This is a genomic window from Pseudomonas sp. 50_B (genome assembly GCF_017491625.1).
Lineage (GTDB): Bacteria > Pseudomonadota > Gammaproteobacteria > Pseudomonadales > Pseudomonadaceae > Aquipseudomonas > Aquipseudomonas danubii.
In genome coordinates this window covers 167,833-224,991 of sequence record NZ_JAFGYX010000012.1, presented here as the reverse complement: position 1 = coordinate 224,991, position 57,159 = coordinate 167,833, and the positions used below count along the sequence as shown (strand labels likewise).

At 61.7% G+C, this 57,159-nt stretch carries 54 protein-coding genes and 1 pseudogene (2 of these 55 cut by a window edge); 26 read left to right on the top strand and 29 right to left on the bottom strand.

Annotated elements, in window-relative coordinates:
* Positions 1 to 790 carry the 3' portion of an aspartate aminotransferase family protein gene (locus tag J5M73_RS18855; RefSeq protein ID WP_102860367.1) on the top strand. 458 nt of this gene lie to the left of the window's left edge, so 790 of the gene's 1,248 nt are visible here — the last part of the coding sequence; its start codon lies off the left edge, out of view; the stop codon is at positions 788 to 790.
* 24 nt (positions 791 to 814) lie between these two features.
* Here J5M73_RS18855 and J5M73_RS18850 read toward each other — a convergent pair whose 3' ends face one another.
* From J5M73_RS18850 to J5M73_RS18840, 3 genes are all read right to left on the bottom strand, one after another.
* Complete coding sequence (locus J5M73_RS18850) at positions 815 to 1,399, bottom strand: hypothetical protein (protein ID WP_102860366.1); 585 nt, start codon at positions 1,397 to 1,399, stop codon at positions 815 to 817.
* Between the two features lie 4 nt (positions 1,400 to 1,403).
* Positions 1,404 to 1,844 carry a DUF3592 domain-containing protein gene (locus J5M73_RS18845; RefSeq protein WP_180988506.1) on the bottom strand — a complete coding sequence of 147 codons (441 nt, stop codon included), beginning with the start codon at positions 1,842 to 1,844 and terminating at the stop codon, positions 1,404 to 1,406.
* A 123-nt stretch (positions 1,845 to 1,967) separates the two neighbouring features.
* Complete coding sequence (locus J5M73_RS18840; protein ID WP_102860364.1) at positions 1,968 to 2,798, bottom strand: amidohydrolase family protein; 831 nt, start codon at positions 2,796 to 2,798, stop codon at positions 1,968 to 1,970.
* Positions 2,799 to 2,950: 152 nt separating this feature from the next.
* Between J5M73_RS18840 and J5M73_RS18835 the strand changes: the two genes are divergently transcribed.
* Both J5M73_RS18835 and J5M73_RS18830 read left to right on the top strand, forming a co-directional pair.
* Positions 2,951 to 3,577: an SMI1/KNR4 family protein gene (locus tag J5M73_RS18835; RefSeq protein ID WP_102860363.1), complete on the top strand. Its 627-nt coding sequence runs from the start codon at positions 2,951 to 2,953 to the stop codon at positions 3,575 to 3,577.
* A 78-nt stretch (positions 3,578 to 3,655) separates the two neighbouring features.
* A complete protein-coding gene (locus J5M73_RS18830) occupies positions 3,656 to 4,525 on the top strand; it encodes a DUF4087 domain-containing protein (protein WP_102860362.1) in 870 nt (289 codons plus the stop codon).
* Here J5M73_RS18830 and J5M73_RS18825 read toward each other — a convergent pair.
* The 4 genes from J5M73_RS18825 to J5M73_RS18810 all read right to left on the bottom strand — a co-directional run bounded on the left by J5M73_RS18825 (position 4,522) and on the right by J5M73_RS18810 (position 8,576).
* A complete protein-coding gene (locus J5M73_RS18825; protein WP_102860361.1) occupies positions 4,522 to 5,319 on the bottom strand; it encodes a GNAT family N-acetyltransferase in 798 nt (265 codons plus the stop codon). The two genes, J5M73_RS18830 and J5M73_RS18825, sit on opposite strands and share 4 nt — an antisense overlap.
* A 1-nt stretch (position 5,320) precedes the next feature.
* Complete coding sequence (locus J5M73_RS18820) at positions 5,321 to 5,797, bottom strand: HIT family protein (protein ID WP_102860360.1); 477 nt, start codon at positions 5,795 to 5,797, stop codon at positions 5,321 to 5,323.
* A gap of 126 nt (positions 5,798 to 5,923) precedes the next feature.
* Positions 5,924 to 7,531 (bottom strand): 5-guanidino-2-oxopentanoate decarboxylase, encoded by a 1,608-nt coding sequence (locus J5M73_RS18815; protein WP_102860359.1) that lies wholly within the window; start codon positions 7,529 to 7,531, stop codon positions 5,924 to 5,926.
* Positions 7,532 to 7,655: 124 nt separating this feature from the next.
* A complete protein-coding gene (locus tag J5M73_RS18810; protein ID WP_053159989.1) occupies positions 7,656 to 8,576 on the bottom strand; it encodes a LysR substrate-binding domain-containing protein in 921 nt (306 codons plus the stop codon).
* Positions 8,577 to 8,800: 224 nt separating this feature from the next.
* Here J5M73_RS18810 and J5M73_RS18805 point away from each other — a divergent pair, with 224 nt between their 5' ends.
* The 9 genes from J5M73_RS18805 (at position 8,801) to J5M73_RS18765 (ending at position 17,415) form a co-directional block, all read left to right on the top strand.
* A complete protein-coding gene (locus J5M73_RS18805; protein WP_102860358.1) occupies positions 8,801 to 9,595 on the top strand; it encodes an ATP-binding cassette domain-containing protein in 795 nt (264 codons plus the stop codon).
* A 49-nt stretch (positions 9,596 to 9,644) separates the two neighbouring features.
* On the top strand, positions 9,645 to 10,418 hold the full coding sequence (locus tag J5M73_RS18800) for a transporter substrate-binding domain-containing protein (protein WP_102860357.1): 774 nt from the start codon (positions 9,645 to 9,647) through the stop codon (positions 10,416 to 10,418).
* A gap of 51 nt (positions 10,419 to 10,469) precedes the next feature.
* A complete protein-coding gene (locus tag J5M73_RS18795; RefSeq protein WP_047305985.1) occupies positions 10,470 to 11,183 on the top strand; it encodes an ABC transporter permease subunit in 714 nt (237 codons plus the stop codon).
* Positions 11,184 to 11,192: 9 nt separating this feature from the next.
* On the top strand, positions 11,193 to 11,897 hold the full coding sequence (locus J5M73_RS18790) for an ABC transporter permease subunit (protein ID WP_102860356.1): 705 nt from the start codon (positions 11,193 to 11,195) through the stop codon (positions 11,895 to 11,897).
* A gap of 43 nt (positions 11,898 to 11,940) precedes the next feature.
* On the top strand, positions 11,941 to 13,122 hold the full coding sequence (locus J5M73_RS18785) for an aminotransferase class I/II-fold pyridoxal phosphate-dependent enzyme (protein WP_102860355.1): 1,182 nt from the start codon (positions 11,941 to 11,943) through the stop codon (positions 13,120 to 13,122).
* A gap of 105 nt (positions 13,123 to 13,227) precedes the next feature.
* Positions 13,228 to 14,976: an amidohydrolase gene (locus J5M73_RS18780; RefSeq protein ID WP_102860354.1), complete on the top strand. Its 1,749-nt coding sequence runs from the start codon at positions 13,228 to 13,230 to the stop codon at positions 14,974 to 14,976.
* Complete coding sequence (locus J5M73_RS18775; protein ID WP_102860353.1) at positions 14,973 to 15,899, top strand: GTP-binding protein; 927 nt, start codon at positions 14,973 to 14,975, stop codon at positions 15,897 to 15,899. Before J5M73_RS18780 ends, J5M73_RS18775 begins: the two co-directional genes overlap by 4 nt.
* 127 nt (positions 15,900 to 16,026) lie before the next feature.
* Complete coding sequence (locus tag J5M73_RS18770) at positions 16,027 to 16,524, top strand: DUF6622 family protein (protein WP_207815976.1); 498 nt, start codon at positions 16,027 to 16,029, stop codon at positions 16,522 to 16,524.
* Positions 16,525 to 16,713: 189 nt separating this feature from the next.
* A complete protein-coding gene (locus tag J5M73_RS18765) occupies positions 16,714 to 17,415 on the top strand; it encodes a hypothetical protein (protein WP_102860351.1) in 702 nt (233 codons plus the stop codon).
* 100 nt (positions 17,416 to 17,515) lie between these two features.
* On the opposite strand, the gene J5M73_RS18760 is transcribed toward J5M73_RS18765, so the two are convergent.
* Positions 17,516 to 18,871, bottom strand: a complete 1,356-nt coding sequence (locus J5M73_RS18760) for a serine hydroxymethyltransferase (protein ID WP_102860350.1) — start codon at positions 18,869 to 18,871, stop codon at positions 17,516 to 17,518.
* Positions 18,872 to 19,404: 533 nt separating this feature from the next.
* On the opposite strand from J5M73_RS18760, the gene J5M73_RS18755 reads away from it, so the two are divergent.
* The gene (locus J5M73_RS18755) at positions 19,405 to 20,007 is read left to right on the top strand and encodes a helix-turn-helix transcriptional regulator (protein ID WP_102860349.1); all 603 of its coding nucleotides are present in this window, start codon (positions 19,405 to 19,407) and stop codon (positions 20,005 to 20,007) included.
* Positions 19,994 to 20,878 (top strand): queuosine precursor transporter, encoded by an 885-nt coding sequence (locus tag J5M73_RS18750; RefSeq protein ID WP_102860348.1) that lies wholly within the window; start codon positions 19,994 to 19,996, stop codon positions 20,876 to 20,878. Before J5M73_RS18755 ends, J5M73_RS18750 begins: the two co-directional genes overlap by 14 nt.
* Positions 20,879 to 20,971: 93 nt before the next feature.
* Here the strand turns inward: J5M73_RS18750 and queC are convergent, their stop codons facing one another.
* The 7 genes from queC to cyoA form a co-directional block, all read right to left on the bottom strand.
* Entirely contained in the window at positions 20,972 to 21,670 is a 699-nt protein-coding gene (queC, locus tag J5M73_RS18745; RefSeq protein WP_102860990.1) for a 7-cyano-7-deazaguanine synthase QueC, read from the bottom strand.
* A gap of 119 nt (positions 21,671 to 21,789) precedes the next feature.
* On the bottom strand, positions 21,790 to 22,344 hold the full coding sequence (locus J5M73_RS18740; RefSeq protein WP_102860347.1) for a cytochrome b: 555 nt from the start codon (positions 22,342 to 22,344) through the stop codon (positions 21,790 to 21,792).
* A 148-nt stretch (positions 22,345 to 22,492) separates the two neighbouring features.
* Entirely contained in the window at positions 22,493 to 23,380 is an 888-nt protein-coding gene (gene cyoE / locus J5M73_RS18735; protein ID WP_102860346.1) for a heme o synthase, read from the bottom strand.
* A gap of 10 nt (positions 23,381 to 23,390) precedes the next feature.
* Positions 23,391 to 23,720, bottom strand: a complete 330-nt coding sequence (gene cyoD, locus J5M73_RS18730) for a cytochrome o ubiquinol oxidase subunit IV (protein ID WP_102860345.1) — start codon at positions 23,718 to 23,720, stop codon at positions 23,391 to 23,393.
* On the bottom strand, positions 23,721 to 24,347 hold the full coding sequence (locus J5M73_RS18725; RefSeq protein WP_025129487.1) for a cytochrome o ubiquinol oxidase subunit III: 627 nt from the start codon (positions 24,345 to 24,347) through the stop codon (positions 23,721 to 23,723).
* Between the two features lie 3 nt (positions 24,348 to 24,350).
* On the bottom strand, positions 24,351 to 26,369 hold the full coding sequence (gene cyoB, locus J5M73_RS18720) for a cytochrome o ubiquinol oxidase subunit I (protein WP_102860344.1): 2,019 nt from the start codon (positions 26,367 to 26,369) through the stop codon (positions 24,351 to 24,353).
* A 3-nt stretch (positions 26,370 to 26,372) separates the two neighbouring features.
* A complete protein-coding gene (gene cyoA, locus J5M73_RS18715; RefSeq protein WP_102860343.1) occupies positions 26,373 to 27,317 on the bottom strand; it encodes a ubiquinol oxidase subunit II in 945 nt (314 codons plus the stop codon).
* A 27-nt stretch (positions 27,318 to 27,344) separates the two neighbouring features.
* Here cyoA and J5M73_RS32175 point away from each other — a divergent pair.
* Positions 27,345 to 27,539: pseudogene (locus J5M73_RS32175) on the top strand (hypothetical protein); the annotation flags it as partial.
* Between the two features lie 573 nt (positions 27,540 to 28,112).
* Here the strand turns inward: J5M73_RS32175 and J5M73_RS18710 are convergent.
* Both J5M73_RS18710 and hmpA read right to left on the bottom strand, forming a co-directional pair.
* Positions 28,113 to 28,622, bottom strand: coding sequence for a disulfide bond formation protein B (locus J5M73_RS18710; RefSeq protein WP_115580870.1), 510 nt, complete (start codon positions 28,620 to 28,622; stop codon positions 28,113 to 28,115).
* A 304-nt stretch (positions 28,623 to 28,926) separates the two neighbouring features.
* Entirely contained in the window at positions 28,927 to 30,108 is a 1,182-nt protein-coding gene (gene hmpA, locus J5M73_RS18705; protein ID WP_207815975.1) for an NO-inducible flavohemoprotein, read from the bottom strand.
* A gap of 156 nt (positions 30,109 to 30,264) precedes the next feature.
* On the opposite strand from hmpA, the gene norR reads away from it, so the two are divergent.
* The 4 genes from norR (at position 30,265) to J5M73_RS18685 (ending at position 34,261) form a co-directional block, all read left to right on the top strand.
* Positions 30,265 to 31,821 carry a nitric oxide reductase transcriptional regulator NorR gene (gene norR, locus J5M73_RS18700; protein WP_207815973.1) on the top strand — a complete coding sequence of 519 codons (1,557 nt, stop codon included), beginning with the start codon at positions 30,265 to 30,267 and terminating at the stop codon, positions 31,819 to 31,821.
* Positions 31,822 to 32,007: 186 nt separating this feature from the next.
* Positions 32,008 to 32,910, top strand: coding sequence for a chemotaxis protein (locus J5M73_RS18695; RefSeq protein WP_102860339.1), 903 nt, complete (start codon positions 32,008 to 32,010; stop codon positions 32,908 to 32,910).
* Between the two features lie 3 nt (positions 32,911 to 32,913).
* Positions 32,914 to 33,393, top strand: coding sequence for an N-acetyltransferase (locus J5M73_RS18690; RefSeq protein WP_102880860.1), 480 nt, complete (start codon positions 32,914 to 32,916; stop codon positions 33,391 to 33,393).
* Positions 33,394 to 33,511: 118 nt separating this feature from the next.
* On the top strand, positions 33,512 to 34,261 hold the full coding sequence (locus J5M73_RS18685) for a YkgJ family cysteine cluster protein (protein ID WP_115580874.1): 750 nt from the start codon (positions 33,512 to 33,514) through the stop codon (positions 34,259 to 34,261).
* 32 nt (positions 34,262 to 34,293) lie between these two features.
* On the opposite strand, the gene J5M73_RS18680 is transcribed toward J5M73_RS18685, so the two are convergent.
* Together J5M73_RS18680 and J5M73_RS18675 are read right to left on the bottom strand one after the other, a co-directional pair.
* Positions 34,294 to 35,877, bottom strand: a complete 1,584-nt coding sequence (locus tag J5M73_RS18680; RefSeq protein ID WP_207815971.1) for a PAS domain-containing methyl-accepting chemotaxis protein — start codon at positions 35,875 to 35,877, stop codon at positions 34,294 to 34,296.
* A gap of 157 nt (positions 35,878 to 36,034) precedes the next feature.
* Positions 36,035 to 36,280: a hypothetical protein gene (locus J5M73_RS18675; protein ID WP_102860335.1), complete on the bottom strand. Its 246-nt coding sequence runs from the start codon at positions 36,278 to 36,280 to the stop codon at positions 36,035 to 36,037.
* Between the two features lie 222 nt (positions 36,281 to 36,502).
* Between J5M73_RS18675 and J5M73_RS18670 the strand changes: the two genes are divergently transcribed.
* The 7 genes from J5M73_RS18670 to J5M73_RS18640 all read left to right on the top strand — a co-directional run bounded on the left by J5M73_RS18670 (position 36,503) and on the right by J5M73_RS18640 (position 46,397).
* Entirely contained in the window at positions 36,503 to 37,663 is a 1,161-nt protein-coding gene (locus J5M73_RS18670) for an efflux RND transporter periplasmic adaptor subunit (RefSeq protein WP_207815970.1), read from the top strand.
* A complete protein-coding gene (locus J5M73_RS18665) occupies positions 37,660 to 40,755 on the top strand; it encodes a multidrug efflux RND transporter permease subunit (protein ID WP_207815969.1) in 3,096 nt (1,031 codons plus the stop codon). Before J5M73_RS18670 ends, J5M73_RS18665 begins: the two co-directional genes overlap by 4 nt.
* An 8-nt stretch (positions 40,756 to 40,763) precedes the next feature.
* Positions 40,764 to 41,441: a heavy metal response regulator transcription factor gene (locus J5M73_RS18660; RefSeq protein WP_207815968.1), complete on the top strand. Its 678-nt coding sequence runs from the start codon at positions 40,764 to 40,766 to the stop codon at positions 41,439 to 41,441.
* Positions 41,431 to 42,783 (top strand): heavy metal sensor histidine kinase, encoded by a 1,353-nt coding sequence (locus J5M73_RS18655; protein ID WP_207815967.1) that lies wholly within the window; start codon positions 41,431 to 41,433, stop codon positions 42,781 to 42,783. The genes J5M73_RS18660 and J5M73_RS18655 overlap by 11 nt, the downstream gene beginning before the upstream one ends.
* 225 nt (positions 42,784 to 43,008) lie before the next feature.
* Positions 43,009 to 43,233 (top strand): hypothetical protein, encoded by a 225-nt coding sequence (locus J5M73_RS18650; protein ID WP_102860330.1) that lies wholly within the window; start codon positions 43,009 to 43,011, stop codon positions 43,231 to 43,233.
* 190 nt (positions 43,234 to 43,423) lie between these two features.
* Positions 43,424 to 44,746, top strand: a complete 1,323-nt coding sequence (locus tag J5M73_RS18645; protein WP_207166521.1) for an OprD family porin — start codon at positions 43,424 to 43,426, stop codon at positions 44,744 to 44,746.
* A 139-nt stretch (positions 44,747 to 44,885) separates the two neighbouring features.
* Positions 44,886 to 46,397: a diguanylate cyclase gene (locus tag J5M73_RS18640; RefSeq protein WP_207815964.1), complete on the top strand. Its 1,512-nt coding sequence runs from the start codon at positions 44,886 to 44,888 to the stop codon at positions 46,395 to 46,397.
* Between the two features lie 67 nt (positions 46,398 to 46,464).
* Here J5M73_RS18640 and lpxC read toward each other — a convergent pair whose 3' ends face one another.
* The 10 genes from lpxC to mraY all read right to left on the bottom strand — a co-directional run.
* Complete coding sequence (gene lpxC, locus J5M73_RS18635; RefSeq protein WP_011063304.1) at positions 46,465 to 47,376, bottom strand: UDP-3-O-acyl-N-acetylglucosamine deacetylase; 912 nt, start codon at positions 47,374 to 47,376, stop codon at positions 46,465 to 46,467.
* A gap of 112 nt (positions 47,377 to 47,488) precedes the next feature.
* Positions 47,489 to 48,682, bottom strand: coding sequence for a cell division protein FtsZ (ftsZ, locus tag J5M73_RS18630; protein ID WP_011063305.1), 1,194 nt, complete (start codon positions 48,680 to 48,682; stop codon positions 47,489 to 47,491).
* 72 nt (positions 48,683 to 48,754) lie between these two features.
* On the bottom strand, positions 48,755 to 50,014 hold the full coding sequence (gene ftsA / locus J5M73_RS18625; RefSeq protein WP_011063306.1) for a cell division protein FtsA: 1,260 nt from the start codon (positions 50,012 to 50,014) through the stop codon (positions 48,755 to 48,757).
* 14 nt (positions 50,015 to 50,028) lie between these two features.
* Entirely contained in the window at positions 50,029 to 50,895 is an 867-nt protein-coding gene (locus J5M73_RS18620) for a cell division protein FtsQ/DivIB (protein ID WP_102860327.1), read from the bottom strand.
* A gap of 4 nt (positions 50,896 to 50,899) precedes the next feature.
* Positions 50,900 to 51,856 (bottom strand): D-alanine--D-alanine ligase, encoded by a 957-nt coding sequence (locus J5M73_RS18615; protein ID WP_102860326.1) that lies wholly within the window; start codon positions 51,854 to 51,856, stop codon positions 50,900 to 50,902.
* Complete coding sequence (gene murC / locus J5M73_RS18610; RefSeq protein ID WP_102860325.1) at positions 51,853 to 53,307, bottom strand: UDP-N-acetylmuramate--L-alanine ligase; 1,455 nt, start codon at positions 53,305 to 53,307, stop codon at positions 51,853 to 51,855. Before murC ends, J5M73_RS18615 begins: the two co-directional genes overlap by 4 nt.
* Complete coding sequence (murG, locus tag J5M73_RS18605) at positions 53,300 to 54,370, bottom strand: undecaprenyldiphospho-muramoylpentapeptide beta-N-acetylglucosaminyltransferase (RefSeq protein ID WP_102860324.1); 1,071 nt, start codon at positions 54,368 to 54,370, stop codon at positions 53,300 to 53,302. The genes murC and murG overlap by 8 nt, the downstream gene beginning before the upstream one ends.
* Entirely contained in the window at positions 54,360 to 55,571 is a 1,212-nt protein-coding gene (gene ftsW / locus J5M73_RS18600; protein WP_170001535.1) for a putative lipid II flippase FtsW, read from the bottom strand. Before ftsW ends, murG begins: the two co-directional genes overlap by 11 nt.
* 2 nt (positions 55,572 to 55,573) lie before the next feature.
* Positions 55,574 to 56,920, bottom strand: coding sequence for a UDP-N-acetylmuramoyl-L-alanine--D-glutamate ligase (gene murD / locus J5M73_RS18595; protein ID WP_102860322.1), 1,347 nt, complete (start codon positions 56,918 to 56,920; stop codon positions 55,574 to 55,576).
* A gap of 5 nt (positions 56,921 to 56,925) precedes the next feature.
* Positions 56,926 to 57,159, bottom strand: partial view of a phospho-N-acetylmuramoyl-pentapeptide-transferase gene (gene mraY, locus J5M73_RS18590; RefSeq protein ID WP_102860321.1) — the final stretch only. Its footprint extends 849 nt past the window's final position; only the last 234 of its 1,083 coding nucleotides appear in the window; its start codon lies off the right edge, out of view; its stop codon occupies positions 56,926 to 56,928.

The window sequence follows — 57,159 nt, the reverse complement described above, 5'->3', positions numbered from 1 at the left end:
GCCGGGGCCGGTGTATCACCTGCCCTACCCCAGCGCCGACAACGGCGTCAGCTGCGACGAAACCCTGAAGGCCATGCAGCGTCTGTTCAGTGTGGAAATCGATGTCGAGGAAGTGGCCTGTTTCATCCTCGAACCGGTGCAGGGCGAAGGCGGCTTCCTGGCCCTGGACGCCACCTTCGCCCAGGCGTTACGCAGCTTCTGTGACGAACACGGAATACTGCTGATCGCCGATGAAATCCAGTCCGGCTTCGGCCGCACCGGGCAGCGTTTCGCCTTCTCACGGCTGGGCATCGAGCCCGACCTGATCCTGCTGGGCAAGAGCATTGGCGGTGGGCTTCCGCTGGGCGCGGTGGTAGGTCGCAGGGAGTTGCTGGACGTGCTGCCCAAGGGCGGCCTGGGCGGCACCTATTCCGGCAACCCGATTGCTTGCGCGGCCGCTCTTGCCACCCTGGAGGAAATGACCGATGCACATCTGCAAGCCTGGGGCGAACGCCAGGAACAGGCCATCGTGCAACGTTATGAGGGCTGGAAAGCCGATCGGCTGAGCCCGTATCTGGGACGCTTGACCGGCGTCGGCGCGATGCGCGGCATCGAGTTGGTCAATGCCCAGGGCGAGCCGGCGCCGGAACAGTTGAGCGCCCTGCTCGGCAACGCCCGGGAGGCCGGGCTGCTGCTGATGCCCAGCGGCAAGTCGCGGCACATCATTCGCCTGCTGGCGCCCTTGACCACCGAGCCTGAAATCTTCGAGGAGGGCCTGGATATTCTCCAGGAGTGCCTGGCGCGCCTGTGATTCCCGGCGCGCCTCAGGGCGAGGCTAGAACAGGTAGCCCATGTAGGTGGCAATGCCGCCACCGGCCTGTGGTCCGACGTTCATACCCGCCATGACCACGGCGCCCTTGGCCGAACGCAGCAACTGCTCGTTGACCTTGATCGAAGCCATCATGGTCGCCGGGTTGCTTCCCAAAACGACCGCCAGGGCCAGTAGCTTGGGGTCCAGGCCGAACAGCAGGGCCGTGGCCGAACCGCCCACCACCAGTCCGCCACCGACTTCGGTATAGAAACACGGCCCGGTGATGTCGTCCTCGGTCAGGTCCCGGCTGCGAAGGGCATCGCTGACAAAGACCTTGCCGGTGCTGGGAAAAGCCTCCGCCGCACCGGCACCACTGACGCTCTTGCCCTTGACCTGGATATTGACCTTGCCGAAACGCGGCAGGCGTCCACCAAAGCCGGCGCCTACCCCCAGACCGCCGTAGCGATAGCTGACGTCCTTGCCCTGGGGCGAACGCAGGGTGATCGATCCACCACCGCCGGCCACGAGGGCGATGGTCAGGCCGCCACCGCTGGCGGTCTGGTAGAGCCATTTACTTTCGTTGACCGGAATCGGAATGCTGAGGTTCATGGGGTCAAAGTCCTTTTGCTTTTTGTGCGGCTCTTCCGCGCTGGCTGATGACACCCACCAAGCCGGCCAGGGTGAATACCAAACCGATCAGGCCCAGCACACCGGGAGTGCCCCAGAGTGCCGCCGGGTCATCGATGACCGCGCTGTTGGCCGGCCGCTCAGGCTGGTAGTACACCCGCACGGGCTGATCCTTCTGGTAGCCGAAGATAAAGCCGCCCTGGGGGTAGGAAATTTTCTCACCGCTGCCGGTGGTAAAGGCGATCTCGGGGTGCGAACCACCGGCGTTCAGGTCGCTGACGACACCGTCGGCGGTCTGGGCGCTGGCAATGAATTCGCGACGATCGAGGGTGAGATTGACAGCAATGGCCAACAGGCCAATGCCGATCAGAACAAACAGCAGACCCTGGAGGATCTTGCCGAGGCGTGACGGGGTGGAGTTAGCCATGGGCTGTCTCGATATTCGTCCGTGAAAGAGGGAGGCCACGATAGCAAGAAACCTACCCCCAGAAAAACCGCCGCAGCGGCGTTCAGGCGCCCAGGAGTTCCGCTTGAGCGCCGCTGCCAGCGCTTACAAACCGAATACCCGACGGGCATTGCCCTGGAGGAATTTGTCCGCAATGGCCGGCGGAAGTTCCAGGGCTCGCACCTGTTCCAGGCATTTTTTCAGCGACAGCTGGGGGAAGTTGCTGCCGAACAACACCTTGTCCTGGCCATAAGTGCGCATGAAGTGCAGCAACTGCGGGGGGTAATAGGCCGGCAGGTAGGCGGAGGTATCGATGTGGATGTTGTCGTGTTTCCAGGCCAGGCCGATCATCTCGTCGGTCCAGGGATGCCCGATGTGTCCCCCAACAATCACCAGTTCGGGAAAATCCAGAGCCACCTCGTCCAGGTACGGCACGGGCCGTCCGGTTTCCGAGGGCATCAGCGGCCCCGTATGACCGACTTGGGTACAAAAGGGAATGCCCAATTCGATGCACTTCACATACAGCGGGTAATACCAGCGGTGATTGGGCGGCAGTTTCCATAACCAGGGCACGATGCGCAGAGCCTTGCAGCCCAGTTCCTTGACGGCTCGCTCCAACTCGGCCACCGCCGCCACGGGCCGGCTCAGGTCCACCGTAGCCACGCCGACGAAACGTTCGGGAAAGGCCCGGGTATAAGCCGCAATCTCATCGTTGCTGAACACCCAGCCCTCGGGCCGGCACCAGGCCGAGAGCATGAGTTTCTCCACCCCAGCCTGATCCATCAGTTCCACGGTCTGTTCAATGCTCAGGGCCTGGTCGAGCAAATGCGCGGACCCGGACTTCTCGAACAACCGCGCCACTTCCGGCAACAGCGCACGGGCACGGCCGTTGGCCGGCTGCGCCCACGCATCGATGGCTGCGAGTTTCAAGGTCATTGGGCGGTCCTCCCTGATGTATTCATGATCGAAACCACAGGCTAGATCCGGACCTTGCCGCCAACAATGTCCGCAGCGCTCATCAGGCTTGACCCATGTGTTCAAGCCATGGATAAAGCTTTCCCCTTTTCGCCCCCTCGCAAGGACGCTCCATGACCGATCAAACCACCCCCGAACAATGGCCACCCGCCGGCTGCCCGCCCCTGGCCTGGCCGGATCTGCCTGATCAAGCCGCGCGGCTGAGCTGGTACCTGGCGGTCATCGGTGCCTACGGCGCGCTGTGGGAAGGGCACGTCAACGAGCCTGAATTAACCCCTGTCAGCGAAGAAGCGCTGGTGGCCCTTGAGCAGCGACTGGGCTGTACCTTGCCGCCCTCTCTGCGCGACTATCATCGGCAGTTGGGGGTCCTGTCCCTGGCGGAGATCCTTTGCAGCGTAGGCCCCGGCCATACCCCGATCCAGCCTCTGCTGGAGGCCTACCCTGGCATTGTCGATATCCCCGAGAGCGATCTGGACCTGACACTGGCGCACCAGCTGGTTGCCTTTGGCGACTACCTGGGCAACGGCAACCTGTTCTGTTTCCACCGGGACAGCGGCGCGGTCTACTACTTCGATCACGACACCGGCGTAGCGCTGACACGCTTCTTCGACTCCCCCGAGGAGTACCTGGATGCGCTGATGCTGCTGTGCCTGGCCGAGGTGTACGAGGACGACGACGGCGCCGAAGCGCTGATCAGCCAGCGTTACGGCGACGACTTGGTGCGCAAGTGGCGCTACTGAAGAACAAGGACCTCGATCTCTACTAACGCCAATGCCGGCGCACAATCTGCGGTTCTTAACCCCGAACAAGGATGCTCCATGTTTCAGCGTGCCCTGATCTGCACACTCCTGACACTGATTGCCTTACCTGCCAGCGCCGCTCCGGCCAAGGTCGAACGCCGATGCGGCTGGTTCGAGAACCCGACCCCGGCCAACGCCACCCTGACCGACCGCGACGGCGTCTGGGAAATTGCCAGCCAGGGCGGTTATCAGGCCGAAGGCGACTGGCCCACCTTCAACGACCAGCAATGGGTACGCACCAACAATCATTACGGCTACGGTTGTGCCTGTGTCAGCGCCAGCGCTGATCCACGGACTCATCGCCTCGACCAGTTGCACAAGGCCCAGGCCCGCCCGCTGTCCGCCTGTCGCAACGATCCCAGGCTGTACGAACCCTTGCGGGAGGAAGACGGGATACCGGTATTGCCCGAGGATTCGCCACGCTTCAACGGACCGGGATTCAGCCTGCAGTACCCCAAAGGCTGGAAGCTTAGCCAGACGCAGAACTGCCTCACCCTAGACCATCCGGAAAAACGCCCAAACGAGGAGTACACCCTGCACCTGTGCCTGCGGCAGGGCAGCCTGGAACAGGCCGCCGAAGAGCTGTTTTTCTATCAGGAAAACGGCGTCTGGATGCGCAGCGCCGGAAGGGATGCGCCCAGCCCGGTGCAGGACATCTCAGGCCCCGGCTGGAAAGGCTTGCGGGCCTATCAAACCTGCGGCATCAGCGATGGGGACACCGGCTTTCACGCCTATGGTGGCACCTGCCTGATGGCGTTGCTCGACAGTGGTCGGCGTCAGGTGGTGGCTGACAGCGTGGGGTTCTTCCAGGACTTCGCGACCCTGAACGCGATCCTGCACTCGATCCGCTTCGACCCGCTGCCAGCGGCGCAACAGAACCCGCACTAAGGCACGGCCCGATACAGGGTTTGCAGGTGGGACAGGCGCAAGCCGTAGTGCTCCAGGTTGCGCCGGCTTTGCGAGTTCACCAGGGCGGTGGCCGCCACACTCTGGGCGCCGAGGGCGGCGGCCTGCTGCAAGCGATGGGCGATCAGGGCCCGGTGATAGCCCTGGCCCCGGGCGGCCTTGGTGGTAAAGGCAGTGCCCAGGTAGGCCACACCATTGTCGGCGACGAATAGCGCCGCACCGGCCACCGCTACGCCCTGGTCCCGAAGCAGGTACAGATGCCCACGTCCATCGTTGAGCAAGCCGCCGAAGGCTGCCTGGTTGACTGGCCGGGCGGCCGCAGGGGTATTGAAGCCTTCGCGGTGCAGAGCACAGAAGCTTTCCAGGGTCGAGGCGAGCACCGGCTCGATATCCAGCGCCGAAGGCGGCGCCACCAGTTCGTCCACCGAGGCGAACAGCTGTCCGTGGGTCCAGCCCCTGAGGCGCTGCAGCTGCTGCCCCTCCAGCTCCAGAGTGGGTGCCACCTTGGCTGACTCGGCGATCAAGGCGATCGCCGGGGCGTAAGCCACGCAGGTCTGTAGCAGATCGGCAAGATTGCGGGCTTGTTGCGCACTGTCGCCGTGCACCCGGTTCATCATCGGACTGGGATTGCCGCCCACGACAAAGGCTCCGCCATCCTGATCACCATAGAGCTGCGCCTGATAAGGGTTTCCCGGCAAACTCGCCACGCCCTGGACCCGGGCCCGCAGGTATTGGTGCTCTGCGTATTCAAGCGCCAGGGCGCGGCGGCGTTCCATATCAGCGACCGCCCATCGGGGTTTCACTGACCCAGGGCACGCGCACTTGTTCGGCGATGCTGGCAGCCTGCTGCTGCAGGACCTCGAGTTTGGCGCGACGCCCAAACAACCCGCTGAAGTGCAGCAGCAGGCGCCCGGTAAAGCCCAGGGCATCGCCACGCTTGCGCGGGATCAGGTGCAGATGGGCATGGGGGATGTGCTGGTTGGTGGCCCGACCATCATTGACCAGCAGGTGGGTGCCTTCGACGCCGTAGCCGGCACGCCGCTGCGCGGCCAGCAATCCATCGAACACCTGATACAGATGCTGACGGACAAAACCGGGCAATTGATCGAGCTTTTCCACGTGGGGCTGGGGAATCAGCAGCACATGGCCACGCCCCAGCGGATGCACGTCCATGAAGGCCATGCAGTGTTCATCGCGGTAAACCACGGCCGCTGGCAGGATGCCGGCGACGATCTGACAGAAAATGCAGTTCATCCATGAATCCTCAAGTGACAAGGTGCGTCCTGGCGGGCTACGTCAATGTAACCCACCTTATCCCTTGAAGGCCTGTCCCTTGAAGACTCATTCTTAGAGAGCCCGTCCGCAGAACAGGCCCGCAGATCAGTCCAGAGCCAGATAGGCGCCGGCGTCGACCTCGATCATCACCGGCTGGCGAATATCCCTGAGGCTCTGCAGCAGTTCCTGCAACTGCGCCGGGGTGTCGGCGCGATGGTGCGCCACATGGAAGCTCTGGGCCATGGCCCGGAAGTCCGGGGTGAGGATGTCCACCCCCAGCGGCGCGATGTCCCGGGCCTGCATGTAGTCGCGGATCTCGCCGTAGCACTGGTTGTTCCACACCAGCAGGATCACGCCGATCTGCGCTTCCTTGGCGGCGATCAGTTCGCTGCTGGCGAACTGCAAGCCGCCGTCCCCCACCAACGCCACCACCGGACGCTCGGGCTGTGCCAGCTTGGCGCCCATGGCCGCCGGCAGGCCGTAGCCCAGGGTGCCGTAACCGCTGCCGGCGTTGAACCAGCTGGCCGGGGCCGGTGCCTGGTAGCCGCAGGCGCCCTGGTACACCGGTTGAGTCGAGTCGCCCACCAGGATCGGGCTGCCCAGGGTGTCGCGCAGCAGGTCGAGCAAGCCCTGCAAGCCTTGTTGCTTGGGCGTCCAGCCGGTGCGTTCGGCCTGGTTCACGCGCTGGACGCTGTCCAGCGCCCAACGACCGCGAGCGCTGGGTGGCGCCACTTTGCCAAGCAAGGCTTGCAAGCCTTCCAGGGCATCGCCCACCAGGCCTACATGGGCCCGCTGCACGCCCATGACCTGCATCGGGTCGATGTCCAGGCGGATCAACGAGCCTTTGAAACGCAGCGGGCCCAGGCCAAAGAAGTCGTAGTCGGTTTCCCCCAGTTCGGTGCCCACGGCCAGCACCACGTCGGCCTCATCGATCAGCGCCCGGCCATGGGCCGACGACTGCACGCCGTCGAGCAGCAACGGATGGCCACAGGGCAGCAAGCCGCGGGCGTTGGTGGTCAGGGCCACCGGCGCTTGCAGGCGTTCGGCCAATTGCCGCAGGACTTCGGCGCAACCGCGGGCGCCGCCGCCGGCCAGGATCAGCGGCCGGTGGGCACTGTTGAGCAAGGTCGCGGCCGCTTCGATCGAGGCTCCGGCCGGGGCCGGAGCACCGGGCAGGCTGCGGGGCATGAGGTTGAGGTCGGTGGCGGGCATGTCCAGCACATCCAGGGGAATCTCGATGTGCACCGGCCGTGGTCGCGCGCACTTGAACACGGCAAAGGCCCGGGCCAGGAGCTCCGGCAGTTCCGCAGGCGATTGCAGGGTATGACTGAAGGCGCAGACCCCGGCCACCATCGCCCGCTGGTCCGGCAGTTCATGCAGGTGGCCATGGCCCAGGCGCAGGTGCTCGCGACGGTTGACCGTGGAAATCACCAGCATCGGCACCGAATCGGCGTAGGCCTGGCCCATGGCGGTGAGGATGTTGGTCATCCCCGGACCGGTGATGATGAAGCACACTCCCGGCTTGCCGCTGGCCCGGGCATAACCGTCGGCCATGAACCCGGCGCCCTGTTCATGCCGCGGGCTGACATGGCGCAGGCGGCTGCCATGCAGGCCGCGATACAGCTCGACGGTGTGCACGCCGGGAATCCCGAACACCGTGTCCACGCCATAACCTTCCAGCAAACGAACCAGGGACTGGGCACAGGTGGTCATCGACTACTCCTCTTGTTCTTATGCGTCCGGACGACACCCTGCGCCCGGCTGATGTCGAGGGACATTAGTCGCTGCACCCGAGGGGCAACAATCGAAAAAAATCGCCGCGATTGCTCAATAAAATTCACGCTTTGCCATTGCGCCGGGGTTCCGGGTGCAGGCGGGTGATGCCCTGCAACTGCGACTTGACCCATTCGCTGAAGGCCAGCACCACCGGGCGCTCGGCCTTGAGCAGGTCGGCCACCAGGTAGTAACCGCGGTTGGATTCGATTTCGGTGCCGAAGGGCTGCACCAGTTGCCCCCGAGCCAGGGCCTCGCCGCTGATCAGGTTGTCGCCCATGGCGATGCCCTGGCCGGCGATGCAGGCCGACTGCACGAAGTGCGCGTCGGCAAACACGATGCCCCGGCGCACATCGACATTCGGCGCCCCGGCCGCCGCCAGCCAGACCCGCCAATCGGAGTAGTCGATCATGTGCAGGAGCAAGGCGTGATCGAGCCCGTCGAGGGTTTTCAAACCGCCCATGGCATTGACCAGGCTCGGGCTGCACACCGGGAAATAGCGCAGGGAGACGATCTTCTGCACATGCTGGTTGGGCCAGTCGCCCATGCCGTAGGCGACGAACAGATCGACGCTGCTGTCGCTGGTGTCGCCCGGGGTGCGGGGTGAAACCAGCTGCAATTCGACCTGGGGATACAGCGCCTGGAACTCGGCGATATGGGTGCACAACCAATAGGTGGCGAACCCCGGCGGGCTGCTGATGCACAGCCGCCCGCTGACCTGCTGGCCGTCGGAGCGCTGGCCGGCCTCGAGGATATTGGCCAGCAGCAGGTGAATGTCCCGGGCATAGCGCTCGCCCTGGTAGGTGATGCGAATGCTGCGGCCCTGGCGCTCGGTCAGGGCAAACCCCAGGGTCTGCTCCAGGCTCTTGATCTGGTGGCTGATGGCGCTGGGGGTCAGGTTCAGCTCATTGGCGGCTTCGGCGACACTGCCCAGGCGGGCCACCGCGTCCAGCGCGCGCAGAGCGGTCATGGAGGGATAACGCATACCGATCAGGCCTCGACTGCAAAAAACGAGTGCCAGCACCATAGCCGCAATCGCGATCCGGCAATAGCCTTGCCCGTCGCCGAAAAAATCCCCGACTGCTGAAAAAAATTACCGCATCGGGCTAAAAATGCTCGATTGACCCCAGGCCATCGATGGCTAATTCTCCAGCCCTACCCTGTGCCGGGTACTGCCCGGCCATCGCACAATAACAAGAGGGTCGACCCTTGCAATCGCAGCCCAACTCCGTCAATCCCGTGGTGGCGATCGATGATCTGCACAAGAGCTACGCCGATCACCACGTGCTCAAGGGCATTGCCCTGCGCGCCAATGAAGGTGAAGTGGTGTCGCTGATCGGCTCCAGCGGCTCGGGCAAAAGCACCCTGCTGCGCTGCATCAACCTGCTGGAAATTCCCTGCAGCGGCAGCTTGCGCATCAATGGCGAAGAGGTGCGCATCAAGACCGATCGCGCCGGCAACCCTCAGGTCGCCGACCCGGCCCAGGTGGCACGCCTGCGCACCCAACTGAGCATGGTGTTCCAGAGCTTCAACCTGTGGCCCCATCGCACCGTGCTGGAAAACGTCATCGAGGCGCCGGTGTATGTCCTCGGTGAAGATCGCAAGGATGCCATCGCCCACGCCGAGCACCTGCTGGAAAAAGTCGGCCTGGCCAACAAACGTGACACCTTCCCGTCCTTTCTCTCCGGTGGCCAGCAGCAGCGTGTGGCCATCGCCCGAGCCCTGGCCATGCGCCCCCAGGTACTGCTGATGGACGAACCGACCTCGGCCCTGGACCCGGAACTGGTGGGCGAAGTGCTCAAGGTCATCCAGGGCATCGCCGAGGAAGGCCGCACCATGATCCTGGTGACCCACGAAATGGCCTTCGCCCGGGATGTGTCGAGCAAGGTGATGTTCCTTCACCAGGGGCTGGTGGAAGAGGAAGGTCCGCCGCAGCAAGTGTTCCTCAACCCGGTCAGCGAACGCTGCCGGCAATTCGTCATGGCCCAGGAAAACCGCGTCTGACGTCCCGCTTCAATCCTTGAAAACAACAACTTCGATAAAGGGTAAAGCCATGAAAAACCTGCTCAAGGTGCTCGCCACCGGTTGCCTGTTCAGCGCATTGGCCAGCCACGCCGTGGCCGCCGACAAGATCGTCTTCGGCATCGCCCTGGAACCCTACCCGCCGTTCTCGATGAAAAGCGGCAACGGCAACTGGAGCGGCTTCGAGCCGGAGCTGATCAAGGCCCTGTGCGAACGCATGCAGGCCCAGTGCCCGCTCAAGGAAGTGGCCTGGGACGGGCTGATTCCGGCCCTGCAATCGAGCCAGATCGACGCCATCCTTAATTCCCTGAGCATCACCGAGGAGCGCGAGAAGGTCATCGATTTCTCCGCGCCTTACTACCAGACTCCGGCCATGTGGGTCGCCGACCAGAGCCTGGAGCTTGCGACCACTCCCGAAGGCCTCAAGGGCAAGCTGATCGGCGTGCAGGGTTCGACCTCCAACGCCACCTTCGCCAAGACCTACTACGGCAAGACCTCGACCCTGCGCTACTACACCACCCAGGACGACATGATCGCCGACCTGCAGAGCGGGCGCATCGACGTGATGCTGGCCGACGCCCTGACCATCGAGCCGATCCTCAAGACCGCGGCCGGTGCTGGCCTCGCGGACAAGGGCTTGGCGCCGAAAGACCCGCTGTTCGGCTCGGGCATCGGCGTCGGCCTGCGCAAGGGCGACAGCGCCCTGCAACAGCGGATCAACACCGCCCTGGCCTCGCTCAAGGCCGACGGCACCTACGACAAGATCCGCAGCCGCTACTTCAGCGTCGACATCTCTGCCAACTAAGCCGTCCGGCGCGCCCGTTTGCGCGGGCCGCCGGCGTTGACTGGATACGTCATGATTTCTCTGTCCGACCTTTCCCAACTGTTCGTCGCCGACGGCTGGCTCGGTGCCCTGGCCCAGGGCGCGCTGGTGTCCCTGCAGATTTCCGCCGGGGCCTTCGTCCTCGGCCTGGGCATCGGCCTGCTGGTGGCGATGATCAAGCTCAAGGGCCCGCGCTGGCTGGTGAAACTGGCCAACGTCTACACCACCCTGTACCGGGCCATGCCCGAGCTGCTGCTGATTCTGCTGCTGTACTACGCCGGCACTGACCTGTTGAACATGGCCATGGCCGCCATGGACCGTCCGAGTGTCACGGTCAACGGCTTTATCGCGGCGGTACTGGTGCTGGGGATTGTCCAGGGCGCCTATTCGGCGGAGATCATCCGCGGCGCGATCCAGGCCATTCCCCACGGCCAGATCGAAGCGGCGCGAGCCTACGGCATCGAGCGCTGGCTGCTGGTGCGGCGCATCCTGCTGCCGAGCATGCTGCCCTACGCCATGGCCGGGCTGTCGAACCTGTGGCTGGTACTGGTCAAGGACAGCGCGCTGATCAGCATCGTCGGTTACAGCGAACTGCTTTCAGTCGGCAAACAGGCGGCCGGTTCCACCAAGCACTACCTGGTGTTCTACCTGGCGGTCGCGGCTTTCTACTTCGTCATCACCCTGGTGTCCGGCAGCCTGTTCCGTGTGCTCGAGCGTCGCACCAACCGCTGGCTGCCCCAGCACTAGGAGACTCGAATGGACTTTTCCTGGATCAACGGTTTTTCCACAGAGCTGCTGCGCGGCCTGGGCATCACCCTCAAGCTCCTGCTGCTGAGCGGAATCTGCGGCTTTGCCCTGGCGGTGGTGGTGGGCCTGGGCCGGGCGTCGCGCAACCCTCTGATTCGCGCACCGATGCAGTTCTATATCAGCGTATTCCGCGGTACGCCGCTGCTGGTGCAGATCTACATCCTCTATTACGGAGTCGGCAGCCTGTTCGCCGCCTACCCGCCGATTCGCGGCAGCTTTCTCTGGCCCTACCTGCGTGAAGGTTTCTGGTACGTGGCCCTGGCCCTGACCCTGAGTGTCGGCGCCTATGTCGGTGAAGTGCTGCGCGGTGGCCTGCGGGCCGTGCCTCGGGGCGAACTGGAAGCCGCCCGCGCCTACGGCATGGGTTACTGGCTGACCCTGCGCCGGGTGTGGCTGCCCCGTGCCCTGGAGCTGGTGCGCCCGACCCTGGTGGGCGAATGCGTGCTGCTGCTCAAGGCCACGGCGCTGGCGTCCACCGTGGCGGTCACTGATTTGCTCGGCGCCGCCAACCTGGTGCGCGCCCAAACCCTGAAGGTCTACGAGCCACTGCTGGCGGTGGCGCTGATCTACATCATCCTGGCCTTCGCCATTGAGCATCTGTGCGCACGCCTGGGCAACCCCGAACGAAACCGGGCCCCCCAGCGTCAGGCCTGAACCCATTGATTGCACGGGCAACCAAGCCCGTGAGGAGAACAACATGCGTTACTCACCTTTCGTTCAGCGCATCAGCGGCGAATCCGTCAGCGCCTGGGATATTCACTACGCAGCCATCGAGGCTCGGGGGCGCGGCGAGGACGTCATCGTCCTCAGCGTCGGTGATCCGGACTTCGCTACCGATGCGCGCATCAGCGCCGCCGCCAGCGCTGCCCTGGAGCAAGGCGACACCCATTACACCCATGTCCTGGGTCGCCCGGCCCTACGCGAAGCGATTGCCGCCAAGCAGCGGCGCCTGCTGGGCATCGATGTCAGTGCCGATAACGTGGCCCTGGTGGCGGGTGCACAGAACGGTCTGTTCGCCACCTGCCTGTGCCTGTTCGGCAGTGGCGACGAAGTGCTGGTGCCCGAGCCCATGTACCTGACCTACGAGGCGTGCGTGCATGCCTCCGGGGCGCAGATCGCCTGCGTCCAGCAGCCGGCGGCCAACGGCTTCCGCCTGACCGCCGCCGCGCTGGAAGCGGCGCTGACCGACAAGACCCGGGGCATCGCCCTGGCCACCCCGTGCAACCCCACCGGCAACGTCTACAGCCGCGAAGAGCTGGAAGCGGTGGCCGAAGTGGCGCGCAAGCATGACCTGTGGGTGATCTCCGACGAGGTCTACGGGCAACTGACCTATGACCGCGAACACCTGAGCATCGCCTCAATGCCAGGCATGGCCGAGCGCACGGTGATCCTCAACAGCCTGTCGAAAACCCACGCCATGACCGGCTGGCGCGTGGGCTGGGTGATCGCCCCGCCGGCCCTGGTCGGGCACCTGGACAACCTGCTGCTGTGCATGCTCTACGGCCTGCCCGGGTTTATCCAGGAAGCCGCGCTCAAGGCCCTGGAGCTGGATGAAGAAGTGATCGGCAGCGCCCGCGAGGTCTATCGCCGGCGCCGCGACCTGGTGGTGGCCGGGCTCAAGTCGGTGCACCTGCTCGATTGCCGCGAGCCCGAGGCCGGGATGTTCATGCTGGTGGACGTGCGTCGCACCGGGCTGTCGAGCATGGATTTCGCCTGGCAGCTGTTCCGCGCCACCGGGGTCTCGGTGCTCGACGCCCAGGCCTTTGGCGCCAGCGCCGAGGGCTTCGTGCGGATCTCCTTCACCGTCGCCGACGAGGTGCTCAAGGACGCCTGCCAGCGCATCGCCGGCTTTGTCGAAACCCTGGGCGCACAACGCTAAACAACAGCCCTCGCCACAGTAGCCCGCACAACAAGAATGCATTTGAGCTTGTCGCCCATTTTTCCGCCCACCTTTGAAGGGCCCCCTGCTTGAGAGGTTGACCCCGTGACCGCTTCCGACCAATTCAACTCCACCCATAGCGCCGTCGATCAATACGCCGAACTGGTGCTGCACAACGGCCGGATGTACACCCTCGACCCGGCCCAACCCTGGGCCGATGCCGTGGCCATCCGCCAGGGCAAGCTGATCGCGGTGGGCAGCCTCGCCTCCCTGGCTTCGCTGATCGGGCCCAACACCCGACAGCACGACCTGGACGGGGCCTTCTGCATGCCCGGCCTGCACGACATGCACACCCACCCGGACCTGGCCCTGGCCCCGCGCTACGCCGACGACCTGGACGTGGGCATCGAAGATCCGACTCCCGAGCAACTGGCGGCGGCGATCCACGCCTACGCCGACAGTCACCCAGGCGATGGCTGGATCTACGGCCAGTACTGGGTCCGCTACACCTTCCGCGAAGCCGGCCTGACCCCAGGCCGCGAGTGGCTCGACAGCGTCATGCCGGACCGTCCGGTGGCCCTGCTGGACCGCATGTGGGGCACCATGATGGTCAACTCCAAGGCCCTGGATCTGGCCGGCATCGACCGCCACACCAGCGACCCGCGCAACGGCTACCTGGAGCGCGATGAACTGACCGGCGAACCCAACGGCCTGCTGATCGACGGCGCCTACGCCCTGATCCACGCCGCCATGCCGCCGACTCCGGTGTCGGTACTGCGCCGTGCCTACCGTGATGGCGTGCACTTCCAGACCTCGCGCGGGGTCACCGCCACCAAGTACGTGCACGTCTGCGAAAACCGCCTGCAAGCCCTCAAGGAACTGGACGACGCCGGCGAGCTGACCCTGCGGGTGGAAGCCGCCATCAGTTGGCAGGACGATATCTTCCCGGTGCGCCGGCGCTGGGAGCTGCTCAGCGGCGAGCGGCACTTCTATCGCAGCGCCCGCCTGAATGCCAACGCGGTGAAGTTCCACTTCGACGGCACCGTGGAGCCCAAGTCGTCCTACCTGCTGACCCCCTGGCCGGAAGAATCGAGCTGGCGCGGCAAGCTCAACCTGACCCCGGAACACATCACCGACATGGTGGTGGACATGGACAAGCGCGGCCTGCGGGTGATCGCCCACTGCACCGGCGACGGCGCCTCCGACGTGTTCCTCGACGCCGTGGCCGAAGCCCGGCGGCGCAACGGCAACAGCGGCATCCGCCACCAATGCGCCCACAGCACCTTGCTGCACCCGGGCAACCTCAAGCGCTTCCAGAGCCTGGACGTGATCGCCGAGTTCTCCCCGGCGGCCTGGTACCCGACCCCCTTCGCCAGCGGCGCCCGTTCCGGTTACGGCCAGGAGCGCCTCAAGCGCATCTATGACTTCAAGGGCGTGCTGGCCGCCGGCGGCATCGCGGTGTTCGGCACCGACTGGCCGGTGGCGTCCATCGACCCGTGGCTGGCCCTGGAAACCATGGTCACCCGGCAGAACCCGTGGAACCAGGAACCCGACACCTTCGGCGACCCCATCAGCCTGGAGCAGGCGCTGCAAGTGGCGACCCTCAACGGCGCCCACGCCATGGGCCTGGAACACCTGACCGGCAGCCTGCAGGTGGGCAAGTCGGCGGACCTGATCGTCCTCGACCGCGATCTGTTCGCCCAGGGCGCGCGCAACTACATCCACCACACCCAGGTGCAACTGACCTTCGTCGAGGGGCAACTGGTCTACGACCGCCAGGGCACCTTCAGCGACACGCCGTTGCAGGCAGTGTGGGAAGGCCTGCCGCCGGTGATCGAGAGCAAGGAACAATGAACAGCACCCCGAGCATTCCGGTGACCGTGGTTGCAGGCTTTCTCGGCGCCGGCAAGACCACCCTGCTCAACCGCATGGTGCAGCGCGCCGACAGCGGCCGATTGGCGGTGATCGTCAACGACTTCGGCGAGCTGAACATCGATGCGGCGATCATTGCCGAGGTCACCGACGCGGTGTACAGCCTGCAGAACGGCTGCATCTGCTGCACCGTGCAGGAGGACCTGCTGGCGCAACTGGTGAGCCTGTCCAAGCTGCGCCCGGCCCTGGAACGGATCGTCATCGAGTGCAGCGGCGTCTCCGACCCGCAGCGCATCGTGCAGACCATCGGCTACCCGCAACTGCGCAACCGCCTGCACCTGGACGCGGTGATCACCCTGGTGGACGCCAGCGGCTACCAGGACCTGGAAGGTGAAATGGCCCGGCTGTCCCGGGCCCAGGTGGCCTGCGCCGACTGGGTGCTGCTGAACAAGGCCGACCTGGTGAGCGCCGAGCAGTTGCAGAGCATTCGCGCCAGCCTCGGCCACCGCGCCCCGGTGTTCGATACGGTGCAAGCCGAGCTGCCGACGGAGTTGCTGCTGACGCCGCCGGTGCGTTCCACCGAAGTGCTGTTCAAGGCCCTGCCCCAGGCCCACGACGAACTGTTCGAAAGCTGGGTGTGGAAAAGCTCGCGGCCGCTGCAGCCCAAGGCCCTGCGCGACTGGCTGGCGCGCCTGCCCGCCGACCTGCTGCGCCTCAAGGGCCTGGTGCGCCTGGAAGGCAATGAACAACCCTATTGGTTGCAGCATGTGGGCAACCGCAGCCAGTTCACCCTCGCCACAGGGCAGCCCACCGAGCATGCCGCGCAACTGGTGTTCATCGCCCGCCGGGGCAGCGATCTGCGTCAGGAGCTGGAGGCAGGGGTCAGCGATACCCAAGTGCACTGAGCTTCAAGCGGCACGTTTTCAGCCGCTAGCGGCTGCGGTGAGCTGTGCCGAGGGCGAAGGCTTCACGTCGGCGGGTACAAAGCGCACCATGGATCGCTCATTTTCCGCTGAAGCAAGGACGCTACAGATGCTCGATATCCTCCAAGGCACGCCCCTGTGGGTGTACGCGGTCTTCGCCCTGATCGGCTACTACGGCCTGCGCGCCCTCGCCATCACTCGCGAAAGCCGTCGTTCGCTGCTGCTGACACCGGTGATCCTGCTGGTCTGGTCGCTGTGCTCGGTGAACCTTGGCGATCACCCATCGCTGGCGCTGGGCGCCTGGGCCGGTGGTGCCGCACTCGGCAGCCTGCTGGCGATGCTGTTGTTCTCCAGCGCCGGCGTGCTACTGGAGGCCGGCGGCGAGGCGATCCTCGTGCCTGGCACCGTGAAGATCCTCGCCATCTCCCTGCTGTTCTTCGCGGTGAAGTATTGGATCGGCTATCAAAACGCAGTGCACCCCGAACAGGCCGCCAGCGTGCAGATGCTCGCTATCAGTGGCGCCGCTGCAGGCTTTACCGTTGGTCTGTTCTGCGGGCGAGCACTCAAGCTGTTCCGCAACTTCCGGCAACTGCGGCTCAACGCCTGAAAGCGGTGCGGCCATGCCCTTGGAGCACTGGGGAATCTTCGCCGTGCAAACCGGTCTGTAGGGACGGTCCTGTTGCGCGGGTCGCTTGGTCCGTGACATTAGGGTCCGGGTCCAATAGATTAGGCGCCCCCGAAAATCCCCCTGGGCCTTTCGCGCCTCAAACCTGTTAAACCAAGTAGTGGATGTTCAATGCCTGATTCCAACACCGAAGAATCCGTAATCGCCCTGTCCAACAAGGCCGAGTACGAAAACGCCATTCATCTTTCACAACACGTGTCCCAGGCCAAGACCATCAGCGAGATGGTGCTCGACGCCTTCCACAGCTCGAAAGAAAGTGACCAGATTCGCGAACTGCGTGCTGCGATTCGCCAGGCCCACGACCGCTTTGACGACGACACCGCCTATGAACTCATGGGCCAGCTCAAGCAACTCAAAGACGCCGAGGCCGCCGACCTGGCCGCCCTGGAAGACCTGAGCAAGAAATTCCCCATCAGCCGGATTCTCTCCAGCTACAAGGACGACCCGGACTTCCAGGAGCTGGTCTACGGCCTGGCCCTGAAAGTGCTGAACCAGACGCACCAGGCCATCAGCAACCCCAGCGGCGGCAAGAGCAAGGCGCGGCCGAAGAAGGAAATGGAAGTGTTCGCCATCAGCAAGGACGGCATTAGCGTCACCCTGCCGATGCGCCCGCGCTCCAAGGCCAACGTCGACCGTGAAGCCTTCGAGTTCCTCGGCTTCAGCTTTGTCGGCGAAGGCGATGAGGCGGAACTGGAAAGCGAAATGTTCCTCGACAAGAACGGCAACGAGCAGCAAGCGACCCGCAAGAACATCATCGCCGCGATCCAGCAACAGACCGCATTCGAAGGCTACAGCGCGCAACAACAGCTGTAACCCGGCCCTGTAGGAGCGAGCTTGCTCGCGAAGGCGTCAGCCCGACCTGAGCGCCGAGAAAAAGCCCCGTACTTGCGTGTGAAGTCGGGGCTTGTTGTTTTCAGCGATCCCCGTACTCACGGATCGGGTACATCGCGCACAACGCTTCGGTCTGTTGTCGGAACTGCTCCTGCAATCCGGGCTCCAGGGTGTATTTCTGCTCGCCGTGGGGCTGCACCTGATCGAGTATCCGGCACACCAGGTCGACGATCTGGCGACACCCTTGGGCGTCCACGTGGCGCTGGGCGATGGAGCCGGTGCCGATACACAAGCCATTGGCGGCAAATGATGACCGGTTTTCCCTCGGACCGCGTTTTTTGCTGACGATGATTCCACACTTCTCCAGCGCCGATTCGGCGATGGAGCCGCTGATGCCGCCACGCAAGCGCAGCAGGATCGTGTGATTTTCCGTTCCTCCCCCCACAACCTCGTAGTCCCGCTCCATGAACGCGCAAGCCATTTCATCTGCCGTGGCGCGAATCCGCCCCATGTAGGCATCAAACAGCGGGGACATCGCATAGCCCAACGCGGCAGCCTTGGCGGCAATCACGTTGACGGCAGGCGCGCCTTGCATACCGGGGGAAACCGCTTGTTCGAGAACCCGGCGAAAACTCGACCTCAGTCCAGGCACTTTGGTGTCTGCATCACGACCGGAAAGAATCAGACCTCCACGCGGGCCGGCGAGCTGCTTGTGGGTGCAGGTGATTGTGACGTGCGCGGCATCGATCGGGCTCGGATGGCGCCCTGTGGCCACCAGCCCGGCGATATGGGAAATATCGGCAAGCACGATGGCCCCGGCCTCATCGGCAATGGCACGAAAGCGCTGGAAGTCCACGACCCGAGAATGGGCCGTCGCCCCGCAAATGATGATCCGCGGACGATGGGCCATCGCCAGTTGGCGCACTTCTGCGTAATCGATCTCCCCCTGGGATGTGATGCCGTAGCGAACAGCCTTGTAGTTGGCCTCCGCGAAGGCTTCCACTCGACCATGTGCAAGGTGCCCACCCTGTTCGAGGGCCATGCCCAGGATCGTATCCCCCGGCTCGGCCAGCGCCGTCAGCACCTGGTAAATGGCATTCGAGGCCGAGTGTGATTGCACGCAGGCGTATTGGGCAGAGAACAGCTCCCGAGCGCGTCGGATCGCCAGAGCCTCAACCCGATCAACGTTTTCACACCCACTATAATGACGCCGGCCGGGAGCGCCTTCGACCGTGACGTTGACCAGCGCCGAGGCTGATGCCGCCAAGCTCCGGGGGCCGGCCGCGCAGGAAGATGAAACCAAAGACAGTGTGCGGTGTTGGCGCGTGACTTCCGCGTCCAGGATGCTTGCCAGTTCCGTGTCTTCAGCGCGCAGATCGGCCAAGCCACGTCGCAGCAGGTCGGCCTGGGTCCTGAGTGGTTCAGTGTCAGCTGCCATTGTTCTGTGTCCCTTCCTTGTATGTTGCGCGCCACGAACGACAGCACGCTTCCTGGATATCACGTTCGTTTGCCTGCATCGGGCTTATCCAAGCCTCGGCGTCAGACTCTATAAGGCGCAACAAAATTAATCAAAGAATTAAACATTTTCCAAATTAAATGCTGCTTTTCTGCCCAGATAAAAACAACAGCCCTGTACTTTTTCTCAATACCCAGCAACGAGGAGCCAGGCCACGGTTTTTTTGGGGCTTTATTCCCCGGACTGGCGCATGTAACACTTACCCACCGCGGCGCCCTTACGAATCGTGATTTCTCCCACGATTTGATCGCCCCACATACCAACAGCAGAGCAACCCAGGACGGATGCAAGCTGACTAAAGGAGTAGTAGCGAATTGGTAAATACCAAAAACTAACCTGCCCACTTTCGCTGCAGTAGCCCAGCGCTTGGCATAACACATGCCGAGAGCCATATACGGCATAACTTCTATAAACGTCTCGATGCCTGACGACTATAAGGAAATGGTGAGCATTTGATGCACAGAAGAGAAAGAACAGAGTATTTGAAGAGCAATATCAAATACTTGATAAAAAGTCGCGGCGAAACGCAATTATCTTTGTGCAACGCTAGTGGCCTGACCAGAACGACCATATACAACATACTGGAAGGCAAGGTTACTAATGTACAGCAATCCACCATTCGAAAGATTTCCGACTTCTTCGGTGTTTCCTACGAAGAAATAGAAACCATCGACTTTGAAGAAAAGGAGATCATCGAAAGCAGCATTTCACCTCAAGGCAACATGAATCCCGCCGCTGTGCCAATCATCAAGGAAAGTCTGCTGATCGCCAATCTCGATAGACGCATCGGCGAACTGGCCACGCTTTATCCGCTGACCTATTATTTCGGCACATCTCACAACTTGATAGCGGTACTGCTTGAGAATGAAATACGTGACATGAATGAATCTGGCGACCTTTTGATCGTGCAAAAAGGGTCATCGACAGACGACAAGGAAAAACTCGTTTACGACAGGCTGACAAAGAAACTGTTCATCGTAAACACTCCGTACTCCAGCTCGGATGATATGTGCATCGTGGGAGACATCATCGAGGAGCGATTCCATGACAGCATTTGAAAGTGAAATCGAGAACAGCAAATATAAATTATTAGGCTTTGAAAACAATAAGAATCTGGCCGTGATTATGATTATCGCCACAGGCAAGGTCATCAGAATAAAGCTGAACGAAGTACTGAACAGTGAAATAATGGACAACCTGAACAAAATGGAAATCAGAAACCTGTATAAAAAATTCTATTCTCAAGGAGGAGCACTTACTGCCTACGACCTGAATGATCGCCATGAAAACTCATGGATGATTTATATCATCCTGAACCTACTACTCTTTACATTCTATATTTTCACCAGCATTGCTGCGACAAAGCCAATTTATCTGGAGTCGCTCAATATCATCATTACTCCCGGCACCTTTCTTTATCCCCTGACATTTTTGATCGTTGACCTGCTGAACGAAAACTTCGGACTCAGACTTGCAAGAAAAGCCATTTTCTTTGCTTTTGCAAGCAACGCAATGATCATCATCCTCCTTTATGCTTCGACTTTTCTCCCTGGACTGCCCGACTGGAAGCTCGACAAACCCTATAACGACGTCATCATTCAGGTGACCTCCGTATTGATTGCCTCCTCCGTTTCTTTCCTTGTTTCGGAAAACGTAAACTCATACTTACTATGCAAGATAAAGGAACTGACAAACTCTAGATTCCTCTTCCTGCGTATATTCCTGAGCACCTTGTTTGCAGTAATCATCGACAGCTTCCTGTTCTGCTTCATTGCTTTTTATGGAGCAATGCAGAACAACGATATTCTGAGCATGATTTATGTCCAGATCGCGATCAAAGTATGCTTTGCTTTTTTCAACATTCTACCTGCCTATGGTGCGCGATCACTATTCAAGAGATACGTCACAGATAACCAGGTAGGAAAATAGACATACAATAGGCGGAAGCCATTGAATTCAATACTCACCTGTTTCAAAGACAGGTGCAGTATTGAATAGCAATGGCGAGTCAGCACTTATAAATTATTTCAGAGCCATTTTGCTTTTCAAGCTATTCATCACTTCAGCTCTATTCTCCAAGTAACTGCTCAAGCCTCTTGCACGAAGGTTGCAAGCATCACAATTAGCACAGCCACTTCCGATGACACCGTTATAGCAAGTCAGTGTTTGCTCGCGAATCAGATCCAAACGGTTGTGGTAGTCCGCCAGCGCCCAAGTCTCTGCCTTGTTTAGCCACATCAACGGGGTTTCAAGACGCAGCCGGTACTCCATTCCCAATTCAAGGGCCTTATTCAAGGCTTTCACGAACTCGTCCCGACAATCGGGATAACCGGAAAAGTCTGTCTCACACACCCCGGTAATGACAGTCTCAGCCTTTACTTGATAGGCATATATAGAAGCCAACGTTAAAAACAGAATATTTCTTCCTGGTACAAAAGTGCTCGGCAAGCTTTCACCGGAACTGTTTACCGTCGGAACGGGAATATTGTCCCGAGTGAGGCTACTGATCGCCAGCTCATTCAACAACGAAGCGTCCAGTACCTTGTGGACTGTCGCTCCTAATTGTTTGGACAGTCTCTGTGCCGTTTCGATTTCCGCGTGATGACGCTGACCATAGTCAAACGTAATACAGTGCACTTCGTCATAAGCCGGCAGTGCATGGATCAAACAGGTTGTTGAGTCCTGCCCGCCACTAAAAACGACAACGGCTATTTTTTTCATCATTCTGCTTCCTGCAAAGGTTGAGTCATTTGTATGGTTTGAACAGCCCAATGGCGGGCTCTGGATAAACAACCCCGCCCGTCTCTCGAAGACGGGGTTTTCTCTGCTCGGACGATCAATCAAGCCGAGGTCGTGCTACCCGCCATGCGCCGCAGTACATGCCCCTGGCCTTTGACACAATGCAGGATCACCGCCGCCACATGGCCTACGATCAGTACCAGCAAGGTCCAGCCCAGCAGGCTGTGGAAGCTGTTGCCCAGGTCGGTCATCCACTGGATCTTCGGCCCTTCGAAGCCGCTCATCACCGGCAGCCCGAAGGCGGAAAACGCTCGCCCGGAACCGTACTGGCGCAGCAGGCCGAGAAACGGGATGGCGAACATGCCGGCATACAGCAACCCATGCCCCAGGCGCGCGGCCAGGTTCAGGCTCGGCGGCCGACGATGGCGGTTCAGCAGGCTCCAGAGCAGCCGCACCAGCAACAGCCCCATCAATAGCAGCCCGACTTGCTTGTGGGTCGGCCAGAGGAACTTGTCCAGTGCCGAATCCTCCAGCAGGTAATGGGCGGCGGTCGAGCAATAGATCCAGGCAAAAGCCAGCGCCATGGCCCAGTGCAACCCACGACTGACCGCGCCGTAGCGCGCCCTGGAGTCGTTCATTTCAATACGGCTTTGCATGACATCCACTCAGGCTTAATCAACGAACCGGCAATTTTACCCAGCCCGGGGATCGTACTGGGCCGAAAAACTTTAAATGATGTAACGACGCGGCAAAAAAAACCCCGCGCTTCTTACGAAGGCGGGGCTTTTCTGTGGCCTGGACAGCTTAGTGCGCGTAGGTCAGCAAGAGCTCGGTCGGTGCCTTGAAATCCACCGACATCATCACGCTCAGCGCGGTGATGGTGAAGATCGAGAACACGAACAGCTTGCGCGCCCACACGGTGTCATCCACCGCCTTGTAGCCGGTCCAGGCCATGTACAGCCAGTACATGCCCATCGCCGCCGCTACCGCCAGGTAGCTCATGCCGGCGTAACCGCTGAAGGTCAGCATCAGGGTCGCCACCAGGAACGCCAGGATGTAGAGCAGGATGTGCTTCTTGGCCACGCGAATGCCGCGCTTCACCGGCAGCACCGGAATCGATGCGGCCAGGTAATCGTTGAAGCGGAAGATCGCGATGGCGTAGGAATGCGGCATCTGCCACAGGCTGAACATCACCAGCAGGGTCAGCGCGGCCATGTCGAAGCTATTGCTCACGGCCACATAACCGATCACCGGCGGCATGGCCCCGGACAGACTGCCCACCAGCGTGCCGTGAACCGACTTGCGCTTGAGGTACAGGCTATAGAGGCCGACGTAGATGACAAAGCCGATGACCGCGAACAACGCGGCCAACGGGTTGGCCACGTAGTACAGCAGGGCGACGCCGGCGATCCCGAGGAGGGAGGCATAGACCAGGGCCGCTTCCAGGGAGATCAGGCCCTGGACCAGCACCCGGTTCTTGGTGCGCTCCATCTTCAGGTCGATGTCACGGTCGATGCAGTTGTTGAACACGCAACCGGACGCTACCACCAGCGAGGTGCCGATCATGGCGGCCAGGAAAATGGCCAGATCGACATGCCCTTTCGAGGCCAGGAAAAACCCGCCTGCCACAGAAAGCACGTTACCGAAAATGATCCCCGGTTTGGTGATTTGGATAAAGTGCTTGAGCGACATCGGGTTTACCTCACTTGGCCATCATGACGGTGTGGATGCTGAACATGATCCACAACGACAGACCAACCAGCAGAACAATGACCAGCGCGGCGAAGATGAACGCCACCACGTTGTTGCGCTGTGCCGCGGAACGGTCCAGGTGCAGGAAGTACACCAGGTGAACGATCACCTGGATGACCGCGAACGCCAGGACGATCCACAGGGTCACGTCTTTGGGCAGCGACGGGTACATCACCAGGCCGAACGGGATCAGTGTCAGGATGACCGACAGGATGAAGCCGATGGCGTAGGACTTGACGCTGCCGTGACCGGCTTCGTCGTGGGAGTGTGTGTTGGCCATTTACATAGTCCCCATCAGGTAAACAACGGTGAATACGCAGATCCACACCACGTCCAGGAAGTGCCAGAACAGGCTCAGGCAGCTCAGACGGGTCTTGTTGGTCGCCGTCAGGCCGTTTTTCTGCACCTGATACATCATGATCGCCATCCAGATCAGACCGCTGGTCACGTGCAGACCGTGGGTGCCGACCAGGGTGAAGAACCCGGACAGGAAGCCGGAACGGCTAGGGCCGTAGCCTTCGGAGATCAGCAGGTGGAACTCGTTGATCTCCATGCCGATGAAGCCCAGGCCGAACAGGAAGGTCATGCCCAGCCAGCCCAGTACCTGCTTCTTGTTGCCCCGGAAGAACGCCAGCATGGCGAAGCCGTAGGTGATCGAACTGAACAGCAGCAGAGCGGTTTCGCCCAGTACGTAAGGCAGTTCGAAGATGTCGTGGCCCGACGGGCCACCCGCTACGTTGTTAACCAGTACCGCGTATACCGCGAAGATCGACGCAAACAGAATGCAGTCGGTCATCAGGTAGAGCCAGAAACCGAATACGGTCATCTCGCCCGAGTCGTGGTGATGGTCATCGTGCCCATGGTCATCGACATGGGCGTGTCCAGCATTGGTCACTAAGTTCGACATGGATTAAGCCTGTTCCAACGAGGTTTCAACACGGGTAGCCGGGATCTTGTTCTCCGATACCAGACGCTTGTGCTGCTCGGCTTCGATGCGTTCGATCGTCTCGACCGGCACCATGTAGCCTTGATCATCACGGGCAGCGTGGATCGCGAAATAGATCACGGTGCCGGCCAGGCTTGCGATGGCCAGCCACCAGATGTGCCAGATCATGGCGAAACCGAACACGGTCAGCAGGGCCCCCATGACCACACCGGTAGCGGTGTTGTTGGGCATGTGGATCGGCTGGTAGCGGCTTGGCTTCGCGTAGGCGGTACCGTCTTCCTTGGCTTCGGTGAACGGATCGATGCCGTCGGCCTTGGGCAGTACCGCGAAGTTGTAGAACGGTGGTGGCGACGAGGTCGACCATTCCAGGGTGTGGGCGTTCCATGGGTCGCCGGACACACACATGTTCTGCTTGCGGTCACGCACGCTGACGTACAGCTGGATCAGCTGGCAGGCGATACCCACAGCGATCATCAGTGCACCCACCATGGCCACGTACAGGTATGGCACCCACTCAGGGTTGGTGGTGGCGTTCAGACGACGGGTCATGCCCATGAAGCCCAGTGCATAGAGCGGCATGAACGCGACGAAGAAGCCCGAGATCCAGAACCAGAAGGCAGCCTTGCCCCAACCTTCATGCAGCTTGAAGCCGAAGGCTTTCGGGAAGTAGAAGCTGAAGCCGGCGATGTAGCCGAATACCGCGCCGCCGATGATCACGTTGTGGAAGTGAGCGATCACGAACAGGCTGTTGTGCAGGACGAAGTCCGCACCCGGAATGGCCAGCAGTACGCCGGTCATGCCGCCGATGGCGAAGGTCACCATGAAGCCCAGGGTCCACAGAACCTGGCTGGTGATGCGCAGACGGCCGTGGTAGATGGTGAACAGCCAGTTGAACAGCTTCACCCCCGTCGGGATCGAGATCAGCATGGTTGCCAGGCCGAAGAAGGCGTTGACGCTGGCCCCCGAACCCATGGTGAAGAAGTGGTGCAGCCAGACCATGAAGCCCAGGATCGAGATCGCGCCGGACGCGTAGATCATCGAGTGGTGGCCGAACAGGCGCTTGCCCGAGAAGGTCGAGATGACTTCGGAGAAGATACCGAACGCCGGCAGGATCAGGATGTACACCTCGGGGTGACCCCAGGCCCAGAACAGGTTCACGTACATCATTGGATTGCCACCAAGTTCATTGGTGAAAATGTGGAAATCCATGTAACGGTCAAGCGTCAGCAGTGCCAGGGTAGCGGTGAGGATCGGGAACGAAGCCACGATCAGCACGTTGGCCCAGGTGCAGGTCCAGGTGAAGATCGGCATGTCCATCATCTTCATGCCCGGGGTACGCATTTTCAGCACGGTGGCCAGGAAGTTGACCCCCGTCAGCGTTGTCCCCAGCCCTGATAGCTGTAGCGCCCAGATGTAGTAGTCGACACCCACGCCCGGACTGTATTGCAGGCCCGACAGTGGCGGATAGGCAACCCAGCCGGTCTTGGCGAATTCGCCAACGCCCAGGGACAGGTTGATCAGCACCACGCCCGATACCAGCAGCCAGAAGCTCAGGGAGTTGAGGAACGGATAGGCCACGTCACGCGCGCCGATCTGCAGCGGCACGACCAGGTTCATCAGGCCGGTGAAGAAAGGCATCGCCATGAAGATGATCATGATCACACCGTGGGCGGTGAAGATCTGGTCATAGTGTTCAGGTGGCAGGTAGCCAGGCGAACCCTCGGTGGCCATGGCCAGCTGGGTACGCATCATGATGGCGTCGGCGAAGCCACGCAGGAGCATGACCATGGCGACGATGATGTACATCACACCGATTTTCTTGTGGTCGACGGACGTCAGCCACTCGGTCCACAGGTAGGTCCACTTCTTGAAGTAGGTGATTGCCGCGAACAGCGCCACGCCGCCGAGCGCGATCATGGCAATGGTCACCATGACAATCGGCTCGTGGAACGGAATCGCTTCCAGACTTAATTTACCAAACATCGTTTACTCCTCTGCCCCGGCAGCTGAATGCGAACTCACGTCCATCCCTTCGGTTGCGGCCACTTCCTTTTCTTTCTTCTCGTGCTTGAGCGGCTGGCCCGGTTTCATGCCTTCATACTTGTCGATGATGGTCTGGAACAGGTTCGGCGCGTACGCGGAGTAGAGTTCTACAGGATTGTTCTGGCTCGCCTTGGAAAGGGCTTCGTATTCAGCGGTGTCCAGCTGTTTAGGTGCCTTCTTGACTTCGTTTACCCAGGCGTCGAAATCTTCTTGACTGGTTGCGATCGCTTTGAATTTCATGCCGGTAAAGCCCGCGCCGCTGTAGTTGGCGGAGATACCTTCAAGTTCGGTGTTCTGGTTGGCAATCAGGTGCAGCTTGGTGGTCATGCCCGCCATCGCGTAGATCTGGCCGCCCAGGCCCGGGATGAAGAACGAGTTCATCACGGTGTCGGAGGTCACGCGGAAGTTCACCGGGGTATGGGCCGGGAACACGATCTTGTTGACGGTGGCGATGCCTTGCTCGGGGTAGATGAACAGCCACTTCCAGTCCATTGCCACCACTTCGATGGTCACCGGCTTGACGTCGGATTCCAGCGGACGGTACGGGTCCAGGGCGTGGGTCGACTTGTAGGTGACATAACCCAGGGCAATGATGATCAGCACCGGAACCAGCCATACGGCGATTTCGATCTTGGTGGAGTGGGACCACTTCGGCGCGTAGGTCGCGTCCGTGTTCGAGGCGCGGTATTTCCAGGCGAAGGCGAAGGTCATGATGATGACCGGCACAACCACCAGCAGCATCAGGATGGTTGCCGTGATGATCAGGTTTCGTTCATCCAGACCGACCTGACCCTTAGGATCGAGCAAGGTCCATTTGCAGCCTCCCAGCATCAACATGCCGAGCAGCGGCAATAAGCCTAGTAATCTGGGGTACCTGTTTTTACTCATCTCACGACCTCTAAAGCAGCTTGCGCAATGCAGTTGGGTTTTGATCGCCAACACTTCACCCTGCCAAGGGTTGGCATTTTTCTTCAATGGAATAAGGGCCTGCCCGTTGCGTTAAACGCTCAACGACACATCCCGGGCTAGCAGTGGTTCTTATTCGATCTCGTGGTCAAAGGCCTTGTTACAGACCAATTCCATTTGGTGCGGAAGTTTGGAAGGCGCCGACACCCGCAGTCGCATGGAGCGCTCAATCCGCCCCTCGACCGTCCTCGTGTGCTCAGGGATGAGCAGCGTCGGAAATTCAGTGCGGGCGATTGTAGATATGTCGCGTTTTATAAACCATGTCTTATCCCGAAATAATTTTTATCGCTGGTCGCAACAATCGCTCACGATTGTTGCAAAGGATCGCAATCATAACGATTTTCATTATCAACAAAAACCCCCAAAAAGGACTTAAAAAAGCCCCGCCACCGGACCTCTACCCACCCCTGAAAGCCGCCTTTCATATGGCTTCACCCCTTGTAAAACGGGGTCTGTGAAGAATTGTATAGATAGCAGGCTATGGGTTTTCCCCAACAACGCGGCTTACATAAACTGACAGACTTGTATGGAACCAGTTGCCCGGAATGCAGTCTGTTGGCAGCCCCCGGCCGCCCGCCTGCGGCCGCAACAGTGTGACAACATGTCGCACTTTTACCGCACCCTCACTTGCCGCAAATCACGGACTTTTCAACGGCTGGATGAACGACATGAAAAAGCCCCGGCCCCTGTTGAGGGACCGGGGCTTTTCCGGGTGAATCAGTAGGTTTTCTTGCGATTGCGCACCACGCCCAGGGGCACCAGGATCACCGTCAGCACGAACGCCAACAGTGCCCACTGGGCCAGGGACAGCCCAAGGATCGGCGGATACGGCGTGGAGCAGAAGCCGTCTACCTGAAAGCCCAGGGGAAAGATCGTCGCCAAGGGCAGGCTGTCGACAATCGGCTGCAGCACGTCAATGCCACAGCTCACTGCTGGATAGAACTGGGTGTACACATGGTGCCCGGCCACTCCCGCGCCGGCGATGGCACTGATCACCACCAACGTCTCCATGATGGTGATGCCACGCCGCGAACTCAGGGCCGCGCCCATAAAGGCGAACAGTGCAATCAGCAGCAAGGCGTAGCGCTGCAAGATGCACAGAGGGCAAGGCGCCTCGCCCAATACCACCTGCATGTACAGGGCACCGCCGATCAACGCCAGGCAGATAACCCCCAGCAGCACCAGGAAGCGCCGTTCACGTCCCAAACGCAGTCTGTCGTCACTCATCCCTTTTCCTTTTTTCTGTTGTCTGTCCAACCGGGCCACCTGTGCTGCTCACGGCAGCCCACGGTTGAATTGCGAAGTTGATCTGATTGCCATCGGGTGCCCGGAAGTCTACACGCTGATCATGACCTTTGAATGCATTGCATCGAAGGCAATACCCAAGGTTTACGGGCCTGGGGGACGCACAATGAAAGGGCCGGCATGGCAGCGCCATCCCAGCATGGTGGGGAATTAACGACAGGCAGGTTAAGCAAGGATTAACAAGCCAGCCCCATTGCAGGGCTGGCTTGTGCAGGAGTCGCGAGGGTTATTCCAGGGCCGCCGCCGGGCCGAAGAACTCGTAGCGACTTTGTTGCTCGGGAATGCCCAGGGCCTTGAGATGGCGCTTGATGGCCGCCATGAAGCCCTTGGGCCCGAGGAAATAGGCATCCAGATCACGCTGCTCCGGCAACCAGTCGGCCAACTGCTCCCGGGTCAGCAGCCCCAGTTTGTCTGCTGCAGGGCTGATGCCGTCGTCTTCGGCGTAGCAGTAGAAACGCTTGAGCTGTGGATAACGTTGCGCCAACTCGTCGACCCAGTGGCGAAACGCATGCACCTGGCCATTGCGTGCACAGTGGATGAAATGCACCGGGCGCTCGGTCGCCAACGCGGCCTCCAGCATCGGCAGGGTCGGGGTGATACCAACCCCGCCACTGATCAGCACCAGGGGCTTGTCGCTGGCCTCCAGGGTGAACTCACCCGCCGGCGGAAACAGCATGATGCGCGCGCCCACCGGGCACTGGTCATGCAGGTAGTTGGACGCCACACCTCCGGCCTCGCGCTTGACGCTGATGCGGTACTGGCCCTGGCTGGTAAGCGCCGACAGGGAATAATTGCGCCGCACTTCCTGGCCTTCGATGAAGAGCTGCAAGCCAATGTACTGCCCAGGCTCGGCGGCGAGGATCGGCCCCCGGTCCAATGGCTCGAAATAGAAGGAGGTGATTTCCGCGCTCTCCTGGACCTTATCCACCAATGTGAATTCCCGCGCACCCCGCCAGCCGCCGGGTGCCTGGGCCTTCTCGTCGTAGATGGCCGCCTCGGCGCCGATCAGGATTTCCGCCAACTGGTTGTAGGCCGCGCCCCAGGCATTGATCACTTCAGGAGTGGCGATCTCGCTGCCCAGCACCTCGGAAATGGCCCGCAACAGGCAGGCGCCAACTATGGGGTAATGTTCCGGCAGGATCTGCAGGGCCACATGCTTGTTGATGATCTTGGCCACTAGGTCCCCCAGTTGGTCCAACTGGTCGATATGCCGGGCATACATCAGTACGCCATTGGCCAGGGCCCGGGGCTGATCACCGCTGGCCTGGTGGGCCTGGTTGAACAGCGGACGCACCTGGGGGTACTCGGACAGCATCATCCGGTAGAAATGGGTAATCAGGGCTTCGCCACCGCTTTCCAACAGGGGCACAGTGGATTTGATGATGGCGCGATCTTGAACGCTTAGCATAGGGACAACTCCTGGACTTTTTGACTGCTTGCAGGTTGCCCTTAACTAATCAGTTTCCATGCCAGAATTTAAATCGTTATAAATCAATAACTTAAAATATAAATAGTCATAAAGACACGCCGACCTTTATAGTCATTAAGACAACGCGGAGTCCTTATGACTGCAAAATCTCTACTCACGACCCTACTGCCACTGGTGACCGACCTGTCTCGGGAACTGCCTGAGGGCGAACGATATCGCCGCCTGCTGGAGGCCCTGCGAGCCCTGCTGCCCTGCGATGCCGCCGCGTTGCTGCGCCTGGATGGCGAATGGCTGGTGCCGCTGGCGGTCAACGGCCTGAGTACCGATACCCTGGGCCGGCGCTTCAAGGTCAGCGAGCACCCGCGCTTTGCCGCCCTGCTCAGCAGCCCGGGACCGACCCGTTTTGCCAGCGACAGTGAACTGCCCGATCCCTATGACGGCCTGGTGGAAGGTCTCGATGATCACCTGGAAGTCCATGACTGCATGGGCTGTCCGCTGTTCGTCGATGAACGCCCCTGGGGCCTGCTGACCCTCGATGCCCTCGACCCGCAACGCTTCGAGCCTATCGAGCTGGACGCCCTGCAAGCCTTCGCCAGCCTCGCTGCCGCCACGGTCAGCGCTGCCGAACGCATCGAGCGCCTGGCACTGCGCGCCGAAAACGAGCACCAACGGGCCGAAGTCTTCCGCCAGGCCAGCAGGCAGAACCGCGAGATGATCGGCCAGAGCAAGGCCCACAAGCGCTTGCTGGAAGAGATCAATCTGGTTGGCGGCAGCGACCTGACCGTGCTGATCACCGGGGAAACCGGCGTTGGCAAGGAACTGGTGGCCCAAGCCATTCACGCGGCCTCGCCCCGGGCGGAGCAACCGATCATCAGCCTCAACTGCGCGGCCCTGCCCGAAACCCTGGTGGAAAGCGAGCTGTTCGGCCATGTGCGCGGCGCCTTTACCGGGGCCACCCAGGATCGTCGGGGGAAATTCGAGCTGGCCAATGGCGGCACCCTGTTTCTCGATGAAGTCGGTGAACTGTCGCTGACGGTACAAGCCAAGCTGCTGCGGGTGCTGCAAAGTGGCCAATTGCAACGCCTGGGCTCGGACAAGGAACATCAGGTGGACGTACGCCTGATCGCCGCCACCAACCGCGATCTGGCAGAAGAGGTGCGCAACGGTCGCTATCGCGCCGACTTCTACCACCGCCTCAGCGTTTATCCACTGCGGGTGCCGGCCCTGCGGGACCGGGGCCGGGACGTGCTGCTGCTCAGCGGCTACTTCCTGGAACAGAACCGCTCGCGCATGGGCCTGGGCAGCCTGCGCCTGAGCGCCGATGCGCAACAGGCGCTGCTGGCCTACAACTGGCCGGGCAACGTCCGCGAACTGGAGCACTTGATCGGCCGCAGCGCCCTCAAGGCCTTGGGCAACTGCCGTGAACGGCCGAAGATCCTCAGCCTGGATGCAACGGACCTGGACCTGCCGCGGGTCAGCGAAAAGGCGCCTGCCGTGCCCGAGCAAGCCCTTGAAAGCGCGCCTCTGGCCCTCACCAACGGCGATCTGCGCCAGGCCACCGAGCACTATCAACGCCAACTGATCAACGCCTGCCTTGAACGGCACCAGCACAACTGGGCCAGTGCCGCCCGTGAGCTAGGCTTGGACAGGGCCAACCTCAGCCGCCTGGCCAAGCGCCTGGGCCTGCGGTAGAGGCCAAGGGCCTGCTCGCTGGAGCGGGCGTGCCAGCAAAGGGCACGGCGTAAATCCAGGGACTCGCGCAGCGGCCGACGGAAAGCAGCCTCGCCGCTAAAGCCCGTCCTGAATACGTCGATAACCCGTTATCAAGGGTTGTCCGTGGGTCGAGCCACAAGCCAATTTTTTCCAGAGAAGGTTTTTATGTCCTCCAACAAAGCCCGCGCAGACTCGCTTTCGCTTCTGCTGTTTACCTTGCGCAGCGGCAAGCTGATGGCAATCAACCTGCTTAAAGTCAGTGAAATCATTCCCTGCCCGCCGCTGACCAAGCTGCCGGAATCCCACCCCCATGTGAAAGGCATCGCCACCTTGCGCGGCAACTCGCTGTCGGTGATCGACCTCAGCCGGGCCATCGGCGAGCGCCCCCTGGCCGACCCGGACAGCGGTTGCCTGATCGTCACCGACGTCAGCCGTTCCAAACAGGGCCTGCACGTGCAGGCGGTGAGCAAGATCGTCCACTGCCTGACCACCGATATCCGCCCACCGCCCTTTGGTTCCGGCGGTATCAAGTCCTACATCACCGGCGTGACCCAGGTGGACGGCACGCTGGTGCAAGTGCTGGATATCGAGAAAGTGATCCACGGCATCGCCCCGGCGCAAATCGAGATGGCGCCCACCGAACTGAGCATGGAAGACGCCGATGCCCTGGGCAATGCGCGCATCCTGGTGGTGGACGACAGCCAGGTAGCGCTGCAGCAATCGGTGCACACCCTGCGCAACCTCGGCCTGCAATGTCACACCGCCCGCAGCGCCAAAGAGGCCATCGACTGCCTGCTGGAACTGCAAGGCACGGCCAACGAGATCAACCTGATCGTTTCGGACATCGAGATGTCGGAAATGGATGGCTACGCCCTGACCCGGACCCTGCGGGAAACCCCGGACTTCGCCCATCTGTATGTGTTGCTGCACACCTCGCTGGACAGTGCCATGAACAGCGAAAAAGCACGCCAGGCCGGAGCCAATGCGGTACTCACCAAATTCTCCTCGCCGGAACTGACCCGCTGCCTGATCGACGCTGCCAAGACCATCGCCAGCCAGGCAGCCTGAGCCATGAGCGAGGTCCACTGCCTGCTGCTGCGTCGTGACCTCAGTGTCCCCCAGGCCACGCCACAGTGGCCGGCGGGCATCACCCTGCAGCACTACAGCCCGGAACTGGCCGAAGCCGTGCATCAACTGCTGCACCTGGGCTACCAGGACGGCGGTGGCCAGGTGCCGCCCCTGGAAAACTGGCGCCGGGCCTTTGAAACCGATGCCGAGTACGACCCTCAACTGTGTCTGGTGGTGCGGGATGCGCAGGGCGTGGTGGCGGTGGCCCAGTGCTGGACCAGCGCCTATATCAAGGATCTGGTGGTGCACCCTCGGGCCCGTGGTCAAGGACTGGGCCGCGCCCTGCTGCTACAAGCCTTCATGATGTTCGCCGAACGCCGGGAAGGCTTTGTCGATCTCAGGGTGCTGGAGGACAACCTGCGGGCGCGGCGCTTGTATGAAAGCACCGGCATGCATATCGTGCGTCGCGAAGTCCTGCCCTAGGCGACAGCCATCAAGACCCGACAGCTGGCGTGCAACTTGCTTCGACACGGCTCCTGGCCGCGTCAATAACAGCATTTATGGCGCTATCCCTGTCGACCCAGAACGGTTTACTCGCTCCATGAATACTCAGTTTTCCTGCGTTGGTTGCGGCAAGTGCTGCAACGATCACCATGTGCCCCTGACCCTCACCGAAGCCCGGGCCTGGGCCGCCGACGGCGGTCAGGTGATCGTCCTGGTGGAGGCTTTCCTCGGCAATGGCCTGGGGCTGCCGGCGCAACAGCGCGAGCACGCCGAGCGCCGTTCCTGCCGGGTCAAAAGTGGCAGTACCGAGGCCTACGTGGCGATCACCTTTGCCGCCTACAACGTCGGCCCCTGCCGGAATCTTGACGAAGACCAGCTCTGCCGCATCTATGAGCGTCGCCCCCTGGTGTGCCGTATCTACCCCATGGAGATCAATCCCCATATCCCCCTCAACCCGCAGGCCAAGGAGTGCCCGCCGGAATCCTGGGAACAGGGGCCGCAACTGATTCTGGGGGGAGCACTGGTGGATAGGGAACTGGCCGAGCTGATCAGCCGCTCACGCCAGGCCGACCGCGACGATATCCACACCAAGGAAGCCATTTGCGCCCTGCTCGGCATTCGCACCACGGCCCTAAAGGGCGACGGCTTCACCGCCTACTTGCCCGACATGAATGCCCTGGCCAAGGCCATCGATCAAGTTCAGGCAGCGCCCCCCGTGGCATCCAGCCAGCCCTGGCGCTTTCACCTGTCCGGAAACGACATCGCCGGCCAGGTCCAGGCTGCCGGCGCCCAGGTGGTCAGCGAAGCGGCCCTGGACTATGCCTTCATCTCGCTGCGCGCCGCCTGACCCCGCAGGATCAGGCTGGCCGGCGAACCGGCCTATCCGCGCTTATGCCAGAACTCCTGGGCCAGTTGCCGCAAATCCCCCGCCAGCCCGGCCACGTCGCCTGAATTGACATGACTGAGCTGGCCGGCACTGACCGTCACTTCACAGGCATTGCGAATACCCATGATGTTGCGGTTGATGTCCTCGCTCACCGCGCTCTGCTCCTCCACCGCCGCGGCAATCTGCAGGCTCATTTCGGTGATCTGATTGACCCGCTGGCTGATGCCGTCCAGGGCCACCGCGGCGCGCTGGGCCTGGTCGACGCTGCTTTCCACATGCGCACTGCTGTGCTGCATGGCCTCCACGGCATGGCGCGCCGCATTTTGCAGGGTGCTGATCATGCGCTGGATTTCGTTGGTGGAATCCTGGGTCCGCTGGGCCAGCCCACGGACCTCATCGGCCACCACGGCAAAGCCACGCCCCTGCTCCCCGGCCCGCGCCGCCTCGATAGCAGCGTTCAGGGCCAGCAGGTTGGTTTGCTCGGCGATGCTGCGGATCACCTCCAGCACCCCGGAAATATCCGTGCTGTGGCCCTCCAGCTGATGAATGACTTCGGTGGCCCGCTCCAGCTCGCTGGCCAGGCGCAGCACCGCGCTGCGGCTTTCGCCCACCAGTTGATGACCTTCACGGGTTTCGCTTTCCGCCTGATCCGCCGCCACCGATGCCTGCTGGGCATGGGTGGCGACCTCGGCCACGCTGGCGGCCATCTGGTGAATGGCGGCCGCCACCTGATCGGTTTCCGCCTGCTGCTCCAGGGTGCTGTTGTGGCTGCTGTGCAGGTGTTCCACCAGCTCTGCGGCATGCCCGGCCAGGCGCTGGGACGCATCGCCGATCCGCCCCACCACCGCCCCCACTTGGGCCTCGAGCATCTGCAAGGCGAACTCGATACGCCCGAACTCGTCGGCACGACCGGTGTAGATGCCCTGGCTCAGTGGGTTGTCGCCGATCTGCCGGGCACGCTCGGCGAGGCGATCCAGCGGGCGCATTTGCATACCGACCGCCACCAGACTCAGGCACCAGCCCATGGCCATCACCGTGCCCTGGAGCATCCAGGACTCGGGCAGCAGCCAGGCTGAAACCCCGAAACTGCCGATAAAACCGGCGCTGATGGCGGCCCACAGGCGCAAGCGCAAGCTCACCACCGGCAGCAAGCTCCAGCCTGAACGCCCGCCCTCCCTGAGCCGGGCATAAGCCCGCTCCGCGGCGTCAATCTGTTGCGCGCTGGGCTTGGTGCGCACCGATTGGTACTCCACCGCCTGACCGTCGCGGGTCACCGGCGTGACGTAGGCGCTGACCCAGTAGTGGTCGCCGTTCTTGCAGCGGTTCTTGACCATGCCCATCCACGAGCGGCCGCTCTTGAGGGTGCGCCACATATGGCCGAAGGCCGCGGAGGGCATGTCCGGGTGACGCAGCAGGTTATGCGGCGAGCCCAGCAACTCCTCGCGGCTGTAGCCGCTGATCTCGATGAAGTCAGGATTGGCGTAGGTGATCGCGCTGGTCAGATCGGTGGTCGAGAGGATGTTCGCATCAGGGGCAAAGTCCACGTTTCGCCCAGTAACCGGAAGGTTGATCTTCATGGGAAGCGCGCTCGTAATTGTTAGGAGGAGTCGGCAGGGCTGCTGACTCTAAGCGCACTGATGCCACAAATACTGATCCAGCTCAGGTTTAAAGCAATTAGCCATCATTGCGATTAAAAAGCGCAAATAGAGGCAATGTCTTCGATTGTCGGCGATATCAACGTTTACCCATGGAGCGCCGGGTACCGGGAGGCGCTGCGCCGGGGGTCTTGGTGTGGCCATTGCTGGCGCCGTTCTTGTACCAGGGCTGCTGAACGTTTTTGGCCGCGGCGAATTCGGATGGTTTGAAGGGAAACTTGAACGCCGGTATCTCAGCCTTGCCCTCGGTTTCAGGGGTGGCCGGCTCGGCCGCAGGATCAACGCTCAGGGCGTCATCCGCAGCGGGTTGTGCAGGGGAAGTCATGGAAGCTCCAGGAGAGAAAGAAAAGCCGGGCCGAGGGACGGGCCACAGGGATCGGCAGTATACCTGTGTGCCTGCGATCTTTGACCTGCGTCGCAAGGGCTGGCAGGTACTTTTCTGACAGGGCTGACAGCTGGCCGTCACCCTGCTGACCGGGTTAGCGGACTATAACTGTGCACAGATCATGGCCATCCTTCCGACATCACTGCCCGGCGCCCTCCCCCCATGCCCATTGCCAAGAAAACCGTCGTGACCGCAACGCTTCTCCTGGCCATCGCCGCCGCTGCGATCTGGTTCCTCAACAAACCCACAAGCCCCAGGCTGACCGGGCCCTCGGCGATACCGGTGCGGGTGGTGCAGGTGGTCCAGCAGGACGTAGCGCGCTACACCAGCGGCATAGGCTCGGTGCAGTCGCTGCACAGTGTGACCATCCGTCCCCAGGTGGACGGCATCCTCACCCGATTGCGGGTCAAGGAAGGGCAATGGGTGAAAGCTGGCGACCTGCTGGCCACTCTCGATGACCGCTCGATCCGCGCCAACCTGGATCAGGCCCGGGCCCAGCTGGCACAGAATCTGGCCCAACTGCAGGTGGCGCAGATCAATCTCAAGCGCTACAAGCTGCTGTCGGTGGATGACGGCGTCTCGAAGCAGACGTACGACCAGCAAGTGGCCCTGGTCAATCAGCTCAATGCCACGGCCCAGGGCAACCAGGCCGCCATCGACGCCACCCAGGTACAACTCTCCTACACCCAGATCCGCTCTCCCGTCACTGGCCGGGTGGGTATTCGTACCGTGGATGAAGGCAACTTCCTACGCGTGACCGACACCCAGGGACTGTTTTCGGTGACCCAGATCGACCCCATCGCCGTGGAGTTTTCCCTGCCCCAGCAAATGCTGCCGACCTTGCAGCAGTTGATCCGCGCCCCGGAGCCGGCGGCGGTCCAGGCCTACCTGGGTGCCGACAGCAACAGCCCCGATGCCCTGCTGGGCACCGGACACCTGATGCTGATCGACAACCAGATCAATGCCGGTACCGGCACCATTCGCGTCAAGGCCGAGTTCGACAACGCTCAGCAAAAGCTCTGGCCCGGACAATTGGTGACGGTGAAAATCCAGACGGCGCTGGACCAGGCCGCGCTCACCGTGCCGCCTGACGTGGTCCAGCGCGGCCTGGATCAGCACTTCGTGTTCAGGGTCAAAGACCAGCACGTGGAAAGCGTGCCGGTGCAGGTGCTGTATCAGGACAGCGGGCTGAACATCATCTCCGGCGTCCAGGCCGGGGACGTGCTGGTCAGTGACGGCCAGTCGCGGCTCAAACCCGGCTCCAGGGTCCAGGTACTGAGCGACCCGCCGCCCCTGGTGCAGGCCTCGGAGCCCAAGCCATGAAGGGCCGTGGCTCGGTATCCGCCTGGTGCATCGACCATCCGGTCGCCACCGTGTTGCTGACGTTCGCGCTGGTGCTGCTGGGGCTGATCGCCTTTGCGCGCCTGCCGGTGGCGCCGCTGCCGGAGGCCGAGTTTCCCACCATCCAGGTTTCCGCCGCCCTGCCCGGGGCCAGCCCGGACACCATGGCCTCCTCGGTAGCCACGCCGCTTGAGGTGCAGTTCAGCGCCATCCCCGGCGTGACCCAGATGACCTCCAGCAGCGCCCTGGGCTCCTCCCTGCTGACCCTGCAATTCACCTTGAACAAGAGCATCGACACCGCCGCTCAGGAAGTACAGGCGGCCATCAACACCGCCGCCGGCAAACTGCCCAAGGACATGCCCACCCTGCCCACCTGGAGGAAGGTCAACCCCGCCGACAGCCCGGTGCTGATCCTCAGCATCAGCTCGACGCAGATGCCCGGCACCGAGCTCAGCGACTACGCGGAAACCCTGCTGGCCCGGCAGATCAGCCAGATCGACGGTGTTGGCCAGATCAACATCACCGGCCAGCAGCGCCCGGCGATCCGGGTCCAGGCTTCAGCAGACAAGCTGGCGGCCATCGGCCTGACCCTGGCCGACATTCGCCTGGCGATCCAGCAAACCAGCCTCAACCTGGCCAAGGGCGCGCTGTATGGCGAGTCGAGCATCTCCACCCTGTCCACCAACGACCAGCTGTTCCATCCCGAGGAATACGGCCAGTTGATCGTTTCCTACAAGGACGGCGCACCGGTGCACCTGCAGGACGTGGCGCGAGTGGTCAACGGCTCGGAGAACGCCTACGTCCAGGCTTGGTCCGGCGACCAGCCGGGGGTCAACCTGGTGATCTCGCGCCAACCGGGGGCCAATATCGTCGACACCGTGGACCGCATCCAGGCTGCGCTGCCGGGCCTTGAGGCCATGCTGCCGGCGTCGGTGCAGGTCAAGGTGCTGGTGGATCGCACCCAGACCATCCGCGCCTCGCTGCATGAAGTGGAGATCACGCTGCTGATCGCCGTGCTGCTGGTGGTGGCGGTGATGGCGCTGTTCCTGCGCCAGTGGTCGGCGACCCTGATCGTCTCCGCAGTGCTGGGGGTATCGCTGACCGCCAGTTTCGCCCTCATGTATGTGATGGGCTTCAGCCTGAACAACCTGACCCTGGTGGCCATCGTCATCGCCGTGGGTTTTGTGGTGGACGATGCCATCGTGGTGGTGGAGAACATCCACCGTCACCTGGAGGCCGGCGACGGCATGCGCGAGGCGGCGATCAAGGGCGCCGCAGAGATCGGCTTTACCGTGGTCTCCATCAGCTTTTCCCTGGTGGCGGCGTTCATTCCCCTGCTGTTCATGGGCGGCGTGGTGGGCCGGCTGTTCAAGGAGTTCGCCCTGACCGCCACCTCCACCATCATGATTTCGGTGGTGGTCTCGCTGACCCTGGCCCCGACCCTGGCCGCCCTGTTCATGCGTGCCCCGGTGCACCCGGCCCATGCCCAGCCGGGTTTCGGCGAGCGCCTGCTGGCCTTCTACGAACGCGGCCTGCGCAAGGCCCTGGCCCATCAGCAACTGATGCTGGGGATTTTCGGCCTGACCTTGAGCATGGCCATCGCCGGTTACATTCTGATTCCCAAGGGCTTCTTCCCGGTGCAGGACACCGGCTTCGTGCTGGGTACTACCGAGGCGGCGGCGGACATCTCCTACCCGGACATGGTGAAAAAACATCAGGCCCTGGCAGAAATCGTCGCTGCCGACCCGGCGGTGCAAGCCTTCTCCCATTCGGTGGGCGTCTCCGGCAACAACCAGACCATCGCCAATGGCCGCTTCTGGATCTCGCTGAAAAAACGTGGCGACCGGGATGTCTCCGCCAGCGCCTTTATCGACCGCATCCGCCCACAACTGATGCAGGTACCCGGCATCGTTCTCTACCTGCGGGCCGGCCAGGACATCAACCTCAGTTCCGGCCCCAGCCGCGCCCAGTATCAATATGTGCTCAAAAGCAACGACGGCCCGACCCTGAGTACCTGGACCCAACGCCTGACTGAAAAACTGCGCGGCAACCCGGCGTTCCGCGATGTTTCCAACGACCTGCAACTGGGCGGCAGCATCACCCACATCAACATCGATCGCACCGCCGCCGCGCGCTTCGGCCTCACCGCCAGCGATGTCGACGAAGCGCTGTACGACGCCTTCGGCCAGCGTCAGATCAACGAGTTCCAGACCGAGATCAACCAGTACAACGTGATCCTCGAACTCGACACTCAGCAACGGGGCAAGGCCGAAAGCCTGAACTACTTCTACCTGCGCTCGCCGCTGACCGGGGAGATGGTCCCGCTGTCGGCCCTGGCCCGCTTCGACGCGCCCAGCATCGGGCCGCTGTCGATCGCCCACGACGGCATGTTTCCGGCGGCCAATCTGTCGTTCAACCTGGCCCCCGACGTGGCCCTGGGGGATGCGGTGATCCTGCTTGACCAGGCCAAGAGCGAGATCGGCATGCCGGCGGCCATCAGCGGCAACTTCCAGGGCGCGGCCCAGGCCTTCCAAAGCTCCTTGGCCAGCCAGCCGTACCTGATCCTCGCCGCGCTGGTGGCCGTGTACATCATTCTCGGGGTGCTGTACGAAAGCTTCGTGCATCCGCTGACCATCATTTCCACCCTGCCTTCAGCGGGCCTCGGCGCCTTGTTGATGCTCTGGCTCTGCGGCCAGGACTTTTCCATCATGGCGTTGATCGGCCTGGTGCTGCTGATCGGCATCGTCAAGAAAAACGGCATCCTGATGATCGACTTCGCCCTGGAGGCCCAGCGCAACCGTGGCCTGGCTCCTGAAGAAGCGATCTACCAGGCCTGTATCACCCGCTTCCGGCCGATCATCATGACCACCCTCGCCGCCTTGCTCGGCGCCCTGCCGCTGATGCTCGGCTATGGCACCGGAGCCGAACTGCGCCAGCCCCTGGGCATCGCCGTGGTCGGCGGTTTGCTGGTGAGCCAGGCCCTGACGCTGTTCACCACGCCGGTCATATACTTGTGGCTCGAGCGGCTGTTCCACCGGCCCCAGCCGGCCCTTTCGCCGGCCACCAACACCTGAGGCGGGTCATGCGCGTTCTGATTATCGAAGACGAAGAAAAAACTGCGGACTACCTGCATCGCGGACTGACCGAACAGGGCTACACCGTCGACCTGGCCCGGGATGGCGTCGAGGGTCTGCACCTGGCGCTGGAAAGTGACTATGCGGTGATCGTGCTGGATGTGATGCTCCCCGGCCTGGACGGCTTTGGCGTGCTGCGGGCCCTGCGCGCGCGCAAGCAGACCCCGGTGATCATGCTCACCGCCCGGGAGCGCGTGGAGGACCGGATTCGCGGCCTGCGCGATGGCGCCGACGACTACCTGGGCAAGCCCTTTTCCTTCCTTGAACTGGTGGCCCGCCTGCAGGCCCTGACCCGCCGCAGCGGTGGTCACGAACCGGTGCAGATCAGCATCGCCGACCTGTGGATCGATCTCATCAGCCGCAAGGCCAGCCGCGCCGGCATGCGCCTGGACCTGACCGCCAAGGAGTTTTCCCTGCTCAGCGTGCTGGCCCGGCGCCAGGGCGAAATCCTGTCCAAGACCTCGATTGCCGAGATTGTCTGGGACATTAACTTCGACAGCGACGCCAATGTCGTCGAAGTGGCAATCAAGCGCCTGCGGGCCAAACTCGACGGCCCTTTCGAACACAAGCTGCTGCACACCATCCGCGGCATGGGTTATGTGCTGGAGAGCCGCAGTGCCGAGTAACTCCATTGCCCTGCGCCTGAGCGGGCTGTTCACCCTGGTGGCCCTGCTGATCTTCCTGCTGATTGGTGGCGCCCTTTATCAACAGGTGGACAAAGGCCTGGGCCTGCTGCCGGAAGCCGAGCTGGACGCGCGTTACAGCGTGCTGGAGTCGGCCTTGAACCGTTACGGCACGCCTGAACACTGGGCCAAGCTCAAGCTGCTCAGCGAGGAGGACAAGCGCATCCGTTTCTGGGCAGTGAGCGGCGATCCCGCTTATGAGTACGGCAACCCGGACACACAGATCCGAGCATTCGCCCAAGGTCCGCTGGGCATGCGCGACCTGATCCTGAGCGCTCATCCCTATCCACTGAAGGTACTGGTCAGCCAACTGCCGGCCAAGGAACAGCGCCCGGCCCTGCGCTTCCTGATTGCCATCGACACCGATACTTTCCGCCAGACCCAGCAGCAGTTGCTGATAGCCCTGATCGGCCTGGCCATCGTCGGTGTACTGCTGGCCTCGGCCCTGGGTTACTGGGTGGCGCGGATCGGCCTCAAGCCGCTGATCAAGCTGTCCCAGGAGGCCCAGCGCCTGGCACCACCGCGGCTCTCCGGGCGCCTGCAGCTCTCGCCCCTGCCGCCGGAGCTGAGCCAGTTCGTCAGCTCCTTCAACTCCACGCTGGAACGGGTCGAACAGGCCTATTCGCGCCTGGAGTCGTTCAACGCCGACGTCGCCCATGAACTACGCTCGCCCCTGACCAACCTGATCGGCCAGACCCAGGTGGCCCTGACCCGGGGCCGCTCGGCGGAGCATTACTTCGAAGTACTGCAATCCAATCTTGAAGAACTGGAACGGCTGCGCTCCATCGTCAACGACATGCTGTTCCTGGCCAGTGCCGACCAGGGCAACAAGGCCACCAAGCTCACCAGCACCTCCCTGGCGACGGAAGTGGCCGCCACCCTGGACTACCTGGACTTCATCCTCGAAGACGCCCAGGTCAGGGTCGAGGTCCAGGGCGATGCCCAGGTACGGATCGAGATTGCCCACCTGCGCCGGGCCCTGATCAACCTGCTGAGCAATGCCGTGCAGCACACGGCGGCAGGGGAAGTGATCCGGGTGCGGATTGATGTGCAGGCGCAGCAGGTGGCGATCGCCGTCAGCAACCCGGGGCAAAACATCGCCAGCGAACACTTGCCGCGTTTGTTCGAGCGTTTCTACCGGGTCGATGCCTCGCGCAGCAACAGCGGCGCCAACCACGGCCTGGGGCTGGCCATCGTCAAGGCCATCGCCCTGATGCATGGCGGCGACGTCTTTGTGCGCAGCGATCGGGGAATCAACACCTTCGGCCTTTATCTGCCTCTGTGACTCGGGATTCTCGGATTCTGCAGACGCCGACTGGCCGACGCACGCCTCAACATATCCGGCGCGGACTATGGGGCACTTTCGCTGGCAACCCGGCGCCTGCTGGCCAGTCTCTACTGTTGTGTTTTTGGTAACAGTCCTTATCCTGTTCGGCTCTTTTTCCAGCAGCCCCATGGTTATATTTTTGTCGCACCGAATTGAACTTGCTCTGCAAGAAGGTCTTCAGAAATGTCCAACAGTATGGGTTTGGCCAGCGTCTTTGTTTTGTCTTCCCTGTTCGTGGTGCCAATGGCCATGGCCGAAGAATCCCAGGGATTCGTGGCGAGAAATGCCGCACGCGCCGCCGCATTCGAACAAGCACAGATTGCCCAGGCCGCCCAGCAGCAACACAGTCAGCAAGCCCAGAAGATCACCGCTGAGCACAGCAAGACCGACGCTCACAAAGACAGTTGATCGGCGATAGCCACTCGTTTCCCTCGACAACTTCTCTGCTTTCAACCCTGGAGTAAGTTGTCTTAAAGCCGCTGACTTCAGCGGCTTTTTTTTGCTGTAGAGAAACCCTCTGCACATTCGTCATGCACAGAACAAGAAACAACCGAATTCACAATAAAAAATCATGTTCATTCACCAAAGGAGCTACACGTTGTTCAGGACCACGCTGAGAATCAGCCCACTATTCATTGCAATCGCTGCAACTATTCCCGCCTTGGGCCAAGCTGCCGAAGAGCGCGACAAACAGGGCTTCGTCGCCGGCTCGAGCCTCAAGCTCAACGCCCGCAACTACTACATGAATCGCAACCGGCATCAGCAAGCCGATGACAACATCGAATGGGGCCAGGGGTTCCTGGGGGTCTTCGAGTCCGGCTACACCCAGGGCACCGTGGGTTTCGGCCTGGATGCCAATGCCATGCTCGGCCTCAAGCTCGATGGCGGTGGCGGCACCGACAGTTCGAGCATCCTGCCCATCAGCGATGGCAACGGAAAAGCGCCCACAGCGTTCTCCACCGCTGGCGCCACCTTGAAGATGCGAGCCTTCGACACCGAGCTCAAGGCCGGCGATCTGTTTCTCAACAACCCGGTGATCGCCGGGGGCATGAGCCGCATGCTGCCGCAGACCTTTCGCGGCGTCAGCCTGACCAACCACAGCTTCGACGGCTGGTTGATCGAAGGCGGCCAAGCCAGTTTCACCAAGCCTTACAACCAGAGTGGCCACAAGCGCATCGGCACCTCCTACGGCACCTTGCAAAAAGGTGACGAAAGCCTGCACCTGGATTGGGCCGGGGTCGCCTGGAGTGGCATTCCGGGGCTGACCAGCAGCCTCTACGCCTCTGAACTCAAGGACATCTGGAACCAGTACTACTACGACCTGGACTACACCTACGCGCTCAACGATCTGGTCAGCCTCAATCCGGGCCTGCACTTCTATCACACCCAGGACACCGGCCAGGCGCTGCTGGGCAACATCGACAACAACACCTACAGCCTGCACTTCACCGTGGGCGTAGGCAGCCACAGCGTCACTGCGGCCTACCAGCGAGTCAACGGCAACACGCCGTTCGACTACATCGCCCAGGGTGACAGCATCTACCTGGACAACTCCCAGCAGTACTCGGACTTCAACGGTCCCAACGAGCGCTCCTGGAAGCTCAAGTACGCCTACGATTTCGCCGGCGTCGGCCTGCCGGGCCTGACCTCGGCACTGTCTTACTCCCGGGGCGAGCTGGACCTGACCCAGGTCGATCCGGCCAGCCGCGGCTATGCCAACTGGTACAGCGCCGACGGCAAGCACGCCAAGCACTGGGAGCGCGACCTCGACCTCAAGTACGTGGTGCAAGGCGGCACCGCCAAGGACCTGGCCGTGCGCTTGCAATGGGCCACCAACCGTGGCGGCAACGGCTACGGCGCACTGGACAACGACACCGATGAGTACCGGGTGATCGTCGACTATCCGATCAACGTGTTCTAAGCCGATATGAGCAAAAGGCCAGCATGTTTTGCTGGCCTTTTTTTTATTCGGGATTTATACAGGCGCGAAGGCGTGACCGATTTCTGTAGCCCACGTCCACACTAGACTTAACTATGTCGACGTAGCAGAAATCAAAATCATGAGCGTGAGTCGTGCGACACCCCGCACAGGGAAAATCGCGTCAAATCCGGAACGTCTGTTGGTCCTGGCCAGCTCGCTGATCGTCGTGGCCATTCTCAGTATCGTCACCTACCTGTTGATCCGTGAACACGCTGCTGCCGAACAGGCTGCCACCCGTGCCGCGAACAACATCGTGCAGTTGATCGAAGCGGATGTGTTGCGCAACGTCGAACTCTACGACCTGTCCCTCAAGGGGCTGATCAGTGCGGCGCAACGCGACGACCTGAAGGACGTATCGGCGCCCATCCGCCACCTGGCGCTGTTCGATCGGGCCACTGCAGCGCCCTACAAGGGCGATATTCTGTTGCTGGACAAGCACGGCGAGGTACTTGCCGACTCGGCTTCGGTCGTGCCGCGCACGGGCAACTACGCCGACCGCGAGTACTTCCTCGCGCATATCGACAATCCAGATCCAGGGATGATGATCAGCCCCCCGTTCCGTGCCCGCACCGCCGAGCATGACTGGCGGATCAGCTTCAGTCGTCGTCTCAGCAACGAGAATGGCGAGTTCATCGGTGTCGCCGAAGCGGCCATGCGCCTGAGCTACTTCAATGAGCTGTTCAAGAATCTGGATATCGGGCGCAACGGCTCGATCAACCTGATCAGCCGCGACGGGGTTCTGCTGGCCCAACAACCGCCCCTGGCGGACGACCTGATTGGCAAGAGTTTCAGTAACCGCCCCAACTTCGTGCGCATCCTGGGCGAAGGCAATGGCAGCTTCAGCAGCGTGTCCAGCGTGGATCGGATGCACCGGCTGTACACCTTTTCCCAGGTGGGCGACCTGCCGCTGATCGTGGTTGTGGCGCTGTCCATCGACGAAGTCTTCGCTGCCTGGCAACGCACGGCACTGCTGATCAGCGGTGCCACTGGGGCGCTGTGCATCGCCCTGTTCTGGTTGACCTGGCAACTGTGTCGTGAACTGCGGCGCCGGCAGGAGGCCGAGCAGGAGCTGGCGCGCCTGGCAGCTGTCGATGCCCTCACCGGCCTGGCCAACCGTCGTACCCTGGATCAGGTGATGAACAATGAGTGGGCCCGGGCCCGGCGCGCCAACCAGCCCCTGTCGCTGCTGATGATCGATGTCGACCACTTCAAGTCGTTCAACGACCGCTTTGGCCATCCACTGGGGGACCAGGCATTGCGTGCAGTGGCGCAGAACATTGGCACTTGCGCGGGACGCCCGGCAGATCTGGCGGCGCGCTACGGAGGCGAAGAGTTCGCGGTAGTACTGCCGGAGACCGACAGCGCCGGCGCCGCCGTACTCGCCGAGCGAATCCGCGCCAGCATCGCCGCCTTGCCGCCTGTCAGCGAGCAGGCCACCCCCTTGACGGTGAGCATCGGCATCAACACCTGGTCGGGCAATCCCGATATCAGCCTCGAGCAATGGGCGAGTGACGCCGACAAGGCCCTGTATCAAGCCAAGTACAGCGGCCGCAACCGAGTGGTTTCCAACATGTCACGGCGCAGCAGCTGAACCTTCGGGCATAAAAAAAGGCCATCCGGGGGGATGGCCTTCAAAAACAAAAGGAAAGAGAGAGTAATTACACGGCCGCGACCGGACGCATGTAAGAGATCGGTGCAGTGCTGGCATCTTCGAAGGTCACGACTTCCCAGGCATCTTTCTGCTCAATCAACTTGCGCAGTAGCTGGTTGTTCAGTGCGTGGCCCGATTTGAAGCCCTTAAACTCGCCTATCAGGCTATTGCCTAGCAGGTAGAGGTCACCAATTGCATCCAGGATCTTGTGCTTGACGAATTCGTCTTCGTAGCGAAGACCGTCTTCGTTCAGTACGCCATCCGAATCGACCACAATGGCGTTTTCCACGCTGCCGCCGAGCGCGAGGTTGTGCTTGCGCAGGTACTCGATATCACTCATGAAACCAAAGGTACGGGCGCGGCTGACTTCTTTTACAAACGAAGTGCTGGAGAAGTCCACGCTTGCACTCTGGGTGCGGTCACGGAAAACCGGGTGATCGAAATCGATCTCGAAGCTCACTTTAAAACCATCGAAAGGCACGAAAGTGGCGCGCTTGTCGCCGTCTTCCACGGTCACTTCACGAAGGATGCGGATGAACTTTTTAGCTGCGTCCTGTTCTTCGAGGCCAGCAGATTGAATCAGGAATACGAAGGGTCCGGCGCTACCATCCATGATCGGGACTTCGGACGCGGAGAGCTCGACGTAGGCGTTATCGATGCCCAGGCCAGCCATGGCCGAGAGCAAGTGCTCCACCGTGTCCACTTTGACGTCACCGTTGACCAACGTGGTCGACATCGTGGTTTCGCCAACATTTTCCGCGCGAGCAGGAATCTGCACCACAGGGTCCAGGTCGGCACGACAAAACACAATGCCGGTGTCGACAGGCGCAGGCTTGAGGGTCAGGTAAACCTTCTCCCCGGAATGCAGGCCTACACCTGTGGCACGGATAATATTCTTCAGGGTGCGTTGTTTAATCATGGCTTGGGCCGCTTCAGCGCAAATTGCGAACTGGTATCAACAAAGGCTGGCGATAATAGCAGACCATGCCTTTGCTGAACACCAATCACCCTAATACCCCTGATACATTCCATCAATCGGCCTGACGACGCAGGAATGCCGGGATGTCCAGGTAATCCAGATCATCTTGCGGATTCAGCTTCGCCGCGGTCGCCGCGTTCGACTGCGCCTGATTGCGCATGACGGTCGGACGGTCCAGGTCACGGTAGTTCACCGACGGCAGTTCCTGACGAGCAGGGGCTGGCGCTTGCGACTGCGCGGACATGGAAGTCTGAACGGTGTTGTCGATGACCTTTACAGGTTTCTCGATTTTCGCGCCCAGACCGGTGGCCACTACGGTTACATGCAGCTCGTCACGCATGTCCGGATCGATAACAGTACCGACCTTGACCATGGCGTGTTCGGAAGCAAAGGCTTCGATGATGCTACCCACGTCGGAGTACTCACCCAGGGACAGGTCGGGACCTGCGGTGATGTTCACCAGGATGCCGCGTGCACCCTCCAGGTTCACGTCTTCCAGCAGCGGGTTGCGGATCGCCGCTTCAGTGGCCTCACGCGCACGGTTCGGACCGCTGGCGCAGCCAGTGCCCATCATCGCCATGCCCATTTCGCTCATCACGGTACGTACGTCGGCAAAGTCGACGTTGATCATGCCCGGACGCTTGATGATGTCGGAGATACCGCGAACGGCACCGGCCAGCACGTCGTCAGCCTTGGCGAAAGCCGACAGCAGGCTGGCGTCCTTGCCGAGGATGGTCAGCAGCTTCTCGTTGGGGATGGTGATCAACGAGTCGACGCTTTCGCTCAGCGCGCGGATGCCCTCATCGGCGATCTGCATGCGCTTGCGGCCTTCGAACGGGAACGGACGGGTCACCACCGCAACGGTGAGGATGCCCATTTCCTTAGCCACTTCAGCGATGATCGGCGCCGCACCGGTACCGGTACCGCCGCCCATGCCGGTGGTGATGAACACCATGTTGGTGCCCGCCAGTACTTCGGCGATACGCTCGCGGTCTTCCAGAGCGGCTTGACGGCCGACTTCCGGATTGGCGCCAGCACCCAGGCCCTTGGTCACGCCGGTACCCAGTTGCAGGATGGTCCGCGCGCCGATGTTTTTCAGCGCTTGAGCATCAGTGTTGGCGCAGATGAACTCGACGCCTTCGATGTTGCTCTTGACCATGTGATTGACCGCGTTGCCGCCGCCACCGCCAACACCGATAACCTTGATTACCGGACTCTGCGGGATGTTGTCTACGAGTTCGAACATTTTCCCTCTCCTTTCATTTCTCTAGTTTTTCGCCTACTGCCTACTGCTTTGAAACGGTGTTGCGGTAAATCTTTAGAAGTTGCCCTGGACCCAGCTCTTGATGCGGTCCAGCAACGCGGCCTTGGGCTCGTCGCTGCTGTAGCTGTCGCGGCTGCCGATGCCGGAGAACGAGATGCCATCGGACTGTTTCTGCAGTCCGTACAGCAGCAGGCCGACGCCGGTGGAATAGATCGGGTTGCGCACCACGTCGGACAGGCCCTTGACACTGTGGGGCACGCCCAGACGAACCGGCATGTGGAAAATCTCCTCGGCCAGTTCCACCGCGCCTTCCATCTTCGAAGTACCACCGGTGAGCACGATGCCAGCCGGGATCAAGTCTTCGTAGCCGCTGCGACGCAGCTCGGCCTGGATCAGGGTGAACAGTTCGTCGTAACGCGGCTCGACCACTTCGGCCAGGGCCTGACGCGACAGCTCGCGCGGCGGACGATCGCCAACGCTCGGCACCTTGATGGTTTCGCCGGCACCGGCCAGCTTGGCCAGGGCGCAGGCGTAACGGATCTTGATCTCTTCGGCGTACTGGGTCGGCGTGCGCAGGGCCATGGCGATGTCGTTGGTCACCTGATCGCCGGCAATCGGGATCACCGCGGTGTGACGGATCGCGCCTTCGGTGAAGATCGCCATGTCGGTGGTGCCGCCGCCGATGTCCACCAGGCACACGCCCAGCTCTTTCTCGTCGTCGGTAAGTACCGAATAGGCCGAGGCCAGTTGCTCGAGGATGATGTCGTCGATTTCCAGGCCGCAGCGACGCACGCACTTCTCGATGTTCTGAGCGGCATTCACCGCACAGGTCACTACGTGCACTTTGGCTTCCAGACGCACGCCCGACATGCCCAAAGGCTCACGCACGCCTTCCTGGTTATCGATCACGTAATCCTGTGGCAGGGTGTGCAGGACCCGCTGGTCAGCCGGGATTGCCACGGCCTGGGCCGCATCCAATACCCGCTCCAGGTCCGCCGAGCTGACTTCACGGTCGCGGATCGCCACGATGCCGTGGGAGTTCAGGCTGCGGATGTGATTGCCCGCCACACCGACGAAGGCCGAGTGAATACGGCAACCCGCCATCAGTTGCGCCTCTTCCACCGCGCGCTGGATCGACTGCACGGTGGACTCGATGTTCACCACCACGCCCTTCTTCAGGCCGCGGGAAGGATGGGTACCGATGCCGACGATTTCCAGCGAGCCATCGGCCGCGACTTCGCCCACCAGCGCCACCACTTTGGAGGTGCCGATATCCAGGCCGACGATCATTTTGCCGCTTTGCACATTTGCCATGGTCCTGCCTCTTCTTAATTCTTCGCGACGGCAGGTTGCGCCGTCGTGGGTGCCGCCGGATCGCGCCAGCCCACGGCCAGGCCGTTGGCGTAGCGCAGATCGATGCGCGCGATGTTCGTGATCTGTTCTTTCAGCGTTTTTTCATAAATGGCAATGAAGCGGCGCATCTTCTCCACCAGATGATCGCGACCCAGGAGCAACTCGATACCGGGACCGGCACTGCCGGCACCGGTGGTCAGGAACCAGCTGCCGCGCTCACGCAGCTCCAGACGGGCTATCGAAAAGCCCAGCGGCCGCAGCATCTGGCTCAACACCTGATACTGCTGCATCACTTGCTGCTGGGCCCGCTGCGGCCCGAACAACTGCGGCAAGTGTTCATAGTTCGCCAGTTCACGCGGAGTGAAGGCCTGGCCCTGGTTGTTCAACAGTGCCTCGTCGCCCCAGCGGGCCACTGGCAGTTGTTCTTCCAGGCGAATCACCACTTGGTCCGGCCACACCCGACGAACTTCGGCGTGGGCGATCCAGGGCATCTTTTCCAGCTCGGTGCGCATGCTCGCCAGGTCGATGGTGAAGAAGCTCGCCGCGACGTATGGCGCGATCCGCTGCTGCACCGCCTGCTGGCTGATGTAGCTCAAGTCCCCCTGCACCGCGATCTTGGTGATCGGACGGTCGGCGTATGGCAGCAAGCGCTGGGCACCTTCATAGGTGCCAAAGCCCAACGCCACCAGCAGCACCGGCCAGAACAGGCTTTTCAGAAAACCAAAGTTGGCTTTCGGCAGGCGCACCGACATCGGCTCTTTGGCCACCATACGGCTGGCACCCCGCGGCACCGGCTTGCGGCCGGGTGCAGGTTGCTGATGACGAAGCGACGCGCCTTGCATGGACTTAACCTCTCGCCTCAAGACTGGCTGCCAGGATGGCCAGGACCAACTGCTGGAAATCCAGACCGGCCGCACGAGCGGCCATCGGCACCAGGCTGTGGTCGGTCATCCCGGGAGCGGTGTTCACTTCCAGGAACCAGAACTGCCCCTGGGCATCCTGCATCACATCGGCACGCGCCCAACCGGCGATACCGAGCGCCTCACAGGCTTTCGCCGTGAGATCCATGAGTTCCTGTTCCTTGGCGCTATCGAGGCCGCATGGAATCCGGTACTGGGTATCGGAAGCCAGGTACTTGGCGTCGTAGTCGTAAAACGTGTGGGGAGTGCCCAACGCGATCGGTGGCAGCACCTGACCACGCAGGGTTGCGATGGTGAACTCCGGACCCTGGATCCATTGCTCGACCAACACTTGCGAATCGTAGGTACTGGCCGCCTTCCATGCCTCGATCAATTCGGGCGCGGAAGTCACCTTGGCCATACCGATACTGGAGCCTTCATGAGCCGGTTTGACGATCAAAGGCAGGCCCAGTTCCGCCACCGCGGAAATACAGTCGGCTTCCGAACTCAGGACCGCGTGACGCGGCGTCGGAATACCCAGGCTGTGCCAGACCTGCTTGGTGCGCAGCTTGTCCATGGCCAGGGCCGAAGCGAGGATGCCGCTACCGGTGTAGGGAATCCCCAGGCATTCCAGCAGGCCTTGCATGCTGCCGTCTTCACCGCCACGGCCGTGGAGAATGATGAAGGCGCGATCGATCTTCTCGCTCAAGAGGCGCTGCAGCAGGTCGTCACCGACATCAATGCCGAAGGCGTTCACACCGCCACTCTGCAAGGCTTCAAGCACGGCCTTGCCGGACTTCAGCGACACTTCGCGCTCGGCGCTCTTGCCGCCGTAGAGCACGGCAACGCGACCGAAATCGCTCGGCTTTACGGTGGAGAACAGGTTGGCGTAGGCAGCCGTCATTTCGCCCCCTTGCCAGCGGCCACAGCACCGGCGAACAGCGGGCTGTTGAGCAGTTTTGGCGCCAGGCCACCGATATCACCGGCGCCTTGGCACAACAGGATGTCACCGGCACGCAGCAGTGGCTTGACCAGCGGTGCCAGGTCGACGCCTCGCTCGATGTAGATCGGGTCCAACTGGCCCCGCTGCCGAATGCTGTGGCACAACTGGCGGCTGTCAGCGCCCGGAATCGGCTCTTCACCGGCCGGGTAGACCTCCATCAACAGCAGCACGTTGGCATCGGCCAGCACCTGCACGAAGTCGTCGTACAGATCGCGGGTACGGCTGAAACGGTGCGGCTGGTAGACCATCACCAGGCGACGCTCCGGCCAACCGCCACGCACGGCCTTGATCACTGCCGCGACCTCGGTCGGGTGGTGCCCGTAGTCGTCCACCAGCATGACGTTGCCGCCTTCCACCGGCAGTTCGCCGTAGACCTGGAAGCGCCGGCCCACACCCTGGAAGCCCGACAGCCCCTGGACAATGGCTTCGTCGCTGATGCCTTCGTCGGTGGCGATGCAGATGGTCGCCAGAGAGTTCAGCACGTTGTGGTTGCCCGGCATGTTCACCGACACGTCCAGCGGCTCGCGGTCACGACGCAGCACGGTGAAGAAGGTCTGCATGCCTTGCTGGCGTACATTGATGGCACGCACGTCGGCTTCTTCGCTGAAGCCGTAGGTCACAGTCGGACGCTTGACCTGCGGCAGGATATCGCGCACCACCGGATCGTCCAGGCACATCACCGCCAGCCCGTAGAACGGCAGGTTATGCAGGAAGTCGACGAAGGTTTTCTTCAGTTTATTGAAGTCACCGTCGTAGGTCGCCATATGGTCAGCGTCGATGTTGGTGACCACGGCCACCAGCGGCTGCAGGTGCAGGAAGCTGGCGTCGCTTTCGTCGGCTTCGGCAATCAGGTAACGGCTGGTGCCCAGCTGGGCATTGGTGCCCGCTGCATTGAGCCGACCACCGATGACAAAGGTCGGGTCCAGACCGCCCGCGGCGAACACCGAAGCCAGCAGGCTGGTGGTGGTGGTCTTGCCGTGCGTACCAGCCACGGCAACGCCGTGACGGTAGCGCATCAGCTCGGCGAGCATTTCCGCCCGCGGCACCACCGGAATGCGCCGTTCCAGTGCAGTGGCGACTTCCGGGTTGGAGGTGTTCACGGCGCTGGAAACCACCAGTACATCGGCGTTCGCAGCGTTCTCGGCGCGGTGGCCGATAAAAATCTGTGCACCGAACGACTCCAGGCGCTCGGTAACCGGCGACGCCTTGAGATCGGAACCGGAGACCTGGTAACCCAGGTTCAGCAGCACCTCGGCAATCCCGCACATGCCCACGCCGCCAATACCAACGAAATGGATACGACGGATACGGCGCATTTCCGGTTGCGGCATGGCTTTTTGATTCTCAACCATGGGCCACCTCCAGGCAGATATTCACCACATCGCGGGTGGCATCGGGTTTGGCCAGGCGGCGCGCAGCCTGGGCCATGGTGTCGAGTCGTTCTGGTTGCATCAAAACCTCTGTCAGGCGAGCGGCAAGGTCCGCTGCACCAGTCGTTCTTTGCGGCATCAGGAAGGCAGCACCTTCACGAGCCAAATATTCGGCATTGCGGGTCTGGTGATCGTCGATCGCATGGGGCAAAGGCACCAGCATCGAAGGCAGACCGGCAGCAGCCAGTTCGCTGACGGTCAACGCGCCTGCGCGACAGACCACCAGGTCGGCCCAGCCATAGGCTTGAGCCATGTCTTTGATAAAGGGCTGCACCTGCGCCTCGACGCCGGCGGCGCGATAGCGCTCTGCAGTGACTTCATCGTGGTTTTTACCAGCCTGATGGAACACCTCCGGACGCAGCTCGGGGGCGACCTGTGCCAGGGCTTCCGGCAATAACTTGTTCAACGGCTCTGCCCCCAGGCTTCCGCCCAGGATCAGTAAACGCGCCTTGCGTCCGGCCAGGGCCTCGCGCGGTGTGTCGAGGAACAGTTCGGTGCGCACCGGATTGCCCGTGGTGCGGCGGCTGTCGGAGGCTCCGAAGGTGTCCGGGAAAGCTTCGCAGACTCGGGCGGCCAACGGCACCAGCAGCCGATTGGCGGTACCGGCCACAGCATTCTGCTCGTGAACGATCACCGGCACCCCCGACAACTTGGCGGCAACACCACCAGGGCCGGTCACATAACCACCAAAACCGAGCACACACACCGGCTTGAGTTGCCGAATGATCCGCCGGGCCTGGAGTACCGCCTTGATCAGGACGAACGGCGCCTTGAGCAGGGACAGCTTGCCCTTGCCCCGCAGCCCGGTGACGTTGATCAAATGCAGCGGCAGGCCAGCCGCCGGTACCAATTCGTTCTCGATCCCGCGGGGAGTACCCAGCCAGTGCACGCTGTAGCCACGGGCCTGGAACTCGCGGGCACAAGCCAGCGCCGGGAACACGTGGCCACCGGTGCCGCCCGCCATGATCAGCACGTTAGCGCCCATGGATCGGCTCCTCGGCAAAGTCACTCTCACTGAACTCCATCTCTTCACTGCCCAGGTGGGTCCTGCTCTCCCATTCGATACGCAGCAACAATCCGAGGCAGGCGCAGCAGATCACCAACGAACTACCGCCATAACTGAGGAACGGCAGGGTCAGCCCCTTGGTTGGCAGCAGACCGACGTTCACCCCGATATTGATCAAGAACTGACCAATCCACAGGAACGACAAGCCATAAGCCACATAAGCGGCAAAATACTGCTTGGCTTTCTCGGCCCACAGGCCGATGTACATGCCGCGTATACAGACGAATACGAACAGCGCCACTGTGCACAAGGAGCCCACGGCACCCAGCTCTTCGGCCAGCACCGAGAACACGAAGTCGGTGTGAGCCTCCGGCAGATAGAACTGTTTCTGCACACTGTTGCCCAGGCCCACGCCCAGCCACTCGCCACGACCGAAGGCGATCAAGGCCTGGGACAGCTGGTAACCGGCACCGAACTGGTCCGCCCAGGGGTCGGCAAAGTTGGTCAGACGGGCCATTCGATAGGGCTGCATCTGAATCAGCAAGACCACCGCCGCCACCGCCAGGAGCACCATCAGGGAAAACCGGAACAGCCCGACACCGCCGAGGAACAGCATCGCCGCCGCGGCGCCCATCATCACCACGGTGGCACCGAAGTCCGGCTCCATCAGTAGCAGGCCCGCCATTGGCAGCAGAACGATGAACGGCTTGAAGAAGCCCATCCAGCTTTCACGCACTTCCTTCTGCCGCCGCACAAGGTAGCCGGCGAGGTAAATCACCACGAACACCTTGGCAATCTCGGAGGGCTGAACGTTAAAGAAGCTGAAACCGATCCAGCGCATCGAACCGTTCACTTCACGGCCAATCCCCGGAATGATCACCATCACCAGCAAGCCGAAGGCACCAATCAACATCATCCAGCCCAGGCGCTGCCAGGTGGCGATGGGAATCATCATGGTGACGATGCAGGCCCCCAGGCCCAGCACGATGTAGATAAGGTGGCGAATCATGTAGTACAGGGCACTGCCCGACTGCGCCGCTGCCACTTCGGTAGAGGCCGATGCAATCATGACCAGCCCCAGGCCGAGCAGCGTCAGGCAGCCGGCGAGCATCGGGAAATCAAGATCGATGCCACGTCCAGTGATGAGCGGTGACGGATATGGCTTGATGATGTTTCTCAGATTCATGCCAGTTCCTCCACGACGCGGACGAACTGGTGACCCCGGTCTTCGTAATTCTTGAACATGTCGAAACTGGCACAGGCGGGAGATAGCAACACCACGTCGCCAGGCTGCGCGGCTGCGCGGCATTGAGCCACAGCGTCGGCCAGCGAATCGGCACGAATCAGCGGCACGGCATCCCCGATCGCGGCACCGATCTTGTCGGAGTCGCGGCCCATCAGGATCACCGCGCGGCAGTTGGCCGCCACCGGATCACGCAGGTCCTTGAACTCGGCGCCCTTGCCGTCGCCACCGGCGATCAGCACGATCTTGCCAGCGATGTCCGCACCCAGGCCTTCGATGGCAGCCAGTGCGGCGCCGACGTTGGTGGCTTTGGAATCGTTGTAATAGCCCACGCCATCCACGTCGCGAACCCACTGGCAACGGTGCTCGAGGCCGGCGAAGGTGCGCAGGGCCGAGAGCATCGCGTCGAACGGCAAGCCGACTGCATGCCCCAGGGCCAATGCCGCCAGGGCGTTGGACTGGTTATGGGCACCGCGGATCTTCAGTTCGCGCACCGGCATCAGGTTCTGGAACTCGAAGGCCAGGTACTTCTCGCCGTTCTCTTCCCGCAGGCCAAAGCCCTTGAAATCGGGCTTGCCCAGGCCAAAGGTCCAGCACGGCAGGTTCTCGCTCAACAACGGCCGGGACAGCGCATCCTGGCGATTGACCACCACTTGCCGCGCGCCCCGGAAGATCCGGTGCTTGGCCAGGTGATAGGCCGGCAGACCGCTGTAACGGTCCATGTGGTCTTCGCTGATGTTGAGCACAGTGGCCACTTCAGCGCCCAGCTGGTCGGTGGTTTCCAGCTGGAAGCTGGACAGTTCCATCACGTACAGCTCGACATCGTCGCTGAGCAGATCCAGGGCCGGAGTGCCCAGGTTGCCGCCCACGGCGACCCGCTTGCCCGCCGCAGCGGCCATCTCGCCCACCAGGGTGGTCACGGTGCTTTTCGCGTTGGAACCGCTGATGGCGACAATCGGCGCCTTCGCGTTACGCGCGAACAGCTCGATGTCACCGGACAATTTCACGCCACGGGCAGCAGCGGCCTGCAGGGCCGGAGTCGCCAGGGCCAGGCCGGGGCTCACGTAGAGCTCGTCGGCACGGCACAGGAATTCGACGTCCAGCTCGCCACAACGCACCTCCACCTGCGGGTAGTCACGACGCAACGTGGCCAGCTCAGGTGGATTCTCCCGCGTATCGGCCACCGCAAAAGCCACGCCCCGGTTCGCCAGGAAGCGAACCAGGGACATGCCGCTCTTGCCGAGGCCGACAACGATGCGGAAGTGGTCAGAAGCGATCAGAGACACTCGTTCTACCTCAGCTTCAGGGTGGCAAGGCCGATCAACACGAGGATCACGGTGATGATCCAGAAGCGGACAATCACGCGAGGCTCGGGCCAGCCCTTGAGTTCAAAGTGGTGGTGGATCGGTGCCATGCGGAACACACGGCGACCGGTCAATTTGAAGGAAGCGACCTGGATCACCACCGACAGGGTCTCCATCACGAACACGCCGCCCATGATGAACAGGACGATTTCCTGACGGAC

Bases quoted from the DNA above. Each gene is read 5' to 3' on its own strand.
- J5M73_RS18850 (WP_102860366.1), bottom strand. From the start codon at position 1,399: ATGAACCTCAGCATTCCGATTCCGGTCAACGAAAGTAAATGGCTCTAC.
- J5M73_RS18845 (WP_180988506.1), bottom strand. From the start codon at position 1,844: ATGGCTAACTCCACCCCGTCACGCCTCGGCAAGATCCTCCAGGGTCTG.
- J5M73_RS18840 (WP_102860364.1), bottom strand. From the start codon at position 2,798: ATGACCTTGAAACTCGCAGCCATCGATGCGTGGGCGCAGCCGGCCAAC.
- J5M73_RS18835 (WP_102860363.1), top strand. From the start codon at position 2,951: ATGACCGATCAAACCACCCCCGAACAATGGCCACCCGCCGGCTGCCCG.
- J5M73_RS18830 (WP_102860362.1), top strand. From the start codon at position 3,656: ATGTTTCAGCGTGCCCTGATCTGCACACTCCTGACACTGATTGCCTTA.
- J5M73_RS18825 (WP_102860361.1), bottom strand. From the start codon at position 5,319: ATGGAACGCCGCCGCGCCCTGGCGCTTGAATACGCAGAGCACCAATAC.
- J5M73_RS18820 (WP_102860360.1), bottom strand. From the start codon at position 5,797: ATGAACTGCATTTTCTGTCAGATCGTCGCCGGCATCCTGCCAGCGGCC.
- J5M73_RS18815 (WP_102860359.1), bottom strand. From the start codon at position 7,531: ATGACCACCTGTGCCCAGTCCCTGGTTCGTTTGCTGGAAGGTTATGGC.
- J5M73_RS18810 (WP_053159989.1), bottom strand. From the start codon at position 8,576: ATGCGTTATCCCTCCATGACCGCTCTGCGCGCGCTGGACGCGGTGGCC.
- J5M73_RS18800 (WP_102860357.1), top strand. From the start codon at position 9,645: ATGAAAAACCTGCTCAAGGTGCTCGCCACCGGTTGCCTGTTCAGCGCA.
- J5M73_RS18795 (WP_047305985.1), top strand. From the start codon at position 10,470: ATGATTTCTCTGTCCGACCTTTCCCAACTGTTCGTCGCCGACGGCTGG.
- J5M73_RS18790 (WP_102860356.1), top strand. From the start codon at position 11,193: ATGGACTTTTCCTGGATCAACGGTTTTTCCACAGAGCTGCTGCGCGGC.
- J5M73_RS18785 (WP_102860355.1), top strand. From the start codon at position 11,941: ATGCGTTACTCACCTTTCGTTCAGCGCATCAGCGGCGAATCCGTCAGC.
- J5M73_RS18775 (WP_102860353.1), top strand. From the start codon at position 14,973: ATGAACAGCACCCCGAGCATTCCGGTGACCGTGGTTGCAGGCTTTCTC.
- J5M73_RS18770 (WP_207815976.1), top strand. From the start codon at position 16,027: ATGCTCGATATCCTCCAAGGCACGCCCCTGTGGGTGTACGCGGTCTTC.
- J5M73_RS18765 (WP_102860351.1), top strand. From the start codon at position 16,714: ATGCCTGATTCCAACACCGAAGAATCCGTAATCGCCCTGTCCAACAAG.
- J5M73_RS18760 (WP_102860350.1), bottom strand. From the start codon at position 18,871: ATGGCAGCTGACACTGAACCACTCAGGACCCAGGCCGACCTGCTGCGA.
- J5M73_RS18755 (WP_102860349.1), top strand. From the start codon at position 19,405: ATGCACAGAAGAGAAAGAACAGAGTATTTGAAGAGCAATATCAAATAC.
- J5M73_RS18750 (WP_102860348.1), top strand. From the start codon at position 19,994: ATGACAGCATTTGAAAGTGAAATCGAGAACAGCAAATATAAATTATTA.
- queC (WP_102860990.1), bottom strand. From the start codon at position 21,670: ATGAAAAAAATAGCCGTTGTCGTTTTTAGTGGCGGGCAGGACTCAACA.
- J5M73_RS18740 (WP_102860347.1), bottom strand. From the start codon at position 22,344: ATGCAAAGCCGTATTGAAATGAACGACTCCAGGGCGCGCTACGGCGCG.
- cyoE (WP_102860346.1), bottom strand. From the start codon at position 23,380: ATGTCGCTCAAGCACTTTATCCAAATCACCAAACCGGGGATCATTTTC.
- cyoD (WP_102860345.1), bottom strand. From the start codon at position 23,720: ATGGCCAACACACACTCCCACGACGAAGCCGGTCACGGCAGCGTCAAG.
- J5M73_RS18725 (WP_025129487.1), bottom strand. From the start codon at position 24,347: ATGTCGAACTTAGTGACCAATGCTGGACACGCCCATGTCGATGACCAT.
- cyoB (WP_102860344.1), bottom strand. From the start codon at position 26,369: ATGTTTGGTAAATTAAGTCTGGAAGCGATTCCGTTCCACGAGCCGATT.
- cyoA (WP_102860343.1), bottom strand. From the start codon at position 27,317: ATGAGTAAAAACAGGTACCCCAGATTACTAGGCTTATTGCCGCTGCTC.
- J5M73_RS18710 (WP_115580870.1), bottom strand. From the start codon at position 28,622: ATGAGTGACGACAGACTGCGTTTGGGACGTGAACGGCGCTTCCTGGTG.
- hmpA (WP_207815975.1), bottom strand. From the start codon at position 30,108: ATGCTAAGCGTTCAAGATCGCGCCATCATCAAATCCACTGTGCCCCTG.
- norR (WP_207815973.1), top strand. From the start codon at position 30,265: ATGACTGCAAAATCTCTACTCACGACCCTACTGCCACTGGTGACCGAC.
- J5M73_RS18695 (WP_102860339.1), top strand. From the start codon at position 32,008: ATGTCCTCCAACAAAGCCCGCGCAGACTCGCTTTCGCTTCTGCTGTTT.
- J5M73_RS18690 (WP_102880860.1), top strand. From the start codon at position 32,914: ATGAGCGAGGTCCACTGCCTGCTGCTGCGTCGTGACCTCAGTGTCCCC.
- J5M73_RS18685 (WP_115580874.1), top strand. From the start codon at position 33,512: ATGAATACTCAGTTTTCCTGCGTTGGTTGCGGCAAGTGCTGCAACGAT.
- J5M73_RS18680 (WP_207815971.1), bottom strand. From the start codon at position 35,877: ATGAAGATCAACCTTCCGGTTACTGGGCGAAACGTGGACTTTGCCCCT.
- J5M73_RS18675 (WP_102860335.1), bottom strand. From the start codon at position 36,280: ATGACTTCCCCTGCACAACCCGCTGCGGATGACGCCCTGAGCGTTGAT.
- J5M73_RS18670 (WP_207815970.1), top strand. From the start codon at position 36,503: ATGCCCATTGCCAAGAAAACCGTCGTGACCGCAACGCTTCTCCTGGCC.
- J5M73_RS18665 (WP_207815969.1), top strand. From the start codon at position 37,660: ATGAAGGGCCGTGGCTCGGTATCCGCCTGGTGCATCGACCATCCGGTC.
- J5M73_RS18660 (WP_207815968.1), top strand. From the start codon at position 40,764: ATGCGCGTTCTGATTATCGAAGACGAAGAAAAAACTGCGGACTACCTG.
- J5M73_RS18650 (WP_102860330.1), top strand. From the start codon at position 43,009: ATGTCCAACAGTATGGGTTTGGCCAGCGTCTTTGTTTTGTCTTCCCTG.
- J5M73_RS18640 (WP_207815964.1), top strand. From the start codon at position 44,886: ATGAGCGTGAGTCGTGCGACACCCCGCACAGGGAAAATCGCGTCAAAT.
- lpxC (WP_011063304.1), bottom strand. From the start codon at position 47,376: ATGATTAAACAACGCACCCTGAAGAATATTATCCGTGCCACAGGTGTA.
- ftsZ (WP_011063305.1), bottom strand. From the start codon at position 48,682: ATGTTCGAACTCGTAGACAACATCCCGCAGAGTCCGGTAATCAAGGTT.
- ftsA (WP_011063306.1), bottom strand. From the start codon at position 50,014: ATGGCAAATGTGCAAAGCGGCAAAATGATCGTCGGCCTGGATATCGGC.
- J5M73_RS18620 (WP_102860327.1), bottom strand. From the start codon at position 50,895: ATGCAAGGCGCGTCGCTTCGTCATCAGCAACCTGCACCCGGCCGCAAG.
- J5M73_RS18615 (WP_102860326.1), bottom strand. From the start codon at position 51,856: ATGACGGCTGCCTACGCCAACCTGTTCTCCACCGTAAAGCCGAGCGAT.
- murC (WP_102860325.1), bottom strand. From the start codon at position 53,307: ATGGTTGAGAATCAAAAAGCCATGCCGCAACCGGAAATGCGCCGTATC.
- murG (WP_102860324.1), bottom strand. From the start codon at position 54,370: ATGGGCGCTAACGTGCTGATCATGGCGGGCGGCACCGGTGGCCACGTG.